42 protein-coding genes, 3 tRNA genes and 1 pseudogene (2 of these 46 cut by a window edge) are annotated in these 57,671 nt (G+C 62.4%); 16 read left to right on the top strand and 30 right to left on the bottom strand.

The features are described 5' to 3' along the window. Positions 1 to 331, top strand: partial view of a DNA-3-methyladenine glycosylase gene (locus tag AC1RLZ_RS12650; protein ID WP_493188896.1) — the 3' portion only. The gene continues 275 nt to the left of window position 1, outside the view; the window shows 331 of its 606 coding nt (coding positions 276-606); its start codon lies beyond the left edge, outside the window; its stop codon occupies positions 329 to 331. Between the two features lie 94 nt (positions 332 to 425). Here AC1RLZ_RS12650 and AC1RLZ_RS12645 read toward each other — a convergent pair whose 3' ends face one another. The 7 genes from AC1RLZ_RS12645 to AC1RLZ_RS12615 all read right to left on the bottom strand — a co-directional run bounded on the left by AC1RLZ_RS12645 (position 426) and on the right by AC1RLZ_RS12615 (position 13,151). Then, the gene (locus AC1RLZ_RS12645) at positions 426 to 3,299 is read right to left on the bottom strand and encodes a valine--tRNA ligase (RefSeq protein WP_493188895.1); all 2,874 of its coding nucleotides are present in this window, start codon (positions 3,297 to 3,299) and stop codon (positions 426 to 428) included. Positions 3,300 to 3,488: 189 nt separating this feature from the next. Next, the gene (locus AC1RLZ_RS12640; RefSeq protein ID WP_493188894.1) at positions 3,489 to 4,223 is read right to left on the bottom strand and encodes a PopZ family protein; all 735 of its coding nucleotides are present in this window, start codon (positions 4,221 to 4,223) and stop codon (positions 3,489 to 3,491) included. A 291-nt stretch (positions 4,224 to 4,514) separates the two neighbouring features. Next, positions 4,515 to 5,906 carry a TolC family outer membrane protein gene (locus AC1RLZ_RS12635; RefSeq protein WP_493188893.1) on the bottom strand — a complete coding sequence of 464 codons (1,392 nt, stop codon included), beginning with the start codon at positions 5,904 to 5,906 and terminating at the stop codon, positions 4,515 to 4,517. 232 nt (positions 5,907 to 6,138) lie between these two features. Then, on the bottom strand, positions 6,139 to 6,792 hold the full coding sequence (locus AC1RLZ_RS12630) for a protein-L-isoaspartate O-methyltransferase family protein (RefSeq protein ID WP_493188892.1): 654 nt from the start codon (positions 6,790 to 6,792) through the stop codon (positions 6,139 to 6,141). A 536-nt stretch (positions 6,793 to 7,328) separates the two neighbouring features. Next, on the bottom strand, positions 7,329 to 8,660 hold the full coding sequence (locus tag AC1RLZ_RS12625) for a TolC family outer membrane protein (RefSeq protein WP_493188939.1): 1,332 nt from the start codon (positions 8,658 to 8,660) through the stop codon (positions 7,329 to 7,331). Positions 8,661 to 8,766: 106 nt separating this feature from the next. Further along, positions 8,767 to 11,910, bottom strand: coding sequence for an efflux RND transporter permease subunit (locus AC1RLZ_RS12620; protein ID WP_493188891.1), 3,144 nt, complete (start codon positions 11,908 to 11,910; stop codon positions 8,767 to 8,769). 14 nt (positions 11,911 to 11,924) lie between these two features. After that, positions 11,925 to 13,151, bottom strand: a complete 1,227-nt coding sequence (locus AC1RLZ_RS12615; protein WP_493188890.1) for an efflux RND transporter periplasmic adaptor subunit — start codon at positions 13,149 to 13,151, stop codon at positions 11,925 to 11,927. Positions 13,152 to 13,343: 192 nt separating this feature from the next. Here AC1RLZ_RS12615 and AC1RLZ_RS12610 point away from each other — a divergent pair, with 192 nt between their 5' ends. Both AC1RLZ_RS12610 and AC1RLZ_RS12605 read left to right on the top strand, forming a co-directional pair. Continuing rightward, positions 13,344 to 14,018 (top strand): response regulator transcription factor, encoded by a 675-nt coding sequence (locus AC1RLZ_RS12610; RefSeq protein ID WP_371421451.1) that lies wholly within the window; start codon positions 13,344 to 13,346, stop codon positions 14,016 to 14,018. Continuing rightward, complete coding sequence (locus AC1RLZ_RS12605) at positions 14,019 to 15,389, top strand: sensor histidine kinase (RefSeq protein WP_493188889.1); 1,371 nt, start codon at positions 14,019 to 14,021, stop codon at positions 15,387 to 15,389. A gap of 234 nt (positions 15,390 to 15,623) precedes the next feature. Here the strand turns inward: AC1RLZ_RS12605 and AC1RLZ_RS12600 are convergent. After that, positions 15,624 to 15,698 (bottom strand) — tRNA-Asn (locus AC1RLZ_RS12600). Between the two features lie 276 nt (positions 15,699 to 15,974). Between AC1RLZ_RS12600 and AC1RLZ_RS12595 the strand changes: the two genes are divergently transcribed. The 4 genes from AC1RLZ_RS12595 to AC1RLZ_RS12580 all read left to right on the top strand — a co-directional run bounded on the left by AC1RLZ_RS12595 (position 15,975) and on the right by AC1RLZ_RS12580 (position 17,367). Further along, positions 15,975 to 16,148: a hypothetical protein gene (locus AC1RLZ_RS12595; protein ID WP_199712065.1), complete on the top strand. Its 174-nt coding sequence runs from the start codon at positions 15,975 to 15,977 to the stop codon at positions 16,146 to 16,148. A 423-nt stretch (positions 16,149 to 16,571) separates the two neighbouring features. Next, positions 16,572 to 16,751 carry a hypothetical protein gene (locus tag AC1RLZ_RS12590; protein WP_371421449.1) on the top strand — a complete coding sequence of 60 codons (180 nt, stop codon included), beginning with the start codon at positions 16,572 to 16,574 and terminating at the stop codon, positions 16,749 to 16,751. Positions 16,752 to 16,836: 85 nt separating this feature from the next. Next, a tRNA-Cys gene (locus AC1RLZ_RS12585) sits at positions 16,837 to 16,910 on the top strand. A 133-nt stretch (positions 16,911 to 17,043) separates the two neighbouring features. After that, positions 17,044 to 17,367, top strand: coding sequence for a hypothetical protein (locus tag AC1RLZ_RS12580; protein ID WP_493188888.1), 324 nt, complete (start codon positions 17,044 to 17,046; stop codon positions 17,365 to 17,367). 27 nt (positions 17,368 to 17,394) lie between these two features. On the opposite strand, the gene AC1RLZ_RS12575 is transcribed toward AC1RLZ_RS12580, so the two are convergent. From AC1RLZ_RS12575 to AC1RLZ_RS12555, 5 genes are all read right to left on the bottom strand, one after another. Next, positions 17,395 to 18,132, bottom strand: a complete 738-nt coding sequence (locus tag AC1RLZ_RS12575; protein ID WP_493188887.1) for a tRNA-uridine aminocarboxypropyltransferase — start codon at positions 18,130 to 18,132, stop codon at positions 17,395 to 17,397. 56 nt (positions 18,133 to 18,188) lie between these two features. Further along, on the bottom strand, positions 18,189 to 21,266 hold the full coding sequence (locus AC1RLZ_RS12570; RefSeq protein WP_493188938.1) for an efflux RND transporter permease subunit: 3,078 nt from the start codon (positions 21,264 to 21,266) through the stop codon (positions 18,189 to 18,191). Positions 21,267 to 21,298: 32 nt separating this feature from the next. Beyond that, on the bottom strand, positions 21,299 to 24,421 hold the full coding sequence (locus AC1RLZ_RS12565; RefSeq protein WP_493188886.1) for an efflux RND transporter permease subunit: 3,123 nt from the start codon (positions 24,419 to 24,421) through the stop codon (positions 21,299 to 21,301). 62 nt (positions 24,422 to 24,483) lie between these two features. Then, entirely contained in the window at positions 24,484 to 25,872 is a 1,389-nt protein-coding gene (locus AC1RLZ_RS12560; protein WP_493188885.1) for an efflux RND transporter periplasmic adaptor subunit, read from the bottom strand. Next, positions 25,862 to 27,286: an efflux transporter outer membrane subunit gene (locus AC1RLZ_RS12555; RefSeq protein ID WP_371421464.1), complete on the bottom strand. Its 1,425-nt coding sequence runs from the start codon at positions 27,284 to 27,286 to the stop codon at positions 25,862 to 25,864. The genes AC1RLZ_RS12560 and AC1RLZ_RS12555 overlap by 11 nt, the downstream gene beginning before the upstream one ends. Before the next feature lie 309 nt (positions 27,287 to 27,595). Here AC1RLZ_RS12555 and AC1RLZ_RS12550 point away from each other — a divergent pair, with 309 nt between their 5' ends. From AC1RLZ_RS12550 to AC1RLZ_RS12540, 3 genes are all read left to right on the top strand, one after another. Next, a complete protein-coding gene (locus AC1RLZ_RS12550; RefSeq protein WP_493188884.1) occupies positions 27,596 to 27,913 on the top strand; it encodes a hypothetical protein in 318 nt (105 codons plus the stop codon). A gap of 108 nt (positions 27,914 to 28,021) precedes the next feature. Continuing rightward, complete coding sequence (locus tag AC1RLZ_RS12545; protein WP_493188883.1) at positions 28,022 to 29,251, top strand: class I SAM-dependent methyltransferase; 1,230 nt, start codon at positions 28,022 to 28,024, stop codon at positions 29,249 to 29,251. 122 nt (positions 29,252 to 29,373) lie between these two features. Further along, positions 29,374 to 30,414 (top strand): cysteine synthase A, encoded by a 1,041-nt coding sequence (locus tag AC1RLZ_RS12540; RefSeq protein ID WP_493188882.1) that lies wholly within the window; start codon positions 29,374 to 29,376, stop codon positions 30,412 to 30,414. 11 nt (positions 30,415 to 30,425) lie between these two features. Here AC1RLZ_RS12540 and AC1RLZ_RS12535 read toward each other — a convergent pair whose 3' ends face one another. Genes AC1RLZ_RS12535 through AC1RLZ_RS12520 form a run of 4 tightly spaced genes read right to left on the bottom strand, consistent with a single transcriptional unit; the run spans position 30,426 to position 34,938 of the window. Continuing rightward, positions 30,426 to 31,172, bottom strand: coding sequence for an amino acid ABC transporter ATP-binding protein (locus tag AC1RLZ_RS12535; RefSeq protein WP_493188881.1), 747 nt, complete (start codon positions 31,170 to 31,172; stop codon positions 30,426 to 30,428). 6 nt (positions 31,173 to 31,178) lie between these two features. After that, positions 31,179 to 32,699, bottom strand: a complete 1,521-nt coding sequence (locus AC1RLZ_RS12530) for an amino acid ABC transporter permease (protein ID WP_493188880.1) — start codon at positions 32,697 to 32,699, stop codon at positions 31,179 to 31,181. Further along, positions 32,696 to 33,907, bottom strand: a complete 1,212-nt coding sequence (locus tag AC1RLZ_RS12525) for an amino acid ABC transporter permease (RefSeq protein ID WP_493188879.1) — start codon at positions 33,905 to 33,907, stop codon at positions 32,696 to 32,698. The genes AC1RLZ_RS12530 and AC1RLZ_RS12525 overlap by 4 nt, the downstream gene beginning before the upstream one ends. Before the next feature lie 14 nt (positions 33,908 to 33,921). After that, positions 33,922 to 34,938 carry an amino acid ABC transporter substrate-binding protein gene (locus AC1RLZ_RS12520; protein WP_493188878.1) on the bottom strand — a complete coding sequence of 339 codons (1,017 nt, stop codon included), beginning with the start codon at positions 34,936 to 34,938 and terminating at the stop codon, positions 33,922 to 33,924. Positions 34,939 to 35,276: 338 nt separating this feature from the next. On the opposite strand from AC1RLZ_RS12520, the gene metC reads away from it, so the two are divergent. Continuing rightward, the gene (gene metC, locus AC1RLZ_RS12515; RefSeq protein ID WP_493188937.1) at positions 35,277 to 36,473 is read left to right on the top strand and encodes a cystathionine beta-lyase; all 1,197 of its coding nucleotides are present in this window, start codon (positions 35,277 to 35,279) and stop codon (positions 36,471 to 36,473) included. A gap of 25 nt (positions 36,474 to 36,498) precedes the next feature. Here metC and AC1RLZ_RS12510 read toward each other — a convergent pair whose 3' ends face one another. The 6 genes from AC1RLZ_RS12510 to AC1RLZ_RS12485 form a co-directional block, all read right to left on the bottom strand. Beyond that, positions 36,499 to 36,837: a lipid-A-disaccharide synthase N-terminal domain-containing protein gene (locus AC1RLZ_RS12510; protein WP_493188877.1), complete on the bottom strand. Its 339-nt coding sequence runs from the start codon at positions 36,835 to 36,837 to the stop codon at positions 36,499 to 36,501. Then, on the bottom strand, positions 36,838 to 37,593 hold the full coding sequence (locus AC1RLZ_RS12505) for a glycosyltransferase family 2 protein (protein ID WP_371421434.1): 756 nt from the start codon (positions 37,591 to 37,593) through the stop codon (positions 36,838 to 36,840). It lies immediately after the preceding gene. A gap of 56 nt (positions 37,594 to 37,649) precedes the next feature. Further along, the gene (locus tag AC1RLZ_RS12500; protein WP_493188876.1) at positions 37,650 to 38,492 is read right to left on the bottom strand and encodes a phosphatase PAP2 family protein; all 843 of its coding nucleotides are present in this window, start codon (positions 38,490 to 38,492) and stop codon (positions 37,650 to 37,652) included. Next, positions 38,492 to 40,234: an ArnT family glycosyltransferase gene (locus tag AC1RLZ_RS12495; RefSeq protein WP_493188875.1), complete on the bottom strand. Its 1,743-nt coding sequence runs from the start codon at positions 40,232 to 40,234 to the stop codon at positions 38,492 to 38,494. The genes AC1RLZ_RS12500 and AC1RLZ_RS12495 overlap by 1 nt, the downstream gene beginning before the upstream one ends. Positions 40,235 to 40,284: 50 nt before the next feature. Next, entirely contained in the window at positions 40,285 to 42,318 is a 2,034-nt protein-coding gene (gene pbpC / locus AC1RLZ_RS12490; protein ID WP_493188936.1) for a penicillin-binding protein 1C, read from the bottom strand. Positions 42,319 to 42,515: 197 nt separating this feature from the next. Then, positions 42,516 to 47,735 (bottom strand): alpha-2-macroglobulin family protein, encoded by a 5,220-nt coding sequence (locus tag AC1RLZ_RS12485; RefSeq protein WP_493188874.1) that lies wholly within the window; start codon positions 47,733 to 47,735, stop codon positions 42,516 to 42,518. Between the two features lie 506 nt (positions 47,736 to 48,241). Here AC1RLZ_RS12485 and AC1RLZ_RS12480 point away from each other — a divergent pair. Further along, positions 48,242 to 48,595, top strand: a complete 354-nt coding sequence (locus tag AC1RLZ_RS12480) for a hypothetical protein (RefSeq protein WP_371421430.1) — start codon at positions 48,242 to 48,244, stop codon at positions 48,593 to 48,595. Positions 48,596 to 48,877: 282 nt separating this feature from the next. After that, a tRNA-Arg gene (locus AC1RLZ_RS12475) sits at positions 48,878 to 48,954 on the top strand. 279 nt (positions 48,955 to 49,233) lie between these two features. Here the strand turns inward: AC1RLZ_RS12475 and AC1RLZ_RS12470 are convergent. Continuing rightward, positions 49,234 to 49,668, bottom strand: coding sequence for an RrF2 family transcriptional regulator (locus AC1RLZ_RS12470; RefSeq protein ID WP_493188873.1), 435 nt, complete (start codon positions 49,666 to 49,668; stop codon positions 49,234 to 49,236). Positions 49,669 to 49,840: 172 nt separating this feature from the next. Here AC1RLZ_RS12470 and AC1RLZ_RS12465 point away from each other — a divergent pair, with 172 nt between their 5' ends. Then, positions 49,841 to 50,812, top strand: coding sequence for an alpha/beta fold hydrolase (locus tag AC1RLZ_RS12465; protein WP_493188872.1), 972 nt, complete (start codon positions 49,841 to 49,843; stop codon positions 50,810 to 50,812). Here the strand turns inward: AC1RLZ_RS12465 and AC1RLZ_RS12460 are convergent. From AC1RLZ_RS12460 to AC1RLZ_RS12440, 5 genes and pseudogenes are all read right to left on the bottom strand, one after another. Then, positions 50,809 to 50,955 (bottom strand): annotated as a pseudogene (locus AC1RLZ_RS12460) (transposase domain-containing protein); the annotation flags it as partial. The gene AC1RLZ_RS12465 and the pseudogene AC1RLZ_RS12460 sit on opposite strands and share 4 nt — an antisense overlap. A gap of 179 nt (positions 50,956 to 51,134) precedes the next feature. Then, positions 51,135 to 51,749, bottom strand: coding sequence for an Isoquinoline 1-oxidoreductase subunit (locus AC1RLZ_RS12455; protein WP_493188871.1), 615 nt, complete (start codon positions 51,747 to 51,749; stop codon positions 51,135 to 51,137). Beyond that, on the bottom strand, positions 51,746 to 52,276 hold the full coding sequence (locus AC1RLZ_RS12450; protein ID WP_371421419.1) for a (2Fe-2S)-binding protein: 531 nt from the start codon (positions 52,274 to 52,276) through the stop codon (positions 51,746 to 51,748). The genes AC1RLZ_RS12455 and AC1RLZ_RS12450 overlap by 4 nt, the downstream gene beginning before the upstream one ends. Continuing rightward, positions 52,273 to 55,047, bottom strand: coding sequence for a xanthine dehydrogenase family protein molybdopterin-binding subunit (locus tag AC1RLZ_RS12445; protein WP_493188870.1), 2,775 nt, complete (start codon positions 55,045 to 55,047; stop codon positions 52,273 to 52,275). Before AC1RLZ_RS12445 ends, AC1RLZ_RS12450 begins: the two co-directional genes overlap by 4 nt. A gap of 42 nt (positions 55,048 to 55,089) precedes the next feature. Continuing rightward, positions 55,090 to 56,178, bottom strand: a complete 1,089-nt coding sequence (locus AC1RLZ_RS12440) for a hypothetical protein (protein ID WP_493188869.1) — start codon at positions 56,176 to 56,178, stop codon at positions 55,090 to 55,092. Between the two features lie 384 nt (positions 56,179 to 56,562). Between AC1RLZ_RS12440 and AC1RLZ_RS12435 the strand changes: the two genes are divergently transcribed. Then, positions 56,563 to 56,991, top strand: coding sequence for a DUF1801 domain-containing protein (locus AC1RLZ_RS12435; protein ID WP_493188868.1), 429 nt, complete (start codon positions 56,563 to 56,565; stop codon positions 56,989 to 56,991). A gap of 6 nt (positions 56,992 to 56,997) precedes the next feature. Here AC1RLZ_RS12435 and AC1RLZ_RS12430 read toward each other — a convergent pair whose 3' ends face one another. Continuing rightward, entirely contained in the window at positions 56,998 to 57,141 is a 144-nt protein-coding gene (locus AC1RLZ_RS12430) for a hypothetical protein (protein ID WP_493188867.1), read from the bottom strand. Between the two features lie 118 nt (positions 57,142 to 57,259). Between AC1RLZ_RS12430 and AC1RLZ_RS12425 the strand changes: the two genes are divergently transcribed. Continuing rightward, positions 57,260 to 57,671 carry the 5' end (the start) of an FkbM family methyltransferase gene (locus AC1RLZ_RS12425; RefSeq protein WP_493188866.1) on the top strand. The gene runs 464 nt beyond the window's last position, so 412 of the gene's 876 nt are visible here — the first part of the coding sequence; the start codon lies at positions 57,260 to 57,262; its stop codon lies beyond the right edge, outside the window.

Here is a 57,671-nt window from a genome sequence, read left to right as displayed (position 1 = left end):
TTTCGTCTGCGAGGCCGAGGGGGCGGCCAGCGCGGTGCTGATCCGGGCACTGCACCCGACCTTCGGGATTGGGGAGATGCAGCTGCGGCGCGGGCTGCAGGATGAGCGCATGCTGTGCTCGGGACCTGGCAAGGTCTGCCAGGCGCTCGGCATCAGCATCGCCCATAACGGGCTGGCTTTGGACAAGCCTCCGATCGCCATTCATGCGCGAACGGAGGCGCCGGACGTCGTCGCCGGCATCCGCATCGGTATCACCAAGGCGGTCGAGCTGCCGTGGCGGTATGGGGTGCGCGGGTCGAAGTATCTCAGCAAGCCGTTTCCGCGGGTGTGAGCCGCGGGATGGGTAGCGCGTCTTCGCGAAACCCGTCACCCACATGCGCGAAAGAGATGGGTTTCGCTGCGCTCAACCCATCCTACGGTCAAACTCACACCGCGTTCTTGAGACGCTTCAGCGCTTCCAGCGTCTTGGCCTTGCGGGCCTCGGCTGCCTCGCGCTTCTCGCGCTCTTCCTCGACGATTTCTTCCGCCGCATTGGCGACGAACTTCTCGTTCGAAAGCTTGGCGTCAGCGCGCTTGATGTCGGCTTCGGCTTTCGCAAGCTCCTTGTCGAGACGCGTCTTCTCGGCGCCGAGATCGATGACGCCCTTCAACGGCAGGGCTGCGACTTCGCCGCGGATCAGGAGCTGCACGGCGCCCTGCGGCGCGACATCGGCGAAGGATATATCGCCGAGACGCGCAAGGCGCTTCACGACATCGCTCCAGCGCTGGGCGCGGGCCTGAGTTTCCGCAGATGCTCCGGCCAGCACCAGTGGCGTCAATGTCGCCGGCACGATGTTCATCTCGGCACGCACCGAACGAACCTCCGTCACCAGATCAATAACCCAGCCGATTTCGGCTTCGGCGGCGTCATCCTTGAAGTCGGCGACCGGTTCGGGATCGCCCATCAGGATCGGTGCGACGATCGGATCGCTCGCGGCGGTCGCGATGATCAGGGCTTCCTGCTCGCGCGTCAGACCGCTCGCCTTGCGGGACCATGGTGCCAGCGCCAACAGACCATCGCGCGGCGCAGTGACTGCCCAGAGTTCCTCCGTGATGAACGGCATGAACGGATGCAGCAGCTTCAGGATCTCGTCGCGGGCCCAGGCGACCATCGCGCGGGTCTCGGTCTTGGCCGGACCGTCCTCGCCCATCATGAACGGCTTGGCGAGTTCGAGATACCAGTCGCAATACACGTTCCAGACGAAGCGATAGGCCGCGCCCGCCGCATCGTTGAAGCGATAGGCCTCGATGGCTTCAGTGACTTCGCGCGTCGCCTTCACGGTCTCATGCGCGATCCAGCGGTTGAGCACTTCCCTGGCTTTGGTCGGATCGAAGGCCGCCGGCAGCACGCACTCGTTCATCTCGGCGAAACGGCAGGCATTCCAGAGCTTGGTCGCGAAGTTGCGATAGCCCTCGACGCGCTGGGTCGCGAGCTTGATGTCGCGGCCCTGCGCGGCCATGGCGGCCAGCGTGAAGCGCAGCGCATCGGCGCCGTACTGGTCGATCAGGTTCAAGGGATCTATGACGTTGCCCTTCGACTTCGACATCTTGGCGCCCTTCTCGTCGCGGACGAGGGCGTGGATGTAGACGGTCGGGAATGGCACTTCTTTCTTGAAGTGCATGCCCATCATCATCATCCGGGCGACCCAGAAGAAGATGATGTCAAAGCCGGTGACCAGCACATTGGTCGGATAGTAGCGATCGACATCGACCGAACTCTGCGGCCAGCCGAGCGTCGAGAACGGCCACAGCGCCGATGAGAACCAGGTATCGAGCACGTCCTCGTCGCGGGTGATGAAGCCGGCGCGCAGGTCGGGATCGAGCGCCATGTCATGGCCCTGCTCTTCCGTGATGACTTCCTGCTCGACGTAGTAGCCGAGCGCATTCGCGACGGCTTCCTCTTCGGTCTCGGCGACGAACACCTTGCCGTCCGGACCGTACCAGGCCGGGATCTGATGGCCCCACCACAGCTGGCGCGAGATGCACCATGGCTGGATGTTCTCCATCCACTCGTAATAGGTCTTTTCCCAGTTCTTCGGCACGAATTCAGTCGCGCCGGTGCGCACAGCGGCGATCGCCGGCTGCGCCATGGTCTTCGCGTCGACATACCACTGGTCGGTCAGATAAGGCTCGATGACGACGCCGGACCGGTCGCCATGCGGCACCATATGGGTATTGGGCTCGATCTTCTCCAGGAAGCCGAAATCTTCCAGCCGCTGCACGATGGTCTTGCGCGCCTTGAAGCGCTCCATGCCGTGCAATTCCTCAACCAGCTCCGATGCTGCGACCGGCAGGCCGCGCAGATAGTCCTCGTTGTCAGCGAGAGCGAGCTTGCCTTCGATATCGAGGATGCTGATGCGTGCAAGGCCGTGGCGGTTGCCGACTTCGAAGTCGTTGAAGTCGTGCGCCGGCGTGATCTTCACCGCGCCGGAGCCCTTCTCCGGATCCGAATATTCATCCGCGACGATCGGGATCAGACGGCCGACCAGCGGCAGAACCGCGTTCTTGCCGATCAGATGGGTGTAGCGTTCGTCATCCGGATTCACGGCGACGCCGCTGTCGCCCAGCATCGTCTCGGGGCGAGTCGTCGCGACGGTGATGAACGTGGTCGGATCTTCCGGATCGAAGCTCTTGCCTTCGAGCGGATAGCGCAGGTGCCAGAGGCTACCCTTGACCTCGACCTGCTGCACTTCGAGATCGGAGATCGCTGTCAGCAGTTTCGGATCCCAGTTCACAAGGCGCTTGTCCTTGTAGATCAGACCCTCGCGGTGCAGCTGCACGAACACCTTGATGACGGCCTCGGACAGGCCCTCATCCATGGTGAAGCGCTCGCGCGACCAGTCGCAAGAGGCGCCAAGGCGCTTTAGCTGGTTGACGATGACGCCGCCGCTCTCGGCCTTCCACTTCCAGACGCGATCGAGAAATGCCTCGCGGCCCATGTCACGGCGACCGGGCTCCTGACGCTCCATCAACTGGCGCTCGACCACCATCTGCGTCGCGATGCCGGCATGATCGGTGCCGGGTTGCCACAACACGTCACGGCCGCGCATGCGCTCGAAGCGACACAAGACATCCTGCAGCGTATTGTTCAGGGCGTGGCCCATATGCAGCGAGCCGGTGACGTTCGGCGGCGGGATCACGATCGTATAGGGCTCGGCATCCACCCGATCCGCGCGGCCGGCCTTGAACGCGCCTTCGGCTTCCCAGGCGCTCGCGATGCGGGTCTCGATATCGGCGGGCAGATAGGTCTTTTCGATCATGACAATTCAATCAAATCAGGGGTTTTCGGCCACGATTTTGAGGCCCGATTTTCAGGCTTGGGGCGAACGCAGGACGCCGATGGCGCTAGAAACCCGCCAGCGCGGCTCAAGTCAACATACAGGGCTGCTTAACCGCCCCGGAGGGCCAAACGAAGGCCTCGAAAGGCCGTCATTGCCTGTCTCGTGGGCCTAGCGGCCGCCGCGCGAGACGCGCTCGATCTCGGCCTTGACGATGCGCTCGACGAGGCCCGGCAGGTTGTCGTCCAGCCAGGACTTCAGCATCGGACGCAGCATTTCCTTGACGAGATCCTCAAGGGTCCGCGCGTTGTTGCTCAGGACCGTATTGGCCAGCGCATTGAAGGCCGACTCCACGGACGACACGGTGCTGTGCGACAATATCTGCTGCTGCTGCGCGACGGGCGGTGGATCATAGGATGGCGGGTCGAAGCGCGGCGCCGGCCGTTCGCTGCTGGCAGCGACGGCTTCGGCGAATTCGAGGTCGTCATCCGGCTCGACATGCTGGAAGGCTGGTTCCGGCTCGGGATCGGCGACCATCATCTCGTCGGTCAGCTCGAACACATCACCATCGGGCTGTGCCGGGCGCACCTCTTCCTCGGTGGTCGCGGCTTCCAGACTGGCCAACATCGCGTCGATGTCGTCCTGGCTGTTGGAGGCAGCAGGCTCCGGGGGCGGTGCGGGCTTCGGGGCTGGCGGCGGCGCCTTGGCGGCAGCGGCCTGCGCGGCAGGAATCGCCGACGGCGGAATGTCAGTCATCGCAGCAGGCCTGGGCGCAAGAGCCGGCTTGGGCGGCGGCGGTGCAACCTCGGCAACGGCCGGCTTCGCCTCATCGTCGGCGATGATACGCCGGATCGACGCCAGAATCTCCTCCATCGAGGGCTCCTGGACCTTTGCAGGTTGCGTCATGTCCGACTCCGCATCATCAACGCTCTCGTCAATATTTTACACCAGACGAGGCTGAATTTGCCGGTTGTCGTTTTGACGACCGTTCGATTCAGCGTGCATGCCTGACTTGTCCCCAAGATCAAGCGAGGCCTGACCACCAACTGTCGCGCGGGACACGCCCAAGGAACTACTAAAGGCATTCCGAATCGCTAAGTCAGCAATACAAACGGTACGTCATCGGACAAATTGATTGCAAGCAAAGGGCCGCAGAAGCGGCCCTTTCGATACGATATCAGGTGATATCCGAGCGCGTTAGCGCCCGTCGGGCGTACGCACGCCGACCCAGCTATCGCGCACCTGGTGATAGTGCACGCTGGGATCATACACATTGGTGTTCAGCTTCATCACCGTCGGTGACAGACGACCGACAGCGTTGAGCACCGCGTAGGATGCCACCACACGATCATGCTGCGCTGTGACGAGTGCGACGCGCGCATTCACCAGAGCCTGCTGGGCGTTCAACACGTCGAGTGTGGTGCGCTGGCCGGCCTTGGCTTCTTCACGAACACCGTTCAGCGCGATTTCGGACGCCTGCACCTGCGCCTGTGCGGACGAGACCTGCGCCCTGCCCGCCAGCAACTGCCCCCAGGCCTGCACGACGCTCGCGCGAGTCTGGTCGCGCACCTGCTCGAGTGCGAGGCGCTGCTGGGCCAGCGTTTCCTTCGACTGACGGATCAGCGAATATTCCGCACCACCCTGGTAAACCGGGATCGACACCTGAGCGATGCCGGCTGCCGTCAGACCGCGCGGCTGCGAGATCGATTGTTCCCAACCCTGCTGGATGCTGGCCTGCAAGGTCACGCTCGGGAACAGTGCGCCTTCGTTGACCTTCACATTGAGGAAGCTGACATCGATGCCGAACATGGCGGCAGTGACATTCGGGTTCTCGACGAGGCCGAGATCGACGGCACCGGATAACGTGTTCGGAAGGAAGCGATCGACGGGCGAACCCGCCTGCAGGTTGCTCGGCTCGTTGCCGATGATACGGCGGAAGTTCGAGCGGGTGGTGGTGAGATTCGACTCGGCGGTCAGCAACTGCGTGCGGCCGGCGGCGAGCTGGGCTTCGGACTGTGCCACGTCGGTACGGGTGACTTCGCCGACGTTGAAGCGATCACGCGTCTGCTTCAGCGTCTGCTCGAGCACGCGGACGTTGCTCTTCTGCACCTCGACGACAGCAGCGTCGCGCAGATAGTCCATGTAGATAGTAGCGGCCGAGAGTATCACTGACTGTTCGAGCACGCGCAGACCTTCGCGCGCAGCCGAAACCTGTCCCTCGGCGGCACGTGTGCGGTTCGCCGTCTGGTTGCCGTTGTAGAGGCTCTGGGTGACGGTCGCGCCAACAGAGCGCGGCACCTGCACGCCATGGAGCGGGGTCACAACGCCACCGGAAGCGACCACAGCGTCCGTATATTGATAACCACCGCTTGCGGTGATCGCGACCCTCGGCCGATAACCGGACAAAGCCTGCGGCACGTTTTCGTCGGTGACACGTACCGATGCGCGCTGGGCGTTCAGCTGCGGATTGTTCTGGTAAGCGCGAACCAGGGCCGACTCAATCGTGTCGGCAAGAACCGGTGACGTTCCGGCAAATGCCAGCAAAAGGGCCGCAGCTGCAGCACCGGTGAGAGCTTTAACGCCACCCATTCTTGGTAATCCATTCATGCCGTTCACTGATCCGGGCGCATGTCTAGAGCGGCGGAACAGATGATGTCCGTTAGCGAGTCTCCACTCACCATATTCCTCGCATCGGCGGGACGGAACCTCTCGTGGAATTCTGACGGTGGAAACTTGGCGAATGGGACATCCAAGCCACACTTGTAATTACCGCTGGCGATATTAGCGGTGCCCCGATGCCCCAAAAGTGTCCGGAGCGAGCCTAAAAGACGAATTCCGGGAGCTTTTCCAGGCCCGGCAGAACCGGCGCGGTGGCATCGAACAGGGGACGGAAGCCAAAATCGTCGTGAGAATGGGTCACGATCATGGCGCGGGCGGGCTTGGTCAGGGCAAACACGCCCACCAGTTGACCACCGGGGGCCAGTTGCTTGTAGAGCCCCGTCGGGAGGACTTCTGTTGCGCCGGCCAGAACGATCAGATCATAGGGCGCGTTGGCGGCATGGCCATCGGCCGGCATTCCGGCAGCTAGGGTGATGTTCGAATAGCCAAGCCGGGCCATGTCCTCTGAGGCCTTGGCCGCCAGGGCGGCGTCGCCCTCGGTGGCAGTCACCTTCCCGGCGAACTGGGCGATCACGGCGGCCGAGTAACCCGTGGGGCAGCCAACCACCAGAACCTTGTCGGTCGCCTTCACGTCAGACGCCTGCAGCATCCGGGCCAGAACCACGGGTTTGATCAGGAAACGATTCGGGGCGACTTCGAGGTCGAGGTCCAGATAGGCCATAGCGCGCTGGCTGGCCGGTACGAACTCCTCCCGCGGCACGGCGAGCATGGCATCGATGATGCGCAAATCGGTGACGTCGCTGGGACGCACCTGACCATCAACCATCTTCTGGCGTGCGGTCGAAAAGTCGGACATGAGCGATCCCTTGCAAACGGCTGGAAGTTCCTTTTGCAGGAATTACGGCAGCGCAAAGCGGGATGCAAGGTTCGTGAAAACACAGCAGCCAAGGCGTTATCGAGGTGATCCAGAACACAGTGTCTGACACTATTCTTGCGGAAGGATGTTTGGTTCCCCGGGCAAGATTCAAACCAGCGACCATTCGATGGCGGTAAACTGGCATCGCGTTTTAGTCGGTTGCATGACATCTCACGCCGACCACTAGCATCCTGATTCTATGGACTTTTCCGCGTTCATATCGACTTTCCTTGCGCTGGGCCGCGAAAGGACAGCCCACGCAGCTCCGACTGACGGGGCATCAGCCGGAGCTGCAAGGCGGCGGGCACACACGCTGAAAACACCGTGCCTTCCGCAACCGGAGAACGGGACGGGTATCGAATGCTCGAACCATTCGACGATCCCGCGCCATCGAAAACCCTACTCAGGCAGCCATGGGGACCGCTGCGTAACGTTCGTGGCGGCCAGCGGGCCGCACAGAGACAAAATCGGGCATGCTACCTGCCCGATGGCGTGCGCAGGCCGTGCCATGCGTCGCGCACCTGATGGTAATGCACATCCGGCAGATAATCGGGGGTGTTGAGAGCCAGTGTCCGGACATCCAGCCCGCCGACGGCACCCAGCAACGTGTAGGATGCGATCACACGGTCACGCAGCGCGCCGATCAGACGTGCCCTTGCCTGGATCAAATCCTGCTGCGCGTTGAGGACATCGACGGTGGTTCGCTGGCCGCCCTGCGCTTCGCGCTGCACGCCCTGCAAGGCGACGCCGGCACCCTTCACTTCGGCTTCTGCTGCGGAGACCGCGACCTTGCTGCCTTCATACGACACCCACGCTCCGACGGCGGCCGTACGCGCCTGATTGCGGATCTGCTCAAGCACCTGACGGCTCTGCGTCGCCAGTTCCTTGGCTTGCCGTGTCTGGGCGGCAGCCAGGCCGCCATCATAGAGCGGCACCGAGGCCTGGCCGACGATAGAAGCCTGGTCCGTCCCGTAGGTGCCGAGCGTCGAGTCGGATTGCATCGAACGGCTGACATTCGCCTGCACGGCGACGGTCGGATAGAGGCTGCTTTCCGCGACGCTGATGGTCGTCGTCGCGACATCGACATCGAACCGGGCAGCGAGAACGGCGGGGTTAGCCGAGGCGGCCTGAGCGATAGCGCCGTCACGGCTGGTCGGCAGCAACCGATCGATGGGTTCAGCGGGCGCCAGCCGCGCGGGCACGGCGCCAATGACCTGAAGATAGGTGGCCTGGTTGATGGCGAGGCCGACTTCTGCAGCGTTGAGATCGGCCTGCCCGCGCGCCAGCCGTGCTTCAGCCTGCGACGTATCGGTCGGCGTCACATCGCCCGAGGCGAGACGCTTGCGTGCGACCTCGAGCGTTTCGCGTAGCGCGGACACATTGGCGCGCTGCGCTTCCAAGAGCGACGTGCTCGCCAGCACATTCGTGTAAGCAGTCACCGCATCGAGCAGCACACCCTGTCCGACATTGCGCAACGCCTCGCGGCCACTCTTGACCTGGAATTCAGCCACGCGGACGCTGCTGGCGGTCTTGAACCCGTTGAACAGCGTCTGCGTCACCGTCACGCCGATCGTCCACGGCTTGAGCGTTGCGCCCTGGATTGTGTTATCGGGCAAAAGATTACGGACGGCCTGCAGGCCGACGCCGAGCGTCGCCGCGACCTGCGGCCGGTATCCGGCCATCGCCTGCGGCACGTTCTCGTCCGCCGCGCGCTGCCGGGCGCGATCCGCATTGAGCTGCGGATTGGACTGATAGGCCTTCACCAGCGCGTCGTTCAGGTTTTCCGCGCGAACGGCAATGACAGACATCGTCAAGGCCGCAGCCACGCCGATCACGTGACCGCTCGTCGACAAGCGTCGCCGATTCCTAATACTGTTCTGCTTCACCATCACGTGCCCCGCACTGCCACACTGATCATTCTGCGGGCACGGCATTCGGCGCAGCCTCGACGATGCTTTCGCGCCGCGAGAACAGGCCGATCAGCACGGGCAGGACAAGCAGAACCAGCACCGGCGCGAGCACAATGCCGCCGACCACGACCAATGCCAGCGGCCGCTGCACCTGCGACCCGATCTCGGTCGAGAACGCCGCCGGCAGGAGGCCAACGCAGGCGGCGATGCAGGTCATCATCACCGGGCGGAACCGCGCGTGACAGGCATCGGCGAGCGCGGTCATCCGCGCCATGCCAGCATCGATCTGCTCGTTGAAGTAGGACAGCAGGATGATGCCCTCCATCACCGAAATGCCGAATAGCGCGATGAAGCCGATGGCCGCCGATACACTGAACGGCGTGCCGGTCACGGCGAGCGTGAAGATGCCGCCGATCATCGCCATCGGAATGACGCTCAAGGCGAGGCACATGTCGCGGAACGAGGAGAAGTGGAAATACAGAATGACACTGATCAGAAGAATCGTGATCGGCACGATTACTTTCAGCCGCGCGATCGCGTCCTGCAGATTGCCGAACTCACCAACCCATTCCAGACGGTAGCCCTGCGGCAGTGTCACTTCATCGGCGATCTTCTTCTGCGCCTCCAGAACCGTGCTGCCGAGATCGCGGCCGCGCACGCTGAACTTGATCGGCAGATAGCGCTGCTGCTGCTCGCGATAGATGAAGGACGCACCCGCCACCAGCTTGACGCTGGCGACTTCCTTCAGCGGAATCTGCACAACCGACGCGCCGCTACTGACGCCGATCGTCAGACGCTCAATGGCACCCACACTCTTGCGATAGGGCGACGCCAGCCGAACCATGATCGGGAAGTGCCGGTCGCTGCCGTCCTCATAGACCTCGCCGGCGGCCTGCCCGCCAATCGCAGTCTGCACCGTAGAATTGATGTCGCCCGGCGCGAGGCCGTAACGCCCGGCAGCATTGCGATCGACGTCGATGCGGATAGTCGGCTGCCCGACCGAGTTGAACACCGCAAGATCGGTGACGCCCGGCACCGACTGCATGACGGCCTTGATCTTCGCCGCCGTTGTCGTGAGCACATCGAGATCAGGCCCGAACAGCTTGATCGAGTTCTCCCCCTTTACGCCGGACACGGATTCCTGAACGTTGTCCTGGATATATTGGGAGAAGTTGAATTCGATGCCCGGAAACTCGCTGCTCAAACGGTTTGAGAGCTCGCTGGTCAGCATCTCCTTGTCGACGTCCTTGCGCCACTCGCTGCGCGGGCGCAGCGGCACGAAGAACTCCGCGTTGAAGAATCCGGTGGCGTCGGTGCCGTCGTCGGGCCGCCCCTGCTGCGATACCACCGTCTCGACTTCAGGATAATCCTTGATCAGTTTTCTGATCTGGTTGACGTATTTATTGCCTTCATCGAGAGAGATCGACGGCGGCATGGAGGCGCGCACCCACATATTGCCTTCCTCGAGCCGCGGCAGGAATTCGAGGCCGAGCGAGCGCGCCATCAGCATCGATCCGAGCGCTAGCAAACATGCGACAGCCAGCGTCACGCGCCGGCGGTCGAGCGCAAGCTTGAGCACGGGCTCATAGATCCGGCGCAGCCAGCGCACCACAACGGTCTCCGCCTCCTTGACGCGCTCTGGCAGCAGCACGGCACTCAGGGCCGGCGACACCGTGAGCGTCGCGAGCAAGCCGCCGCTCAGCGCATAGGCGTAGGTCTTGGCCATCGGCCCGAATATATGGCCCTCAACGCCGCTCAGCGTGAACAGCGGCAGGAAGCCGACGATGATGATCAGCGCCGAGAAGAAGATCGCGCTATTCACCTGGGTTGCCGCGTCGAAGATCACCGCGAGCTTGCCCTTGAAGCCGCGGCGCAGTCCTGCGTGATCGGTCGCGCCCGCATGGCCGGCGAGATGCCTGAAGATATTTTCCACCATGATCACGGTGGCATCGACGATGAGGCCGAAATCGATCGCGCCGATCGACAGCAGGTTAGCTGACTCACCCCTGATGACGAGAATGCCGATGGCAAAGAACAGCGCGAATGGAATCGTTGCGGCGACGATCATGGCGCTGCGCAGGTCGCCGAGGAACATCCACTGCACGAAGAACACCAGCAGGATGCCGAAAGCAAGATTGTGCAGAACCGTATGCGTCGTCGCCTGGATCAGGTCGCTGCGGTCGTAGATGCGCTCGATCCGAACGCCTGGCGGCAAGATGCCACTGGCGTTGATACTGGCGACCTCCGCCTCGACGCGCCGGATGGTCGGCAGGCTCTGCTGCCCGCGCCGCATCAGCACGATGCCCTGCACGATGTCGTCGTCGTTGTCCTTGCCGGCAATGCCGAGCCGGGGCTTGGCGCCGACGGCGACCTCGGCGATGTCGCTGACGCGAATGGGATTGCCGTTCGACGAGGACAGCATGGTGTCGCGCACTTCGTCGATGCTGCGGATCAGGCCGACGCCGCGTACCACGGCGGATTGCGGACCGATATCGACGGTGTTGCCGCCCACGTTGATATTGCTGTTGTTGAGGACTGTGATGACCTGCGGCAGCGTGAGACCCGCGGCATTGAGCTTGTTCAGGTCGATATTGACGTCGAAAGTCTTGCTCTTCCCACCCCATCCGGTGACGTCGATGACACCGGGCACCGCGCGAAAGCGCCGTGCGATGGACCATTCCTGCAGGGTCTTCAGATCCATCACGCCGTAATTCGACGGACCGACGACACGGTACCGGAAGATCTCACCGATCGGGCTGGTCGGCGAGATCGTCGGCTGGGCACCATTCGGGAGTTGCGGCAGCTGGCTGAGGCGATTGAGCACCTTCTGCTCGGCTTCCTCGTAAGTGAGATCGTAGGTGAATTGCAGCTTCACGTCCGAGAGGCCGAATAGCGAAATCGTCCGCATGGTCTTGAGATTCGGGACTGACGAAACCGCCTGCTCGATCGGGATCGTGATGTATCGCTCGATTTCCTCAGCCGACTGCCCGGCGCTCTGGGTCACGATGTCGACCAGCGGTGGCACCGGATCGGGATAGGATTCGATGTTCAGGCGCAGGAATGCGACGACGCCCGCGCCGAGCGAGAGCACGAACAGAACGACGACAAGCACACGAAACTTGAGCGCGAATTCGACGATGGCGGTCACGGCGCTACCTGAACTCAATATGCATTGGCAGCGCGATCAATGAAGATGCTGCCCTTGACCACCACCCGCTCGCCGATCTTGAGCCCTTCGAGCACCTGCACCCTGTCGCCGTCGGTCAGTCCGAGGCGAAGCTTGCGCATCTCCAGGGTGTGATCGTCGCGCGCAACCCAGATCCGCGGCTCATCGCCCGTGTAGATGATTGCTCCTGACGGGATGGTCGGTGACAGCCGACGTTCGCCGCCGTCGAACAACGTCGCGCTGGCAAACATTTCCGGCCGCAGCACGCCGTCCGGATTATCGATCGTGCCGCGCACGAGCAGCCGTCGCGTGACCGGATCGAAGGCCGATGCGACATAGTCGATACGTGCGCGGAACACCCTGTTGGGCGCAGCCAATACCTTGAAGGTGACATCCTGACCGAGCTGGACCTGCAGCGCATCGGTCTCGCGCACGAAGGCGACCAGCCAGACGGTCCTCAGATCGCCGATGACAAAGGCGGGATCGGACGCGCCGGTGGCGACATACTGCCCCGGCCCCAGCTTGCGCTGAACCACGGTACCGGAGATCGGCGCAACGATAGTGGTGTCCGGATTGATCTGCCGCTTCTCGGCGAAGAGATTGATCGCCTGTTCGCTCAGGCCGAGAATGCGCAGTTTGTTGCGCGCGGCCTCGATCGCCGTTTCGCTGGACCGCTCATCGTTCTGGGCTGTGGCGAGGTCCGCTTGTGCCTGCTGCCAGTCCTTGAGCGGAACGGCCTTGCCGGCATAGAGATCGTTGGCCCGCTTTTCGATCGTTTCGGCCAGCTTCAGCTTCGAGCGCGCGGTGTTAAACGCGCTGCTCGCCGCCACATAGTCGTTCAGGCTTTGCACCGTGTCGGCCGCCTCCAACACGAAGAGCGGCTGTCCCTTTTCGATCATGTCGCCCGGCTTGGCGAAGATCTTGCTGGTCCGACCGGCAAAAGGCGAGAACACCGGCGTCGATGTCTCATCATTGACCGCGATCTTGCCTTCGGTCGTGAATTCGGAACGGAAAGCGTAGCCTTCGGAGGCCGCGAGTTCTAACGCGCGCCACTGCGCCTCGGTTGGCCGATAAACACTGCCTGCGTCCGGGTCGACAACGGCAGCGATTTTTCCATCGCCGACCGCCGCCTGCACATCGAAGAACTGCCGGCCGGCAAAAAGCGCAACCAGGCTGAGGCCGGCCAGGACTATGATAGCAACGAGAATTGGGAGACGTTTCATCACTTCCGACGACAGCGCTGTTTGGCGGTTACCGGGCGGTCGTTCAGGACGATCCTCGGGCGCGATGCCGATAATCCCCCAACCTTACAGCAGCCTTACAGGCCTCCAGCACTTGCAAGGTCCAAGGTTGCAGACCCCTAAGGCTTGCCCCCGGAGGGGTAGATCAGCCAAGTTCCGCGCCGGAGATTCTCGATGCGACTACTTGTGATCGAAGACAATGACGAACTTGCAGGGCTTCTTGCGCAGGGCCTGCGAACGGCGGGGTACGAATCCGATCGGTTCTCCTCGGTCGAAGATGCCAGGATCGCTTTATCGACCGTCTCCTATGCCGCCCTCATTCTCGACCTTGGCCTTCCGGACGGCGACGGACTCGACGTGCTCCGAGAGCTGCGGCGCCGGCATGACTCCATTCCCGTCATCCTGCTCACCGCCCGCGGTGGACTCGACGACCGGGTGTCAGGCCTCAAGCTCGGCGCCGACGACTATCTGGTGAAACCCTTCGCGCTCGAAGAACTGCTGGCGCGGATCGAGGCCCAGCTCCGACGGCCGGGTCAGCTGCTCGGCGCGCTGCTGAAGGTCGCCAATCTCAGCTTCGACACCCGCGAACGCCGGTGCATGATCGACGGGGCGCCCCAGCCGCTGTCGGTCCGCGAAACAACGGTGCTCGAACATCTGATGCGCAGCAAGGGACGCGTGGTCTCCAAACGGCAGCTTGAAGACAGCATTTTCGGGATATCGGAAGATGTCGGATCGAACGCTATCGAAGTCTACGTCCATCGGCTTCGCAAGCAACTCACCGAGAAGGGCTCAAAGGCGCAGATCCATACCATCCGCGGCGTCGGCTATCTCATTTCCGAGGACCAATAGATGCGTCCTCTCAACTCCATTCTCTCGCGTGTGGTCGCGCTGCATATCGTAGCCGTCGCGCTCACGTCACTGGCCATGTGCATGGCCCTGTCCTGGCTGCTCAATCGCGCGACTGACAACATCCACGACGAAGCGATGAGCAAGCAGGCGGCCGCGATTGCCTCGTATCTGCGCATGGGGCCGGATGGAAAGCCGGTCTTGCAACTGCCGCCCGACCTGCAGGGCATCTACTCGCAGCCCTATAACCGATATCTCTACGCCGTCGTCGACGAGAACGGCATCGCCCTGTTCTCATCGCAGACCAACGGCGCGCCGGTCTTTTCAGACTGGGCAAGAACCGATCTCTCTCTTGACGAAACACGACGCGGCGACGCGACGATTTCGGGCGTGAGCCTTCGCAAGACCCTCGATGGAAAAGACTTCTGGATCCAGACCGGCGAAAATCTGTCTAACCGCGACGCCTTGACGGATGACATCACCCGGGGATTTTTCCGCGAGGTCGGATGGATCACCGTTCCGATCCTGCTGATCCTGCTCGTGATCGATATCGCCATCTTCCGCAGAGCTCTGCGGCCGCTGAGACACGCGTCGCTGGTTGCTCAGGACATCGGGCCGACACGCACGGATGTTCGCCTTCCCGCCGACAATATGCCGCTGGAAATCAAGCCGTTAATGATGGCGGTCAACCGCGCCCTGGATCGGCTCGATGAAGGCTTTCGTGTGCAACGCGAGTTCGCGGCCGACGCGGCCCATGAACTGAGAACGCCGCTCACGGTGATCCGTACGCGATTGGATCTCGTCGATAATCAGGAGTTCGTTGCGAGCTTACGCAGGGATCTCGATGCCATTAGCCACCTGGTCAATCAGCTTCTCGAATTCGCCGAGGTCGAAACCGCCGAAATCTCTCCTGACGAGACCGCGGACCTGAGGGAGATTTGCGAAAATGTCGCAGCATTTGTCGCGCCTCTAGCCATATCCCAACGAAAGACGGTTGCCGTCACAGGAAGCGAGGAGTCTGTGCTCGTCTATGGAAACCCGGAGATGATCCGACGGGCTATTCTGAATCTCGCAAATAATGCGGTGGAACACACCGCGGAAGGCACAACCGTCGAATTTCTGGTTCAGCAAGGCGGAACGCTAAGTATCAAGGACGCCGGCTCAGGGATCTCTCCGAACGAGCGGGAGCTTATATTTCAACGCTTTTGGCGCCGAGACAGGAATCGTTCCGGGAGTACCGGGCTCGGCCTGTCAATTGTCCGCCGGATAGTAGACATCCACGACGCATCAATTCGTATTGAAGATAATCCAGGCGGTGGAGCCACCTTTACTGTGGCGTTCAGGGCATATCTCCATCGAACGCCTCAGACCTGATATGAGGTTCTTGCGCCTCCCTCCGATGCAGGCCGCACTCTACGACGATCTTTGAGGACGAAGATCCTTGAGGAGGTCGAGTTCCAGCCGCTTCTCCATTGAAAATTGGCTGACCACGAGGTTCTTGAAGCGAACCAGCATCAGGCGGTCACAGCCATTTTCTCTCAAGTGGTCCGGACACGAAAAAGGGCGCCATGCGAGCGCCCCAAAATCAGCTAAGCCATTGAATGTAAATGGCTCCCCGGGCTGGATTCGAACCAGCGACCATTCGATTAACAGTCGAATGCTCTACCGCTGAGCTACCAGGGAACGTGCGAAACTTGCTCGCAGGCCGCAGCGTATAACAAAGCGATCCGCGCTTGGAAAGCAGGAAATGCAGCGCGCTGCACAGCGTCCGCCAACCGGGGAAAACTCAGAAAATGCCTGGTGTTACTGGACCTTTTTGATGTGCCGCCCGTTCCAGCCGGGGCCGCGCCGGGCGGTAGCGAAGAATTATCTTCCCGGACCTGTCGCCATTTCGTCGTATTGCACCGCAAGAATGCCCTTCGTCACGTTGAACAAGCTCCGAATCGAACGAGGTGACCGATGCCAGCCACGCACACCGACCGCGCGCTTCCGACCGACATCAACTCCCTGCCCTATATCAGTGACGACGAATGCGTCACCCGGCTCGCCCAGGCCGTGGAGGCGCATGACAGCGACCATCTCGACGAGGTGGCGCTCCTGATCGGCCGCCTTGCGGTGCCAATCGAAATCTAGGGAATCGGATTGCTCGGGGACCTCGTCCCCGGGAATCACGTTCCGACGCCGAGGAAGTCCCGCATCAGATCGGGGCGGGCTTTGAGATTGCCGAGCGTGCCTTTGAACACCCACATGGCCGTTATCGAGTTCGTAAACGCGGTTGGCGAAGCTCAAGGCTGCTGCGACGTTCTGTTCGGCCACGATCATGGTGCGGCCTTCACAGCATCGAGGCGCGCGCTCTTCCGGCGCCCGTTGAACACCCATGATCGAGTGCGGCGTTGTGGTTCCGCCGGTGCCGTATATGCCCGTATCCATTCAATGAGGTAAACGTCCCGGTAACCATGACAGGTCTCACGTGTGGATCGGTACAATTTGAACGATCCATTCAACAGCACAACAAAGGCTTTGCGTCAGGGTGCTCCCAAGACAGGGAGCTAAAAGATGAGCGAAGCCGAATTTGACTATCTGCTGGAGACGGTCCGGGCCGAAATCGAGGCGGATGTGCGGTACGATCTGCGCAGCCAGGAAATGTTCTTCGCCCCGATTCCCACCGCTGCGAACGACAATGACGGTCCGTGGCCGCTGATTCCGTTTCCGGATGGCTGGCAGGCCTCCTGCTGATCGCCTGTCGGTATGCCGGACCCCATGAAAGATTTCAGCCGGGCATTGCCTAAATGGCTGATGGTCTGTAACTAACCCGCTATGGGGCCATGTGGCGGAATGGTTACGCGCCGGTCTGCAAAACCGTTTATTCGGGTTCGATTCCCGACGTGGCCTCCATCAATCCGATCAATATCTTAACCTGCCCGACCTGAATGATCGGCCGCGACCCGCGTGAGCGGTGCGCTGCAACAACTTCGCTTGGCAGGATTGGGGTATTGATCGTAGCATCTGGCCAACCCTAGGGGGCACGATGAACATCCGGGTCTTGATCGCCACGTTGCTGCTGACCTCGCCGAGCTGGGCCCAGACCAAACCGCCCATTCCCGTCCGCGCCGATCCCTGCGCGCCGATCGGCCGGACCGCCGACGGCCAGCTGGTCTATTCCATGAAGTGCGAGAAGCTGCCGGTTACGGCGGTGCCGCCACAGGCCGCAGCCCCGGCACCGCCTCCCGCACCCGTCGTGGAAGAAGCTCGCGGCGGACTGTTCCGCAATCCGTTTCCGTCGCTCGTAAGACCGTCGTCATCGAGTGACGAGCGCGAAGCCGGCGTCGGTCCGCCGCCCAGCAGCCGATAGGCCGGGATCGATCAAGACCGAACGCGATCAGGCGTGCTTCTTGCGCCGCCAGTCGCGCTTGGGTTTGGGCTTTGGCGCCAGTTCCGGCATGACGGTCTGGGCGTCGCGATATTTCGCCAGCATCCGCTCGAAAGCCTCGTTCAGCGTGGTCTCGATCTCTGGCTTCCGTTCGAGGCTGGCGAGCAGCATCCCCGCGGCTTCGATGGTCGACAGGCCGTCCTTGCGCGGCTCGCGGCGCAATTTGCCGTAAAGCGACGGTTTGGCTGGTCCGAGGATCACGCGCTGGCATTTCAGCATCCAGGCGTTACGCCACCACAGCGCCTTGGCCTGGCTCCAGGTACCATCGAGCAACACGATGCCCTGGATGTCCTTCAGCAACGCGCGCTGGTTTTCCTCGGCCTGACCCTTGCGGTCGATGGCCAGAATGTCGCGATCGGTCTCGAAGTCCGAGACCTTGGCCGAGCCGAGATACAGGATCGCCCAGCGGGCGGGATCGGCGATAGGCTTGCCCAGCGCCTTGGCGAGGCTCGGCCAGGACAACCCGATTTTGACGGTGGCCTTCCTGAAATGCAGCGCTGCGACGCGGGCCGTGCCCAGCGCCCGGTCCTGCTCCTGCGGATGCTGCAGGATCAGGAGTTCGATCTTGTTGTCGATGGGCGTGATGCTCTCGCAGATGCACAGCGGCATCGGCTTGTGGCAATGCGGACATTCCGGGATCGCCTCGACGACCCCGTCAGCGGCTTGCAGATCTGATTTCTTGGACATTGCCCGCTATACGCTGCGCGGCCAGAGGCTTCAACCGCCGTAACGCCCGGATCCGGCTATTCTGCCGGAACGGGCTGGGGTGCCGGCCGGAAACGGTTACGCAACCGGTCGATCAGGAGGTAGATCACCGGCGTGGTGTAGAGCGTCAGCACCTGCGAGACGAACAGCCCCCCAATGATCGTAATGCCCAAGGGGCGGCGCAGTTCAGTACCCGGCCCGGTGGCGATCACCAGCGGGATTGCCGCGAACACCGCGGCCAGCGAGGTCATCAGGATCGGCCGGAAACGCACGGTACAGGCCTCGAAGATGGCCTCGGCTGGCGACAGGCCGCGATGCCGCTCCGCCTCGATGGCGAAGTCCACCATCATGATTCCGTTCTTCTTGACGATGCCGATGAGAAGAATGATGCCGACGAAGGCGATCACGGTCAGCGGTGTGTTGGTGATCTGCAGCGCCAGCAATGCGCCAAGTCCCGCCGATGGCAGTGTCGAGATGATGGTCAGTGGGTGCATCAGGCTCTCATAGAGCACGCCCAGCACGATATACATTGCAACCAGCGCGCCGAGGATCAGCAGCGGTTGCCGCCCCGTCGTCTTGTTGAAGTCACCGGCATTCCCATCGAAGCTGCCGCGAATGCCTTCGGGCATATGCAGCTCGTCAACCGCGCGCTGGATCGCGCCGGTGACGGCATCAAGCTGCACGCCGGGCAGCGTGTTGAACGACACCGTGGTCGATGGAAATCCCTGCGAATGGAACACCGCCAGCGGCGATAGCGTGCGTGACATACGCACGACGGCCGACAGCGGCACCTGCGACCCATTGAGGCCCGCGACATAGATGCGATCGAGATCGGATGGATCGTTCTGGAATTTCGGATCGATTTCCAGCACGACCTTGTACTGGTTGCGCTGGGTGTAGATCGTCGAGATCTGCCGCTGCGAGAACGCATTGTTGAGCGCGTTGTCGATGTCCTGAACATCGACGCCGAGGCTCGCCGCCATCTTGCGGTCGATGTTCAGCGTGAGCTGCAATCCGCCGGGATCGCGATCGCTCGACACATCGGTGATGCCCTCCACGCTCTCCAGCCGCTTGCCGACCAGCGGCGCCCATTTCTGCAGGAGATCGAGATTGGCCGAGGTCAGCGTATATTGATAGTTGGAGTCGCTCTGGCGCCCACCCGCGCGCAGATCCTGCGCGGCGAACATGAACAGGCGGATACCCGGGATGGCACTGAGCTTTGGACGCAGCCGGTTGATGACGTCTTCGGTCGACGCGCCGTCACGCTCAGCCGGCGGCTTCAGGGCGATGAACATTGTGCCGCGGTTGGCGCCCCCGCCCCCTGGCCCACCAGTTCCGCCAAGCGACGAGCCGATACTGGCCACGCCCGGATCGGCGAGCACGATATCCGCCAGACGCTGCTGCAATCCAAGCATGGCCTGAAAAGAGACGTCGGCAGAAGCACGTGTCGCACCAATCACGAAGCCGCTGTCGTCGTTTGGAAAGAAGCCCTTCGGCGTCTTGATGTAGAGCGTGATCGTCAGAGCGATGGTCGCGAAGAACACCAGCAGTGTCAGGAACGGAAAGCCCAGCACCACATGCAATGTGCGCTCATAGAACGATACGATGCGCGATAGTGCGCCTTCGACGATACGGTCAAACCGGGTCTCGGTGCTCGATAGGCCACTCTTGATGTATTGCGCGCAGATCATCGGCGTCACCGTCAGCGACACCAGCGTCGACACCACAATCGAAAACGTCAGCGTCAACGAGAATTCACGCAGCAGCCGGCCGACCAGACCATCCATGAAGATGAGCGGGATGAAGGCGGCGATCAGCGACAGGCTGATCGACAATACCGTGAAGCCGATCTGCTTGGCGCCCGCGAGGGCCGCCTGCATCGGCGCCATCCCCTCTTCGAGATTGCGGTACATATTCTCGATCATGACGATGGCGTCGTCGACCACGAAGCCGACGGAGATCGCCAGCGCCATCAGCGACAGATTGTTGATCGAGAAGCCGGCAAGCCACATGCCCACGCAGGTGCCGGCCAGCGCCAGCGGCACCGAGACGCCGGCCGCGATCGTCGGCGTGACCCTGCGGAGGAAAATGAACACCACGGCCATCACCAGTACGGCAGTGGCGAACAGCGTCCATTCCATGTCCTCGACGGAGGCGCGGATGGTGCCCGTGCGGTCGGTCAGAACCGAAATCTCGATGCCGGCGGGGATCCACTGCTTCAGATCGGGGATTAGCGCTTTCACGCGATCCACGGTGTCGATGACGTTGGCATTGCCCTGCTTGGTGATCTGAATCAGCACCGCCGGTTGCTTGTTGAACCAGGCAACCGAGCGACTGTTGCGCGTGGCGTCCTGAACATCTGCGACATCGGACAGCCGGAGATAGTTGCCGTTCGAACTCTTGACGATGATCTCGCGAAACTCTTCCGCTGTGCGCATCTGCGGATTGATCGAGATCGTCTCGCTCTGCCGCGATCCCTGGAAGATGCCGACCGGGCCGAGCGGATTCGCATTGACGATGGCGGTGCGCACATCGTCGGTTGCAATGCCGGCATTCGACAGCGCGACCGGATTGAGCTGGATGCGCACTGCAGGTTGGTCGGCACCGCTGGCGGTGACCTCGCCGACTCCCGGCACTTGAGACAGCCGCTGCACGATGACGGTGTCGGCGACGTCGTAGATTGCGGATGCGGACATGGTCGGCGACGTCAACGCCAGGATGAAGACAGGCGCGGCGGATGGGTTGGCCTTGCGGAACGTCGGCAGTGTCGGAAGATCGGTCGGCAGATCCGCCATGGACGCGTTGATCGCAGCTTGTACGTCGCGTGCGGCGCGATCGACATCGCGGCCGATAGCGAATTGCAACTGGATGCTGGTCGAGCCGAGCGAACTCGTCGATGTGATCTGATCGAGGCCGGCGATGATACCCAGACGTCGTTCCAGTGGCGCAGCAACTGTCGCCGCCATGATCGACGGATCGGCGCCGGGACGCGACGCCTGCACGCGGATCATCGGGAAGTCGACATTGGGCGTCGCGGCGACCGGCAGGAAGTGATAGGCGACGACGCCGAGAAGAAACAGTCCGATCGCCAGCAGCGTGGTGCCGACCGGCCGCATGATGAATGGCGCTGAGATGGAGATGGAAGCCACTAGGGCGCCCCCCCTGCTCCCGCCGTTCCGGCAGCATCGGCCACCGGTGGCGCACGCTTCTCGAGCCGGCGGTTGATGCGATCCAGCGCCAGATAGATCACCGGCGTAGTGTAGAGCGTCAGAATCTGGCTGAGCAGCAGACCGCCGATGATCGACACACCGAGCGGGAAGCGCAGCTCTGCGCCGGTGCCGCTTTCGATCGCCAGCGGCAGTGCGCCAAATAGTGCCGCCAGCGTAGTCATCATGATCGGCCGGAATCTCAACAGGCAGGCTTCGACGATGGCGGCTTCGGGCGCCATGCCGCGATTGCGTTCAGCATCCAGCGCGAAGTCGATCATCATGATCGCGTTCTTCTTGACGATACCCATCAAGAGGATGATGCCGATCAGGCCGATCACGGAGAGGTCCTGCCCGGTCAGCATCAGCGCGAGGATCGCACCGACGCCGGCCGATGGCAGCGTCGAGAGAATAGTGATCGGATGGATGTAGCTCTCATAGAGCACGCCGAGCACGATATAGATCGTCACCAGTGCCGCGAGGATCAGCCAGGGCTGACCGGACAGCGACTTGGAGAATTCCGCGGCGTCGCCGGCGAACATCCCGACAATGCTGGTCGGCATGCCGATCCGGGTCTCGATCTTCTTCACCTCCTCGACCGCATCACCGAGCGCCTCATTCGGCCCGAGATTGAAGCTGAGCGAGATGGCGGGGAATTGCGCCTGATGCGAGATTGCCAGCGGCGCCGTGGTCCGCGTCAAGGTGGCCACGGCCGAGAGTGGAACCTGTGCTCCCGCGACACCGGGCAGATACAGTTTCGACAGCACATCGGGATCGCGCTGCTGCGACGGCAATGCTTCCAGCACAACGCGGTATTGATTGGCCTGTCCGTAGATGGTCGAGATCTGGCGCTGCGCAAAGGCATCATTCAGCGTGTCCGTGACACCCTGGAGATTGACACCGAGCTGGCCGGCGCGCTGCCGGTTGATATCGAGTGAGGCACGCAGCCCGCCGGTCTGGGCCTCCGATGACACATCCCGGAACATCGGATCGCGGCGCAATTCGGCAACAAGCTTCTGCGACCACTCGGTCACCTGCGCCGCATCGGTCCCGGTCAGCGTATACTGATACTGCGAACGGCTGGCCTGCGTGCTGATCTGGATATCCTGCACGGGCTGGAAATACACGGTCATGCCGGGGATTGCTGCGACACGGTCCTTGAGCCGCGCAATCACGGCACTGATATCGTCCTTGCGGTCTCCACGTGCCTTTAGCGTCATGACCAGCCGACCGACATTGGTGGTCGGATTGACCGAACCGCCGCCGATCACCGAGACGATGCCGGTGACATCGGGATCGGCCTGGATTGCTGCTGCCGCTGCGCCCTGCCGGCTCTGCATCTCCGCGAAGGATACGTCGGCGCCGGCCTCGGTCACCGCAGTGATCGAGGCCGTGTCCTGCAGCGGCAGGAAGCCCTTCGGGGCGATGACATAGAGGCCCAGCGTTGCGATAATGGTCAGGAACGTGACCACGAGTGTGGCCGGTTGATGCTGCAGCACCCACAGCAGCGTCCGGTGATAAAACGCCACCATCCGGTCGATGCCGCGGCTGACGGCCCCGAGACCGGGCACCTGCCATTCATCCCTGGTGTGCTTCAAAAGTCGCGAGCAGATCATCGGCGTCAGCGTCAGCGAGACCACGGCAGACATGACTACGGCGATGGTCAGCGTCATCGCGAATTCACGGAACATGCGGCCCACGAGACCGGACATGAACAGCAGCGGGATAAACACCGCGATGAGCGACACGGTCAGCGAGATCACCGTGAAGCCGATCTCGCTGGCGCCGGCCAAGGCCGCCTGCATCGGGCTTTCGCCCTCTTCCATATGCCGGACGATGTTCTCGATCATGACGATGGCATCGTCGACGACGAAGCCGGTGCCGATGGTCAATGCCATCAGACTGAGATTGTCGAGGCTGAAGCCGGCGAAATACATCACGCCGAATGACGTGATCAACGACAGCGGCAGCGCCACGCCGGCAATCAGCGTTGCACGCAGCGAACGCAGGAACAGCAGCACCACCAGCGTTACGAGAATGACCGATAGCACCAGTGTGAATTGAACGTCGTGCACCGATGCGCGGATAGTCACCGTGCGGTCGCTCACAATGGTCAGCTTGACGCCGGCCGGCATCGAACGCTGCACCTTCGGAATTTCCTCGCGTATCTGCCGGACGACCTCGATGACATTGGCACCGGGCTGACGCTGGATCTCGATGATGACGGCAGGCGTGCCCTGGTACCAACCGCCGGTGCGATCGTTTTCCAGCCCATCCACGATCTGTGCGATGTCACCAATGGTGACAGGCGATCCGTTGCGATAGGCGATGATGATCGGCCGATACTGATCCGCCGCGGCAATCTGGTCGTTGGCGGCGATGGTGTAGGCTTGCTGCGCACCGTCGAGCGACCCTTTGGGCCCCGATACATTGGCGCCGGCAATCGCCGTGCGCAGGTCCTCCATCGAAATGCCATAGGCAGCGAGCCGTGCCAGATCGGCCTGGACACGCACCGCCGGCTTCAAGCCGCCAAGTACGGCGACCTTGCCGACGCCCGTGATCTGGCTGAGGCGCTGCGCGAGCAACGTATCGGAGAGATCGCTCATGGATCGCAGAGAAATCGTGTCCGAAGTCAGCGCCAGCGTCATCACCGGCGCGTCGGCCGGATTGACCTTCGCGTAAACCGGCGGATACGGCAGGTTCTTCGGCAGCACGCCGGCTGCGGCATTGATCGCAGCCTGAACATCCTGCGTCGCGCCGTCGATGTCGCGATTGAGATCGAACTGCAGCGAGATCTGGCTGACGCCGAAGGAGCTGGTCGATGTCATGGACGACAGCGACGGAATCTGTCCGAGCTGCCGCTCCAGCGGCGCGGTAATCAGCGACGCCGTCACCCCGGGGCTTGCCCCGGGCAATTGCGTCGAAACCTGCACCGTCGGGAAATCGACCTGTGGCAGAGCCGACACCGGCAGCGCGAAGTAGCCGAGCGCGCCGCCGATCAGCAACGCGACGCCAAGCAGCGACGTCGCGATGGGCCGGCGGATGAAGGGTTCCGAGACGCTCATGACTGTGCGCTCTTTGGTATCGAAATCATCAACTCAAGCGATCGATCGTGCGAACATCATGGCTACTTCGCTCCCGATGGCGCGGCGCTCGGGCCGGCTGGGGGCGGCGTCTGGCCAATCGGCGCCTGCGGATTGCTCGCCCCGCCCGCCCCCCCCGAATTCTGGCCGCGCTTGCCACGACGCTCGCCAGCGTCGTTGCCCTTGCTGCCTCCCCGCTTGCGAGGCGCCAGATCGGCGGTCGGCTCCTGATCGTTGGTGCCGATTGATACCTTCGATCCCTCTGCGAGATTGGCAAAGCCCGTGGTGACAACACGGTCGGTTGCCGCAAGGCCCTTGGCGATGACGGCCGTGGTCTCGTTCTGTTGCGTGACGGTCACCGGCACCGCCTTGACCACGTCGCCCTCGCCGATCACGTAACTGAACGTGCCTGCGGGACCGCGCTGCACGGCCGAGGTCGGCACCACCATCGCATCCTTCAGCGTCTCGACTTTCAGCCGCACATTGACGAACTGGCCGGGCCAGAGCTGATAATTCGGGTTCGGGAATTCGGCCTTCAGCTTCACCGTGCCGGTGGTTGTATCGACCTGATTGTCGATGCCGGTGAGCGTACCGGTGTCGATGACGGTGACGCCGTCATTGCCGAACACATCGACCATCAGTGTGCCCTTGGCGGCAGCGGCATTGGCGCGGACGATCTGCTGCTGCGGCAGGCTGAACAGCACCGCGATGGGCTGCAACTGCGTGATCACGACGAGCCCCGTCGTGTCGGACGCGTGGATGATGTTGCCCTGATCGACCTGGCGCAGGCCGGCCCGGCCGGACAGCGGCGCGACGATCTTGGTGTAGCTCAGCGTCGCGGCGGCATTGTCGATGGCAGCCTGATCGGCATTCACCAGCGCCTCCTGCTGGGCGACCAGTGACTTCTGGGTGTCGGCCTGCTGCTTGGAACCGGCGTTTGACGTTGCAAGCTGCTGGTAGCGGATCAGGTCGAGCCGCGCATTGGCCAGCGTCGCCTCGTCCTGCGCCTTCTTGGCGACGGCCTGATCGTACAGCGCCTTGTAGAGCACCGGGTCGATCTCGCCGAGCACATCGCCGGCCTTGACGTCCTGGCCTTCCTTGAAATTGACCTTGATCAGTTTGCCGTCGACCTGCGCGCGCACGGTGACGTTGTTCAGGGCCTTCACCGAGCCGACGCCATCGAGATAGACCGGTACGTCCTGGATCTTCGGCGTCGCTGCCAGCACCGGCACGGTCATCATATCGGGCCGGAAGCCGCCGCGGCTGGCCGTCTGCCGCTGCTGGAACGCATTCCAGCCGATATAGCCGAGCCCGCCGAGGATCAGCAGTGTCACGGCGATCGACACCGTGCGTCGGCGCGCCTTGCCGGCGACCTTGGCGACACCGTCGCCCGTCGCTTTCGCGGCCTCTTTCAAATCCGGCTTAAAGAGCATTGACCGGTCTTTCCATTTTCGGCTCCCAGCCGCCCCCCAGCGCCTGATAGAGACTGACGATGGCCTGCAGCCGCGCCAGTTGCGCCTGCGACAGGACGTCTTCCGCCTGGAACAGCGTCAGCTGGGTGTTTAGCACAGTTACGATGTCAGCGGTTCCCGCGCGCAATTGCTGCTCGGACAGCTCGAAGGCCCGCTTCGACGCCCGGACCACCTCGCGCTGCAGCCGCAGCCGCTCGGTGGTCTGGCGAATCGCGACCAGCGCGTTGTCCACGTCGGCGAAGGACTGCACGACCGTCTTGCGATAGGTCTGCAGCAATTCGTCCTGCCGCGCCTGGGTCAGCTCGAAATTGCCCTGGATGCGCCCGCCGTCGAAGATCGGCTGGGTCAGGCCGCCCACGAGGCTGAAGAAGGCGGCATTGGGCTGAAAAAGTGAGGCCAGCGCCGCGCTCTGATAGCCGCCGGAGCCGGTGAGCTGGATCGAGGGAAAGAACTGCGCCCGGGCGCTGCCGACATTCGCCGTGGCCGAGGCCAATTGTGCCTCCTGCCGGCGGATATCCGGCCGCTGGGTCAACAGCTCCGACGGCAGGCCGGGCGTGACGCGCGGGGCTGCGATATTGTTCAGCGAACCGCCGGCCACGCGCACGCTTTCGGGGGGCCGGGACACCAGCGTCGCGAGCGCATTGACGTTCTGCGCCAGCGTGGTCCGCAACGGCGGCACGGCAGCGCGCTGATTGGCCAGCACGCTTTCCTGCTGCGCGACATCGAGATCACTACCGGTGCCAGCGCTGAAGCGCTGCTTGATCGCATCGAGGATGCGTTGCGCGCTGGCAATGTTACGCTCGGCGGTGCGAATGCGGTCCTGCGAGGTCAGTACCTGGAAATAGGCATTGGCGACAGCGGCCATGGTGGTCAGTGCCACCACGTCGCGATCGAACCGGTTGGCCGTGGAAGTCTCTTCCGCGGCCAACGCCGCGTCGCGATTCTTGCCCCAGAAATCGATCTCGTAGCTCGCCGACAGCGAAGCCGAGTAGGTCACCACCTCACGGCCGCCATTGGTCAAGCCGCTGGAACTCGAGCCGGACGTCCGCGAATACGTCTCCTGCCCGCCGCCGCTCAGGCTCGGCAGCAGCGCGGCGCCGGTGATTCGGGCCTGCGCATCGGCCTGAATGATTCGCGATGTTGCCGCAGCGATGTCGAGGTTGACCGTCTGGGCCTCCTCCATCAACTGCGTCAATTCTTTCGAACGGAAACCGCGCCACCAGTCCAGCGTTGGCGTAGCGCCGTTGGGATTGGCCAGCCGTGCCGCCTTGTAGCCCTCCGGAATATCGAGGGCCGGATCGGGCAGATCCTTGGTCAGGATACAGCCGGCTGAGCTCGCGACAACCGCGAAAGCGAGGACCGAACGCCCGATCATTCTTGCAAACACGTGTCTCACCGCACGAACGCCCGGACACGGCTCCGCCGCAGGCGCGTTGCGCCGAACTTTCGGGCGTTAGGGTATCCAGACTGAGGCACGTTCACCGGATGATTCTTGATCAATGAAACGAGCGGGTATTCTAGCCGACCGATCATGCTGCGGACAGTCTTCTTACGTGTCGGAACGTGCAAGTGGCATCAAAGTCAGATGCCCGCGAATGAGCCGATTTGCACAGATTCCCCCTATTTTATTGGGCTTTTGGGCCGCTGACGGACGCCTCCGGCAGGTCGGGCTTACGAAGATTTCATGTGTTCGTTTATTGCTGACGCCAAGATCGCGTTCCCTTGCGCCATCGGCGTCATTTTGAAACCCGCGGGAGATGCCAACCGCGACCTTGTTGAACCGTCGCAAGACATTGCCGACGATGACGCCAGGGTGTTCGCGGCGCGAATGCGCTTCGACGAGATTCGGGGCGAGCACCACACCAAGTTCTGCGACGCGTGGACCGGTTATTGGATCAAGGGCACACGCCTGGTGTCTCGTGAAGCAGGCCACGCGAGAAATACCGGCTTGGCGAGTAAACCAAGCCGCGCTTATACTCCTGTCAAATCGTTCGCGCGTTGATCGGATTTTGCAACGCACAAGGGCGGTCCTGTCCGACAGAAGAGCGGCCGCATCCATCCATGCGACTTGAATGCGAACACAGAACCACGAACTCCCCTGGATCTGCGCATGCCTGACCTGATCGTTCTTACGCCGGAAAATGTCGACAAGGCGCTGCCGGATTTGCCGCGCATCGTCCGGCTCGCGCTTGGTTTTGGCTCACGCCTGCGGCGCGGCACTCTCGACGTGACACTCCCCGATGGCCGGCGTGTCCGGCTGGGCGGCATGGAACCCGGTCCCGCCGCAGAGATGACGATCAGCAGTTACGCATTCGCGGCGCGTCTTCTGAATGGCGGCGATATCGGCATCGCGGAAGCCTATCTACACCGCGAATGGGACACGCCGGATCTCACGCAATTCCTGTATCTGTTCTGCGTCAATCACGATCTCATTCAGGTGATGCTCGGCAACAATCCGCTGATGCGCTTCGTCCAGATCGTTCGCCACTGGTTCAACCGCAACACCAAGCGGCAAGCTCGCAAGAACATCTACGCGCATTACGACATCGGCAACGCGTTCTATTCCGCGTGGCTCGATCCGAGTATGACCTATTCGTCGGCAATTTTCGAAGACGGTGCGCAGGATCTCACCGCCGCGCAAAATAACAAATATCGCCGGCTTGCAGAAGCAATCGATCTGAAGCCCGGCCAGAAGGTGCTTGAGATCGGCTGCGGTTGGGGTGGCTTTGCCGAATATGCCGCGAAGAACTACGGCGCTCATGTCACCGGTCTCACCATCTCGACCGAGCAGCGCGATTTCGCACGCAAGCGAATGCAGGACGCAGGCCTTGACGACAAGGTCGAAATCAAATTCCAGGACTATCGCGACGAGCGCGGCCGGTACGACCGCATCGCCTCGATCGAGATGATCGAGGCGGTCGGCGAGCAGTTCTGGCCGCATTATTTCTCACAATTGCGCGACCGCCTGCTGCCTGGCGGGCTGGTGGGCATTCAGGCCATCACGATCCAGGACAGGTTCTTCCAGACCTATCGCCGTGAGGTCGACTTCATCCAGCGCTATGTCTTTCCCGGCGGCATGCTGCCGACGCCCGAGATCCTGAAATCCCTCGGAGCCAAATACGGCGTTCCTGTCATCAAGGAGCGCATTTTCGGACTGGATTATGCCAAGACGCTGGCCACCTGGAGAGATAGTTTCCGCGCGGCGTGGCCAAGTCTGACGCCGCTCGGTTTCGACGACCGGTTCCGGCGACTGTGGGAATACTACCTGGCCTATTGCGAGGCCGGTTTCCTGTCCGGGAATATCGACGTTCGCCAGGTCGTATTCGCAAAAGCTCCATAGCCCGCGCCCTGGACTTTCCGCACTGCGGCAGATCTTGAGACGGGACCCTTCCCTTGTATGGCACTGCGGCCTCTACTAGGGTCGCGACAAGATCGATAACCCGAGCGAAGAATTTCAGCACCATGACCTTCAACAAAGACGTCGTCGAGGCGATCGGCAACACGCCTCTGATCAAGCTGAAGCGCGCATCCGAACTGACCGGCTGCACCATTCTCGGCAAGGCCGAATTCATGAATCCCGGCCAGTCGGTGAAGGACCGCGCCGGCAAATGGATGATCCTTGAAGCCGAGAAGCGCGGCGATCTCAAGCCGGGCGGTCTCATTGTCGAGGCGACTGCGGGCAATACAGGTATCGGTCTCGCCGTCGTGGCGAGCGCGCGCGGTTATCGCACGCTGATCGTGATCCCGGAGACGCAGAGCCAGGAAAAGAAAGATATGCTGCGGCTCAACGGCGCCGAACTGGTCGAAGTGCCGGCGCTGCCGTTCGCCAATCCGAACAACTATCAGCATGTCGGACGACGGCTCGCAGATCAGCTGCGCAAGACCGAGCCGAACGGCGTTCTGTTTGCCGACCAGTGGAACAACCTCGACAACGCCAAAGCCCATTATGAATCGACCGGTCCCGAGATCTGGGAGCAGACTGGCGGCAAGGTCGACGGCTTCATCTCGGCAGTGGGCACCGGCGGCACGCTGGCGGGCACGACCCGTTACCTCAAGGAAAAGAACACCAACATCGTTACGGCCTGCGCCGATCCAAATGGCTTTGCGATGTATAACTGGTTCAAGCATGGCGAAGCCAAGTCCACGCCCGGCGATTCCATCACGGAAGGCATAGGGATCGGCCGCGTGACGCCGGTCATCGAAACCGCAAAGGTCGATACCGCCTTCCTGATCTCTGACGAGGAAGCCGTCGCCGTCATCTATGACCTGCTCCAGCACGAAGGCCTCTGCCTTGGCGGTTCGACCGGCATCAACATCGCAGGCGCTATCCAGCTCGCAAAGGAGTTGGGGCCCGGCAAGACCATTGTGACCATTCTCTGCGACTCCGGCGGCCGCTATCAGTCGAAGCTGTTCAATCCCGACTTCATGCGCAGCAAGAACCTGCCGGTCCCGGCATGGCTGGAGAAAAAGAGCGATATCTCGGTGCCGTTCGAGAAAGTCTGAGGCGCCGAGCCTCAGCGAAGAATCTGGCTCAGGAACAGCTTCGTCCGGGCATGCTGCGGATTGGCGAAGAACTCGTCCGGCGCATTCGCCTCGATGATCTGTCCGGCATCCATGAACACCACCCGGCTGGCGACTTCCCTGGCAAAGCCCATCTCGTGGGTGACCACCAGCATGGTCATGCCCTCGCCGGCAAGATCGACCATCGTGTCCAGCACTTCCTTGACCATTTCCGGGTCCAGCGCCGAGGTCGGCTCGTCGAACAACATCACTTTCGGATTCATCGTCAACGCACGCGCGATCGCCACGCGCTGCTGCTGGCCGCCAGAGAGCTGACCGGGATAGGCATTGGCCTTGTCCGGAATGCGTACCCGCTCGAGATATTTCATCGCCGCGGCATCTGCGTCCTTCTTCGGCATGTGCCTTACCCAGATCGGCGCCAATGTACAGTTCTCCAGCACCGTCAGATGCGGAAACAGGTTGAAGCTCTGGAACACCATGCCGACGTCGCGTCTGACATCATCGACGCGACGCAGATTGGGGCCGAGTTCGATGCCATCGATGGTGATGCGGCCCTCCTGAAATTCCTCCAGCGCATTGATGCAGCGGATCAGCGTCGATTTGCCTGAACCCGACGGGCCGCAGATCACGATACGCTCGCCGTGGCCGACCGCGAGATCGATGTCGCGCAGCACGTGGAAATCACTGAACCATTTGTTGAGACCGGCAATCGAGACGATGGGATTTACGGATACGGACATGTTACCTCAACTCCGCCGATGCGCATTGAGCCGGTGCTCGACGAACAGCGAATAGCGCGAGATGCCGAAGCACATCACGAAATACATGATGCCGGTAAAGGCAAAGCCGGTGAACAAGGTCGTTGGCGTCGACCAGCTCGGATCTGCGAAGGCCGCGCGGAGCTGACCGAGCAGATCGAACAGCGCCACGATCGACACCAGCGACGTATCCTTCAGAAGCGCGATGAAGCTGTTGACGAGGCCAGGAATGACATGGCGCAGCGCCTGGGGCATCACCACCAGACGCGTCGTCTTCCACCACGAGAGACCCAGCGCACTCGCCGCCTCCGCCTGCCCGCGCGGGATCGCCTGCAATCCGCCGCGGATCACCTCGGCATTGTAGGCGCCTGCAAACAGCGCGATGCCGATCAGCGCGCGCACAAGGCCATCGACGGTGAAAGTGCCCGGCAGGAACAGCGGCAGCATGTAAGTGGCAAAGAACAGCACGGTGATCAGCGGCACGCCGCGCCAGAACTCGATGAAGGCAATCGAGAACAGCCGGATCAACGGAATGGTTGAGCGCCGCCCCAGCGCCAACGCGATACCGACAGGCATGGACGTGACGATGCCGGTGATTGACACCACTAGTGTCACCAGCAAACCACCCCATAGCCGCGTATCGACGATGGGCAATCCGCCGCGATTGAGCCGCAGCAGGGCAATGACGATAGCGATGCCAATAAAGATGGAGACACTATTGGCCAGCGCATGCCAGCCGCTCCGGACATGGCCATTCAACAGGAAAATGAGCAGCGACACCACGACGGCGGTTACCGTCAGTTCGAACCAGACCGGCGAGCCGTTGTTAACGCCCTGGTTGCGCAGCCAGTCGAACGGCAGCGCGACGAGTTGCAGGCCGTCGCCGAATGCCACGATGCCATTGCCGATCAACGTAAGCGGATAACCGATGACAGCAACATCGGACAGAAGACCCAAGCCCCTGAGCCGGCGACCGATATCCATGAGGTGAACCGCGACGGTCGACAGCAACTCCGCGGCCCAACTGATACCGAATCCATTGATGCCGCCGCCATACAGCAGGAAGAACGCCACGAGGGGGAAGGCAAGGAAGAACAGTCCGGCATTCACACTCTTCGCGGGCAGACGCGGGATCAACAGCGGCAGAAGTAATAGTGCACCGAGCAAGAATGTCAGGTTGACGCGCCAGCGTTCCGGCTCGGGATAGAAGCCGTAGATGAACTGCGTGAATTTGGCCTGCACGAACGGCCAGCACGCGCCCACGGGGCGACCGACACTCTCCGGCAAACACGCGGTTCGGTCCTGCCCCTGCCAGACGGCGTCGATCAGCAGGAATTTGACTGTGGGGACAATCGTGAACCACAGCAGCAACAGGCTCACAACAGTCAGCAGAATATTGGTCGGTGAATTCAGCAACCGCGCCTGCACAAAGCCTATGACGCCCGTGCTGCGCACCGGCGCGGCGCGCTCCGCGATCAGTTCTTTTGCAACGAAGCTGGTGTCGCTCATGCGCCCATGCTCCGCGAGATCCGCCAGCCATAGACGCTCATGAGGGCGCTCGTGACCAGCGAGATCGCGAGATAGACCGCCATGGCGATGGCGATGATCTCGATGGCTTGCCCGGTCTGGCTCATTGTCGTGCCAGCGAACACCGACACCAGATCGGGATAGCCGATGGCGACGGCAAGCGACGAGTTCTTGGTGAGATTGAGATACTGGTTGGTCAGCGGCGGCAGGATCACGCGCATCGCCTGCGGCACCACGATCAGGCGCAGCGTCGCACCACGCGAGAGCCCGAGCGATGCCCCCGCCTCACTCTGTCCCTTGTGCACCGACTGGACGCCGGCACGGACGATCTCGGCGATGAAGGCGGCCGTATAAGTCGAGAGCGCCAGCGTCAGCGCGACGAATTCTGGTAGGACGCGCAGACCGCCTGAGAAATTGAAACCTTTCAATACGGGATACTCGAATGTCACTGGCTTGCCGAGCACAAGCGCCGTCAGAAGCGGCAAGCCGACCAGCAAGCCCAGGGTCGTCGGCCAGACGGCTATCACACGCCCCCTGGCGAAGAGCTGCTGCCGCGCATAAACGCGCAACACCGGCGCGGCGATGATCGCAACGATCACTGCAACCACGAACGGCGTAAAGGCCTCGGTCCCGATGGGCTTAGGCAAGCCAAAGCCCCGATTGCTGAGAAAGAAGCTGTCCAGTAGCGCGATGCTTTGGCGCGGCTGCGGCAGCGTCGCGAGCACGGCGAGATACCAAAACAGGATCTGGAACAGCAGCGGCAGGTTACGGATCAGTTCGACATAGCCGCCGGCAATGCGCGCCAGCAGCCAGTTCGGCGACATCCGGCCGAGGCCGACGATGAGGCCGATGATTGTCGCAAAGAAGATGCCTATCAGCGACACGACCAGCGTGTTCACGAGGCCGACGAAGAACACCTGCAGATAGGTGTCCGCCTCCGAATATGGGATCAGTGCCTGACTGACCGCAAAGCCCGCGGTATTCGACAGGAAGCCGAAGCCGGATGCAATTTTCTGCGCAGCCAGATTGCTGCGCGCATTCTCAACGATCTCATAGCCGACCCAGACCAGCGCCGCGACGAACAGGATCTGCAGGACAAAGCCGCTCCAGCCGGCCTGCCCGCCCAGCACCCGCCGCAATTTTGCAGCGAGTTGCAGCGGCGGCTTTCTGGCTTCGGTCGATGTCGCCACGGGCGATGATGCGCTCAGCGGATCGGCGGCGCGTATTGAATGCCACCCTTGTTCCAGAGCTGGTTCAGACCGCGCGAGATGCCGAGTTTGGAGCCGGCGCCGACATTGCGATCGAACACCTCACCGTAATTGCCGGTCGCCCTGATGATGCGCGCAAACCAGTCCTTGGTCAGGCCCAATGTTTCGCCGAGATTGCCGTCAGTACCGAAGATACGCTTCAGCTCCGGCTTGTCGGATTTCGCCTGCTCGTCGACGTTTTTCTGCGTAATGCCCAGTTCCTCCGCATTGACCATCGCGAACAGCGTCCAGCGCACCACATCCAGCCACTGATCGTCGCCATGGCGCACCAATGGGCCGAGCGGCTCCTTGGAGATCACCTCAGGCAACACCGCGTGGTCGGCAGGCACGGTGAGCTTCAAGCGCTCCGCATAGAGCTGCGAGATATCGGCGGTGAACACGTCGCAACGGCCGGACTCATAGGCCTTGATGGTCTCGTCGGCGGTCGAGAACGCGATCACTTCATACTTCATGTTGTTGCCCTTGAAATAGTCGGCAACATTCTGCTCGTTGGTGGTCCCGGTTTGCAGACAGATCGAGGCGCTATTGAGCTCGAGGGCCGAATTCACCTTGAGCGACTTGCGGACCAGAAAGCCCTGGCCGTCATAGTAGTTGATGCCAGCGAAGTTCACGCCAAGTGACGCATCGCGCGACAGCGTCCAGGTCGTGTTGCGCGACAGCACATCGATCTCGCCGGACTGCAAGGCAGTGAACCGGTCCTTCGCCGAGAGCGGCACATATTTCACCTTGGTCGCATCGTTGAAGATCGCCGCCGCGATGCCGCGGCACAGATCGACGTCGAAGCCGACCCAGTTGCCCTTGTCATCCGGCGCAGAGAAACCCGGCAACCCCTGGGTCACGCCACAGGACAGCATGCCGCGGTCCTTCACCGTCTTCAGTGTCTGCGCAGACGCGCCTTGCGCGGTCAGACCGGCCGCAAGAGCGAGAGAGAACATCAAGGTTGCGCGTTTCATGTAAGGCCTCTTTGAGAACGTCAGGACGCTCGGTCGACGCAAAGAATTGAATGACGAACCAACGGTTCCGTTCCTTAGCCGCGAATTGCCCGGCCGGAAAGGCGAACTACAGCAGAGACAATCTAAAAAGACCGGACGAATCAGCAGGAAATCGCAGATTTCGCGGCAGGCCCCCTCGACGTACCGCGCGGATCGACGAGGTCCGCAACAGAGAACGATCAGCCAGCCGGGTCAAGGGGTTGACGGCCATCCGCCGTGTCCTCTTAGTGACGGAACCAGCCATTCGGCAGCCGAGATTGCCAATGGCCTTGCAACACCTGCAGACCGGCGGCTCCATCATGACAGCTTCGAACGACAATCACGGCACAAATTCGCTCGACACGGACACAGTGATCGTCACCGCCGGCCGCGACACCAAATCGCAGCGGGGCTTTGTCAATCCGCCGGTCGTACGCGGCTCCACGGTGCTGTATCCGACCGCCGACGATCTCCATGCGCATCGCGGCGAGTTTCAGTATGGCCGCCACGGCACGCCGACCACCAAGGCGCTGCAGGAAGCATTGATGGCGCTGGAAGGCCCCAAATGCGCCGGCGTCGGGCTGGTGCCGTCGGGCCTCGCCGCGATCTCGACCGCCCTGCTCTCGGTGCTCAAGGCCGGCGATCATCTTCTCGTCAGCGACAGCGCCTATCGGCCGACGCGCAATTTCTGTAACGGCATGCTGGCGCGCTACGGCATCGAAACCACCTATTTCGACCCGCTGATCGGCGCCGGCATTGAAGCGTTGTTCAAGCCGAACACCCGGGCCGTCATGGTCGAAGCGCCGGGCTCGCAATCCTTCGAAATGCCGGATGTGCCCGTCATCGCCGGCATCGCGCATGCGCACGGCGCGCTGGTACTCGATGACAATACCTGGGCCACGCCGCTCTATCATCGCTCGCTCGAACAGGGCGTCGATATCAGTATCCAGGCGGCGACCAAATATATCGGCGGCCACTCCGACATCATGTTTGGCACCATCTCCGCCAATGAGGCAGCGTGGCCGCTGATCAGCGAAGGCATCAGGCTGCTCGGGACATGCGCAGGCCCAGACGACGTCTTCCTTGCTCTCCGCGGGCTGCGTACGATGTCAGTGCGTCTCGCGCATCATCAGCGCTCGGCGCTGGAGATGGCGCGGTGGCTGGAGACCCGCCCCGAAGTGCTGAAAGTACTGCATCCCGCTTTGCCGAGCCACCCAGGCCACGCCATCTGGAAGCGCGATTTCACCGGCGCATCGGGCCTATTCAGCATCATCCTGAAGCCATCGCCGCAAAAGGCCGTCGATGCCCTGCTCGACACCGTCAAGCTGTTCGGCATGGGCTACTCCTGGGGCGGATTCGAGAGCCTTGTCATTCCGTTCGACTGCTCGGACTATCGCAGCGCGACGACATGGGCGCCCGGCGGTCCGGCGCTCCGGTTTCATATCGGCCTGGAAAGCGTGGATGATCTGAAGGCGGATCTGGAGCGCGGCCTGGCAGCGTTCAACGCGGCGCTTTGATCGGCAAGGACGCCAGGCAAGACGCTCAGCTATCGAGCGTCTTGGATCCGGTACCGCGGTTCTTGATGATCAGCATGATGTTGCGGACATAGATCACCGTGGCAAACGCCTGGCCGAGGATGATCACCGGTTCGCGCTTGGCAACGCCGTAGATCAGCGTCATGAACCCGCCGCCCATCGAGAAGAACCAGAACGCCATGGGCACGACGCTCTGCCCGGCGCGCTCGCTGGAAATCCACTGTACGAGGAAGCGCGCGGTAAACAGCAACTGCGCGATCAGGCCGAAGGCGAGCCAGAAATCGAACTTCGCGACGAATACGTCATAGAGATAGTCGCCAAGTGCCTGGCCGTATTGAAGCAGCATTTATTTGAACTCGATTGCGACCGGCGTCGTACGCTTGCGGCGGATCAGCCACCAGACGCCAGCGAGGTCCATGATGCCGATCCAGAGACGGTCAAAGAATCCGTAATTGGACACGCCGGAATGGCGCGGCCGATCGGTGACATCGACATAGGCGATATCAAAGCCCTCACGACGCACCAGCGCCGGAAGGAAGCGATGCAGACCATCGAAATAAGGCATCGACAAGAACACATCGCGGCGGAACGCCTTCAGACCACATCCGGTATCCCGGGTACCGTCCTTGAGGATCGCATTGCGCACCGCATTGGCGATCTTGGACTGCGCCTTCTTGAAACCGGTATCCTTGCGACCGACCCGTTGCCCGGCAGCAAGGCCGACGCGGCCGCCACCGTCCTGGATCGCGGAAATCAGGTTGGGCAGGAATGCCGGATTGTTCTGACCATCGCCGTCCAGCGTCACCACGATCGCACCGCGCGCGTTGCGCACTCCCGTGCGTACGGCGGCCGACTGGCCCGCTGATGCAACGTGGTCGATGCGGCGCAGGTTACTGCGCGTTTGCATCAATTCGGCGAGCCGTGCTGGCGTCGCGTCGGTCGAGCCGTCATTGACATAGATGATCTCGTAAGGCCAGCGGCCGTCGAGCGCAGCAGTGATCTCAGCGATCAAGGGCGCGACATTGTCCTGCTCGTTGCGTACGGGCACCACAACGGAAACGTCGACGGAGGCAACTTCGGGAGCGGACAAATCGGAGCTCATGGTTGGGGGGTGGTCCTGCGGGAACTTGTCGCAGCCAGCCCAGCAAAGATCGCTTCTTATGGGGCCGCGGCCCCGCGGGCAACCCTTTTGAAATGGCTCGCGGACGGCCCGGGCAGCGGGGCGATGGTGCCGTCCTGGTGAATGGTGAAAGCCAGATGCCGGGCCGCAAACCAGTAGCGCACCGTCATGGCGCCCATCCAGCCGACCAGCCCGCCGCCGACCACGTCACTGGCATGATGCGCCAGCAACACGAGCCGGCTGGCGCAGATCGCGACGGCGTAGACGATCATCGCCGTGCGCAGCCGCGGCCATAGAGCGGCGACCGCGAAGGCCAGCGCGAAACTCGTGGTCGCATGGCCCGACGGGAAGCTGGCATAGGCCGGCGTCCAGGCAAAATGCGAGAAATTGAACGGGTCCGCCGCGCCGCTGACAAAAGGTCTGCCGCGACCGAGCGCGCCCTTGACGATTTCAGTCACAAAGACGGACAGCGCAACCGACAGGAAGACGTACTGGATCCGGGTCCCGAAGCTGACGAGCACTGCGCGCGACGTGCCATGGCGCAGCGGCGTCAGCAGCGCCAGCACGATCATGATCGCAAGCAACGCCAGCAGGACATGTTCGTCCTTACCAAAATCCGTGAAAATGCGCAGTGGCCACAGGCCAGCCGTGCCGCGCGCCGGCATCAGTCCGATCTCGGTGGCATCGACGACGAACATCAGCGCGATGATGATCACGGCGGTCATGGCGCCAAGCACCAGCGAGCGGCGCGCCCAGTAACGCGCAGCTACTGCACGCCGCGAATGCGACGGCGCGCGAACAAGCTGTGCGAAGGACTGCCACACCAGCGCAACGAGTTGCGACAGATAGGACTGAGACTCCGGCCTGTCCGGGGTGGACATCACTCGGTCCCTTCGGAGCGATAGATGGCCACCGAAATCGCTTTGCCCTGCGAGAAATTATAGCCGTCGATGCGCGTGGCCACGTTGTAGCGCAGGCCGATGGCCTCGGCGCGCATCGCGAACTGGCGCTCCGACCGCAGTTCGACAAGTGCGAAGCGGCAGCTGCCCTGCCCCAGGAAATCCGCCGCGCCCGCGCCATCGGTGAGCTGTGTGGATGTGCCGGTCATGAACACCAGGCTTGGCTCATGATATCCCGCCGCAGCAGCCTTGGGACCGACACAGACCACGTTACGCAGCGCGCGTGCGATCTGCACACTTGGAAACAAGGGTCGAAGCGACGGCAGCAACACGCCATAAAAAGCGGCGCTCATGAACAGCGAGGCCACGACCGCATTCAGCAATGAGCGTTCCGCGCGGGCGTCTTCATACAACCACCAGGCAAACAGGCCGAAGACCAGCGCCGCGGCGGCGAAGGGCCACGCCAGAAACACCGGATGGCGCACGATCGCCACGGCGCCGATCTCCGCGACCACAGCGGTCAGCACCGGAATCGCGAACCACCACGCCGCGCCCCGCGCCAGCCAGTTGCGTGCCAGCACCCGGCGCTCAAGCGCGCCGATAATGAGAATGGCGATCGCCGGATAGAGCGGCAGCACGTAATGCGGCAGCTTGGTCATCACCACTTCGAACACGATCCAGGACGGGATCAGCCAGGCCAGCAGATATTGCGCCCCGGGCTCGCGCCGCGCGCGCCAGATCGCCGGCGTGGCCATACCGGCCAGCGGTGCTCCGGGCCAGAAGGTGATCCAGAACAGCAGGAAATAGGTGCCCGGAGGCGCGCCGTGGGACTCCTGCGCGGCCAGCTTGCTCAGCATGTCGCCGCCGAGCGAATTGGAGAAAAACGCCTGGCCGGATTTGAGGAAGATCGCGACGAACCAGGGCAGCACCAGCAGCAGCATCCAGACCACGCCGACCAGCGGCCGCAACCGCCACAGCCACGCGACCGAGCGATCCATGATCGCCAGCGCGACAACAGTTAGCCCGACGAACATCAGGATCAGCGGTCCCTTGACGAGAATGCTGATCGCCATCGCCGTCCAGAACACCGCCGGCTCCTGCCAGCGCGACTTGTCGGCCTCCTCGCCGCGCTGCCACGCCAGGTAAATTCGGGCCATCGCGCCCATCACGGCGATGACTGTCAGCAGCAACATGGCATCTGTCTTGGCGAGGCGCGCCTCGACATTGAGCAGCACCGAACTGCACATGATCAGGCCGGCCAGCACCGCACCGCGCCGCGTCACGAAAGCCAATGCGGTCCAGTAGGTCAGCAGCACTGCACCAATGGCGCCAATCAGCGACGGCACGCGATAGAGCCAGATGCGCACTTCCGCATTCTGCAAGCCCAGCGCCTCGGCGGTCTCGACCACGGCCGCCTGCATCCAGTAGATGCCGACCGGTTTCTTGTAGCGGACCTCGTCCTGGAACCGGATGTCGACGAAATCGCCGGTCTCGACCATCTGCTTGGTCGCCTGCGCAAAGCGGGCTTCGTCGCGGTCGATCGGCGGGATGGTGAAGAAGCCCGGCAGGAAGAACAGGAACCCGACAATGGCCAGGAACGCGACCGCGCGAGCGTGACTTAAGCTCGCAAAGTCCAGCACGCGCACCAGCTTCCCGCCCGGATCAACACGGGTTTTCGGCTCGCGCGGGGCGCCAAATCGGGGTCTTGGATAGGTCTCGGCCATGCCTGTCGCATACGCTGAAACCACCGACCGGACAACCAGTTAGCCGGAGCTTATTGAATTCTGACCACAACTGTGTCCGCCACGCCCATGGCGTCCATGACCGTCAGCCTGACGAAGCCCGGACCGGGCGGGTCGATCAGCCGCTGGCGCCGGCTGTCGAGCTCGCCGACCGCCACGCCGTTGACGAGCATGGTCATGGGCGCGACCCCGCCGGCCACCTTGACCGGCACGGCCGACAGTGCATTTTCGCCGGCACTGGCGTCGATCCGGGAACCGTTCAGCGGGAACTGGATATGAAGGGCCTGATCGCTGCCGGTCCGGATCAACTCACCGACCGGCCGGAACCGACGCAGCGGCAGCGGTAATTTAGCGTTGCTGGCCATTAGCGCCCCCTTGGGGGCCTTGGGCAGCGGTGCCGGCAGCTTACCGGTGCGGGCAAAGGCATCGAACAGAATCGGAGCTGCGGCCGTGCGGCCAACCAGTCCCGACACCGGCGCGCCATCCGGACGGCCGACCCAGACACCGATCGTCATGCGGCCATCGAAACCGACCGACCAGGCATCGCGATAGCCGTAGCTGGTGCCGGTCTTGAAGGCGATCCGGTTATGCGCCGCATTCTCGGGCGGCGGCGTCCCAATCAGGACATTGCCGACCTGCCAGGCCGCGACCGGATCCATCAATCGCAAAGGCTCGCGATCGTCGCCGCCATTGGCCTGCATGATCTCGCGCAACGGTTTGGCGCTGCCGAGCCGGGCCACACCCGTATAAAGCTGGACGAGGTCCTGCAGCGTAATGCCGACGCCGCCGAGGCCCATGGCCAGTCCGGGCGTCTCGCCCGGCGGCAGCACCAGATTGCCACCGGCCGGTTTCAGGCGTGACGACAAGCGCGATGCGCCGACGCGATCGAGCAGCGCAATCGCCGGCACATTCAGCGACAACTGCAGTGCTTTCCGGACCGACACAGTACCCTGAAAACTCATATCGAAATTCTCCGGCGCATAAGTGCCGAAGCGAACCGGCCGATCCTCGATCAGGCTTTCCGGATGCACGAAGCCATCTTCAAAGGCGAGGCCGTAGATGAACGGCTTCAGTGTCGAGCCCGGCGAACGCACCGCGCGGGTCATATCGACCTGTCCGGCGCGGCGATCATCGAAATAATCGGGCGAGCCGACATGAGCGAGCACGTCGCCGCTCTCGTTGTCGACCGCGATCAGGCCGATGGAGATGTTGTTGCCCAGCGCCGCTGCGCGGTCACGGGCGAGGCCTTCCAGCGCGCGCTGGATGCCAGCATCCAGTGCCAGCTTGATGACGGGACGATCCCTGTGCAGCAACGTCGCCTGGTCCGCCGAATGCGGCGCCAGGATTGGCATCGGCTTGCGCAGCTTGGGCACGCTAGTGGCCCTGGCCTGTATGGCGTCGGAGGCGGAGACCCTGCCCTCACTCACCATGCGTTCCAGCACGCGGTCGCGCGCCACGCGAGCATTTCCGGGATGGCGATCGAGCCGGCGATGCTCAGGCGACTGCGGCAGCGCCACCAGCAGCGCGCTCTCCGCCAGCGACAGGCGCTTCGGCTCCTTGCCGAAATAGGCGATGGACGCCGCCCGAATGCCTTCGAGATTGCCGCCGAACGGCGCCAGTGCCAGATAGAGATTGAGGATCTCGTCCTTGCTCATCTGCCGTTCGATCTGCAGGGCGCGCACGGCCTGACGGATCTTTGCCGATATCGAGCGCTGCTGGCGCGGCTCGATCAGTCGCGCCAATTGCATCGTGATAGTCGAGCCACCCGACACGATCTCGCCGCGGGTGACGAGTTGAAGCGCGGCGCGGCCGAGCGCCAGCGGATCAACGCCGTGATGGCTATAGAAGCGTTTGTCTTCGTAGCCGAGCAGCAGGTTGAGATAGCCGGGATCGACGGAGGTCTTTGCGTCGACCGGAAGCCGCCAGCGTCCATCGGCCATGGCATAGGCGCGCAGCAGTTTGCCGTTGCGGTCGATGACGGTGGTGGAGATCTCCCGTGCCTGTTCGAGTGGGAGCGGGCCAAGCGAGACCATCCATGCAGCGAAGATTGCACCACTCAGGACCATAGAAGCGGCCACAGTGACGAATGCTCGCCTGACCGATCGCCGCCGGATGAAATGCCAGCCCCTCCCCACGTCATGACCGGGCTCGACCCGGCCATCGATCTTGTCGCAGTCACCGGTCGGCAAGGTGGATCCCCGGGTCAAGTCCAAGGATGACGCCGCATGTGACGTTGGTCCCTGTGACGTGGACGTACCCTCACTCATTTCGCCTTTGCAACCTCGACCCGACCTGTCCCGGTCCGTCCGTAGCGCGACGGATTATACATGTCCTCCACATAGGCCTGCGGCAGCACGTATTTGCCGGGCGACACCGCGCGAACGATATAGGCGACCGTGAACACCGCCTTGTCGTCGCTCTTCCGGTCGATCGCCGCCGTGAAGCGATCATCGCGGAACTCGGTATTCTCCGGCTCCTCACCGTCTTCAATCCAGTCCAGCGTGCCGCTGTCCCCCGACGACACCAGATGCGGATTGTCGATCTCGAAACCGGCCGGGAGATAATCGGCCACCATAATGTGCCCGTATTCCGGCTTGGCCTCGGTGATCTTCAGCACCACGGCGAAGCGATCATTCTGCTTGGCCTTGGTGACATCGGCAGGCTTGCCGTCGAGCGTGAAGTAATTGCGCTCGATCTTGAAGCCGTTCGATGCAGCCGGTTCCGCTGTGATCGGCGAACCGGAGACCGAGACAACGGCCTGCACCGGTGTATCGCCGGTGTTGGTGATCTTGATCGGCTGCCCCGCCATCTCCGCGGCCTTGTAGCTGCGATAGAGCGCGGTCTTCACCGGCGAACCGTTGACGTCGAGCGCCAGCGTATTGGCTTCCTTGGCCAGTGCACGCGACGCCAGTACCAGCCACGCATTCTCCTGCGTCGAGGTGAACGGCGTCAGGCCACGCGCCGCTTCGACGCGCTGGACGGCCTGCGTCAGCGTGGCACGCGGAGCATTGCCCTCGCTCGCCAACGAGACCAGTGCTGCGGCATCGCGCAGCGCCGAGCCGTAATCGACGCGGCCGAACTCGATGATCGGCTTCGGCGCGAGGCTTTCAACTGCTGCCGCATAGACACGCTCGGCGCGGGCACGGTCACCGACCAGCGCCAGTGCCGCCGCAAGCTGCGACTTGGCGATCGGCGTCGCCAGGTTGTTCAGCTTGGTATCGGCGAGATAGCGCAGGTCGCCGATCGGCGCGGTGCCGTTCTTGGCCAGCACATAGAGTCCGTAAGCAAGATCGCGGCCGCCGTCCTTCTCCGGCTCGTCAGCATTGACCACCGAATTACGGACGCGGTCGAGTGCAGCACGGAACAGCACGTCCGGCACCACAAAGCCCTTTTCACGGGCACGGGTCAGGAAATCCGTGACGTAAGCGTCGAGCCAGGCATCATCGCCGCCTGCGGACCACAGGCCAAACGAGCCATTCGAGCCCTGGCGCGCCAGCAGTCTGTCGATCGAGTCCTTGATACGCTGATCGACCCCGGTGTCCATCGCCAGATGCGCGCCGGCCGCGAGATCATTGACATACAATAGCGGCATCGCGCGGCTGGTGATCTGCTCCGAGCAGCCATAGGGATATCGATCCAGCGCCTTGAGGATAGTCGCAGCATCCAGCGCGGTCGACAGGCTGACCGACAGCGAAACGCCGCCGGTGCCCGTCACCAGATCGGAGAACATGTCCGATGTCAGCGTCAGGCTCTCGCCCTTCGCCAGCGTACGGATCGACCGCCGCGCCAGCACCTGCGTGGCCGCTTTGACGTCCAGAACGTAATGCCGCGCCAGTGTCAGGCCATTCGGTCCCTTGATATCGACGTCGAACTGCGCCGAGCCCGCACCCGATGCATCGATGGCCAGCGCCATGGAACTGCGCTGCTTGGCAGCCAGTTTCACAGTCGTCGCCGGATTGCCGGTGAGTTTCACGGGCCCCGAGGTCTTGACGGAGATGGTGTAGTCACCGGCCGCGCCTTCGACATTGTCGAGGTCGAAGCTCATGGTGCCTTGGTCGCCCGACAGCAGGAAACGCGGCAGCGTCGCCGTCAGCACCACCGGATCGCGCACCGTGACATCCACGGTCGCACGGCCGAGCTTGGTCGCGGTCCATGCCACGGCCATCACGCGCGCGGTGCCGGCGAATTCCGGGATCTCGAAATCAATCTGCGCGGTGCCATCTGCAGCCACAGTGACGATGCCGGAATACAGCGCCATCGGCTTCTGCGTGGGCGGCGAGCCCTCGATCTGCGCGCCGGCACTATCGCCACCGGTGCGTAGCTGACCGCGCGTGCCCTGCATGCCGTCGATCAGCTGCCCGTAGATGTCACGAATTTCCGACGTCATGCGGCGCTGGCCGAGATAATAGTCATCCGGCGCAGGCGGCTTGTAGTTGGTCAGGTTGAGAATGCCGACATCGACCGCGGCAACGACGATCTTGGCGTCCTCACCGGGATTGAGCCCGCCGACTTTCACCGGCAGCCTCAGTGTGGTGCTCGGGCGGATCAGTGCCGGCGGCGATAGAGCGACATCCAGCGTTCGCGCCTTCTTGTCGATACCGAACCACTTCAGCCCGATGGCGCGGCCCGGCATGCGCTTGGCGGCTGCGTCGAGCGGCCGGCGCAGCGTCGCCACTACATAGGCACCCGTGCCCCAGTCCTTGCCGACTGGGATCTTGATCTGCGACTGCCCTTCCTTGACCGCGACGTTCTGGGTGGTTAGCAGGCGGTCGCCGAGCACGTTGATTGTCAGAAGGCCGGCCGCGCGGGCATTGACCGAAACGGTCATGGTGTCGCCCGACAGATATTCAGGCTTGTCGATGGAGGTCTCCAGCAGGTCCGGCGTATCGGCGCTGCCGTCGGAATACCAGCCAACGTCGAACTGCACCGACGTGATCGGTCCATCGGCTTCATTGGATTTCACGTCGAGACGATAGCGGCCGGGCTGCGGCTGCAGCGAGATACGGGCCGGCGCATTGGCGGCAATGGTGAGGTCGCCATCGGCCACGCGCTTGATCGATTTGACGGGCTCGTAATCCCAGGATGAATTCTGCCGGTACCATTGGTACCGCGATTCCATTTTGAGCAATTCGTAACGCAGGCCGCTGCGCGCCAGCGAGGTTCCCTCCGGCGATACCACCACGACGTCGAACGCGGCATTATCCCCCTCAGCGACGTTCTTGTCCTTGAACAGCGGCTTGACGCCGATCATCGGCGCGTTGGGCGCGACGGGCAGCACGAACTTGCGCTCGACAGCGCGGCCACCCGCTTCAGTCATGCGAAGGAATATTTGTGCTTCCTGCGGCCGCGTCGACGACGGCGGCTTGGCGAGGCTGACCGGGAACGTGGCGACGCCATTTGCATCGGCCGCTGGCAGATTCTCGATCGGCGTGCGTTCGTTGCTGGCGCTTTCCTCGTCGGCCACGCCGAACTGGTAGCCGGTGAATCCTGGACGGCTGGCGGCTGGGCTGACAAGCAGATCGCCTTCGAGCTGCAGGCCCGACGCGGGTGCGCCATAGAGGAAACGACCATCCACCTTAAGTTCTACAGGAGCATCAGCTTTGATGAATTTGTCCTTGGAAGATATCTCGAATTCGATCCGATCCGGGACGTAATCCTCGACCATGAAAGTGGTCTCGCCGATCGATGGCGCCTTCGGATCGGTGAAGGCACGAACACGCCAGGTGCCGGTCGGAACCGCAGAATTCAGCGGCAATGTCAGGCTGCGGCCACCAGCGCCCTGATCCTGCAGGACGGCACGGCGGAACTCGACGCCATCCGGCCGTTCGACCACGAGGGTCATCGGACCGGAAGTCACGGCATTGCCCTGTCCGTCGCGCAACAGTGCGGTGAGGTAAACCGTCTCACCGGAGCGATAGACGCCGCGCTCGGCATAGACAAAGGCATCGGCACCGGCGGGAACCGCACGGCCCGAGACGCCACGATCGCTAAGGTCGAAGGCGTTCGATTTGAGACTCAGGAACGCATAGTCGTTCTTGTCCGATGTCACCGTCAGCAACGCCGGCGACAAACCGCCCTCGCCTTTGGCCATCCCTGCCTCGAACAGCACATGGCCGGAGTCATCGGTCTTCTTTGTGGCGAGTATCTCGTTGTTGCGCGCGACCAGCCGGACGTCCGCCTTGGCCATCGGATCGGTGGACGCCAGCGAATTGACGAAGACGTGGATGCCGTCATTGCCGGAGAACGCCGTGAGGCCTAAATCCGAGACGATAAACCACTGGGTCGCCAGCGAGCCGTCGTCGTCACCGCTGCCGGAGCCCGGCCCCTTCGCCGCGGCGGTCATGACATAGACGCCGGGCTGCAATTCGCCGATGGCCTGATCGACTGGAAATGCGGTGGTGACGTCGGCATTCAGCGTGGAGGCTGTGGCCAGTTCGCCGGTCCAGACCTTCACGCCGCGCTCGTCGCCGAGGCTCTCAAGCTGGTACTTGCTCAGTGCCTTTTGGAAGTCGCTGCCGATGACAGTGTTGATCAGATTGCGATCGCCGATCCGGAACACATTTACAGTGACAGCCTGGGTGTTGACCGAGACCACGGGGATGCCCTGCTGGCCTGTGCGCGGCAGCACATAGGCGCGGCCGGTGAAACGCACGAACGGCTTGCGGTCGCGCACATAGATGTTGAACTCGGCCGATTTCGACAGACTCTCCTTCACCCTGGACGGCAGGCCGGCGCGCAGGTTGATGTTGTAGCGCTCGCCATGCTTGAGGCCTTCGACGCAGAGCTGCTTGTCCTCGGAGGTCAGTGCCGGCTTGTCGCTGCCGGCGAACGCCAGGAACGGTGCGAAATCGACCCGCTTGGCGAGTTCTTCGGAGAACTGGAAACAGGCCCGTGGCGAGGCGGAATCCGAGTCCACAGTGTAATCGAGCAAGCGGAAGCCGTGATCATCGCGCAGCTTCTCGTATTGGCCGCGGACATCGGCGACTTCGCGCATCTCGAGCGACAGGCGCAGCGCATCCAGCGCCGGGCGCCACAGCTTGCGTTCTTCCATGGCACGGCCGAGCACGGCCAGCGCCTCGGCCTCCTCGCCGGCATTGCCGGCGCGCTGATAGGCGATATAGGCCGCCGTCGCCGCGCGCTCGCGCAGGAACGTCGTTTCCGAGGAGGTCGTCGGGCGGATCTGGAAGATGGTCTTGGCAAGCCGCAGCCAGTTGGCGCTGTCGTCGGGCGCAATCGCCACGATCTGGCCCAGCGTCTGCAGACCGGCGCGGAAATCGGAGCGCTTGAAGGCGGCGTCCGCGTCGGTGCGCAGCGTGGCTGCGCTCTTGGCGACCGGTCCGGCCTCCTTCTTGATCTGGGCCTCGAGCTTGATCGCGGAATCCGCCAGCTCATCCCGCCGGAAAGCCTTGTCGGCCGCGTGAGCCGAGACGAGGCCGAACGCCAGCGCGGCGCAGACAGTGACGGCGCGAACCAGACCAATCATGGACAACTCCCCTGCACGGACGAATGCCGCCTGGATTCAAATCTGCGTAAAAACGGTGACGGACTGATGGCCAGCTTGTTCGCGAGTCTCTCCACCGGCGCAACGCGAGACACGACGATCGCCGGCAACATCATGTGACGAACCTGAGTAACTCAAATCGCAACCCCACGCGCAAGCCGCGGCGCATCATGGTGGCGGGCCTTGCCGGAAGCAAAACCACGTCACTGACGATTGGTCGCCCCTGTGCGGGAAACGGTTCGAGCGCATGCCGACGATTTTGGTGACAGTTTTGCAACGCGTCCTACGGGCAAGACCGGCCGGGCCGCCCCTCATTGCCCCGCGCGTTTTAATCAAACGCGACACGTTAAGACTAAAAGCAGCCTGTTGGGGACGACCGGAGATCGCGGGTACCCAAGTCTTCCAGCTGCGGTCAGATGGGTGCGCCTTGCGGCATCGGATGATCACGGCGATCGCCGACCGCTCGGTTGTTGTGGGCGCATCGCATCATGATCGAACTGCTTCTGGCGACAAGTTCACTCGCGGGCCTCGCCGTCGGACTCGTCGGCCCCGTATGGGTCATTGTCGTGACGACCGTGCTGGTCGCCGTGATGTCAGCTGTCGCGACATGGAGCCAGGGTTTCCCGGCGCTGGGTGGTGTGGCGGTCACGACGGGATGTCTGATTGCGTGCCAGATTTCCTATATGGCCGGCCGTTTCGTGACCAGGCAATACGGCTTCCCGGAGCGGCTATTTGAGGACGAGGTCGACGGCGAGCCAGGCGATCCCCGCCAGCACGGCATCTCCAACGACAATGGCAAGGATGGCATGCCACCATCGCGGCCCCCGCCGCCGAAGCCTTAGGGGCCGCCGGTCCGCTGACCTCGACGCCGCCAAGTGATCCCCAAACGGGACAGGAATTGCGGCAGCGTTAAAGGCAAAGGCGGACGTTCGGTTTTGGGACGAAAAGCGGATCAAGTCGGCACACTTTCTGGCTGAAATCGCGGGTTCACCGCTCAATCAGCAAGAGAAAGGCCAGACCAAGGGCCGGCGCGGACGCCAATCAGGGCCTTGAAAGCACCACGCGAATCCCGCCATTTCGGCCGGTCTGTCCAAGCCAAACCGACGATGATATGACGACGCATCGGTCCCATAGCTCAACTGGATAGAGTAACGGATTTCTACTCCGTGGGTTGCAGGTTCGAATCCTGCTGGGATCGCCACTTCATTTCCCGACTCCAATACTTTCAATAACTTGCAATGGGTCTTTGCAGGTTTGGCGTTTGTGATCGCGCTGATCATATCGGATCATGGATTGGACAGATCGCGACGAATTTTTCAAAGCTGCTGCAACCTTCTTCGGCGCCGCGCCGACTTCTCCTATGAAGATTTGAGTTCGGCCGTTGAAGACTTGGTATCCGGCAGGCTGGCAGAGAACGCCAGCTCGCGGCGCTGGCTGAAATTTAGGTGGCATAAACAGGGACCAGCTCCCCGGCACTTCGTTAGTTCCGCCTCCCGGACGCCTTATGTTTGGCGTCTTTTGCTATCTGCGCGAGTGTGGTGGCAGCGTACTTCGCAATGAGCTGGGTCTCTGCAGCAGCATGCGCCTTTTCCAGCACAGAATTGGACGCACGCTCGACTGGGCAAGTCGGGTGATCTCGCGAGATGGGCGCAGCGAGGATAGGTCCTTCGGTTAGAGCGCGCTGGACGTCAAGCACCGTCACCTGGTCGAGCGACCGGGTCAGTTTCCAACCGCCTCCTCGGCCGCCTTCGGATTCAACGATCCCATGTTCACGCAGTGCCCCGAGCGTGCGGCGCACAACAACGGGATTTGTGTTGAGCATCTGCGCAATTCGTTCTGACGTTTCCCTGCCACCGAGTAGTCCCATGTGAACCAACACATGCAGCATTCTAGCAAGCCGACCATCGGTCTTCATCGCGCCCCTTCCGTAACAATATCGGTTACGATATCTTGACATCCAACCTATAACGTAACATATGTTGTTACGCTAGAGAAGGAGCGCACATGCGACGCCTCCAGTTTTTGAGTTTTCGCCGTTCGTGATCGCCTTTCCATCAATTGCGCTGCCAACCAATCAAGAGGCGTCCATGAAAGAGACAATTATTCAGACCCGAACGATCAACATGAGCATCCTCGATGCCGGTCAAGGCCCGTTAGTTCTGTTTTGCCACGGTTTCCCTGAGACCAAATACGCATGGCGACACCAGATCAATGCACTTGCACAGGCTGGTTACCGCGCCGTTGCGCCGGATATGAGAGGTTATGGCAGTACCGACGCGCCAAAGCACCTGGATCAATACACGGTCTTTCACGCCGTTGGCGACTTGGTGGCACTCCTCGATGCGCTTGGTGAGCAACAGGCTGTCGTCGTCGGCCACGATTGGGGTGCGACAATTGCATGGCAAGCCGCGCTGCTGCGACCCGATCGGTTCCGTGCTGTCGTCGCACTCAGCGTGCCGATGATGGGACAGCCACCCGTGTCACCCTCGAAGATTTTCCCGCAGACCGAAGAAGCGCTCTTCTACACGCTGTATTTTCAAGAACCGAAGCTCGCCGAGGAGGAGTTTAGCCGCGACGTGAGCTTGACTCTTCGCAAGCTCATTTTCGCGGCAAGTGGGGACGCGGGTCGGCGCAAGCCGGGCGATGGGACACCCAATCCATTCGGAATGGTTGTGAGGAGCACCGGGTTGCTGGCAAACCTCCCGACTCCCGCCAGACTACCGGAATGGCTGCCCAGCCGAGAATTCGACCAACTGGTCAGAGCCTTCGAGTCGTCAGGCTTCACCGGAGGATTGAACTACTATCGCAATCTTGATCGCAATTGGGGACTGCTGCAAGGCTGCGTCGGCCAACTGGTCAGGGTGCCCGCACTTTTCATGATCGGCGAGCGCGATACTGGCTTCAGCATACCCGGTATGGATCAGATCGTCGCAGCAATGCCGAACCTGGTTTCCGACCTGCGCGGCTCCTACGTTCTTCAAGACGCGGGCCATTGGCTTCAGCAAGAGCGACCGACCGAAGTATCAGAGTTGACGATCAAGTTCTTGAGGGAGCTTTAGACGTCTCGGTTTGCATCTCTTCTGGCCGAAGCCGGACGAACCGACCGGTTGACTACGGCAGTGAGCGCGGTGGTCAGCCAAGTCTGCGGATCTACGGAGTTGAGCTTGCAGGTTTCGATCAGCGAGGCGATGGTCGCCCAGTTAAACTGCTTTGACAGTCGGCGGCTCCGGCGCGGGTGTCTCTAAAACCATGACAGCGAATTCGATTGCGCCCTCCGGCTCAGGCAAAACCAGCTTGCCCTACCGTTTGGTTTTCAAAGTCATGAGCCGCGGCGAATCCTGCTGGAATCGCCATCCCGTCTAATGAAATGGCGTCGTGGCATTAGCCCGGACAGGCTGCGCCGGTCTTTGCCCAGGCTTCCATGAGGGCGCCCGCCTCAGCCTGTGTGCCCGGCGCAGGCGCGCGCCCGTAGCCCGGCGCCCAGGCCCAGCCGACCAGCGTATCCTTGCCGATGTGGTCGATGAGATCCTCGACCTTGCGGCCGCCATTGCGCGCGGGGTCTTTGATCTGCGCGCAGATCTCGGCAACGGTTTTGCCTTCCCATGCCATCTCGCGCGGCGCGAGGTGCCATTCGTGATGACCGGGGATGCGGCCCGGTTCGAAATTGGCGTCCTTGTGACAGGAGTTGCAGCGCATCGCTGCAGTGCCGTGGCCATCGGACCCACGCGTCACCGGCGGCTGATGCAATCGCCGCGCATCGCTTTGCCGTGGCACGTCGCCGGCGGGATGGCAGTTCACGCAGCGCGGATGGGTCAGCACCTTGCCGAGTTCGGTGAAGATCGCCGCCGAGCGCGTATTGGTATCGGCGATGCCATCGAAACTCTCGGGGCTCGCCAGCCCTTTCGATGCGCCCTGCCCGGCGGCATAGGCCGTGAGCATGCTCATCCCAAGCGTCGCGACGACAACCAGCGTTTTGACGCGTGTCTCGGCTCTCATCCGCGCGGCTCCTGAATGAGATAGCGCTTCGCGTCGCTGAGGATCACGTCGAGCACAGCCTCATGATATTTGACGTAGCCGGTGCACCGACACAAATGACCGTCGAGCGCCTCGGCGATCCGTTCTTCGAGGCCGGCGCGCGGCACCGGCGTCCTGGCCAGTTGCTCGAGCAGCACCTGCCCTTCATTGAGAAAGCCGGCGGTACAGTAGCCGCACTGGAACGCGAAATGCCTGATGAAGGCCTTCTGCAACGGCGACAGTTCGCCGTTCTTCGCATGGCCCTCGACCGTGCGAATGGATTTTCCGTGGAAGCTCGCCGCGGACACAACGCAAGTCGGGCTGGTATGACTGGTGCCGTCGGGCTCATCGACGATCACGGCACAGCTCAGACACTGCGCGGCACCGCAGCCGAACTTGGTGCCGGTCATGCCCAGATATTCGCGCAGGAAGTCGTTCATGGAGAGATCGTCGCGCACTTCGGTGGGCGCATGGACCTGTCCGTTGATGGTGATGCCCAGTGTCGTCACGCGAGCGCTCCCTTGAGCATGGCCTGTGTCACCGGCAGCGCTGCGAAGCGATGGCCGGTGGCGTCATGGATGGCGTTGAGCAATGCCGGCACAATGGGGATCATCACCACCTCGGCCATGCCCTTCGGCAATTCGTCCGGCGTCAGCGGCGGCATCAGCTCGATCTCGACATCGCGCAGTGACAGGTCGGATCCTCGCGCCACCAGATACTGGCCGAGATTCCATTGCCCGTTGCCCGGCCCGCCTTCGAATGGCGGCAACGTCTCCAGCAGCGCATAGCCGACGCCCATGGCGAAGCCACCTTGCGCCTGGCCGAGCACAACCTCCGGCACCAGCGCCTGCCCGCATTCGAACACGGTATAGGCTTTGGCGATGCGCAGCGCGCCGGTCGCCTTCTCGATCTCGACCCGCACGGTCGCGCCGCATGCCGATGTATAGGCCGTGCCCATCCGGTTGTTGTCGGTCGGCGGGAACAGCACGCTGGTGCGATTGATGCGCGTGAACTCGCCGGCGCGGCGCCGCACAGCGAGTCCGTCGATCTCGGCGCGATACTGCTCGCCATTAATGGGGAAACGTGCGCGTGCCCACGCCCAGCGCGAGAACCCGTGCGCCACGGCACCGGTGACGAGATTGCGCGCATGGGCAGTCGCGGCGAGTTTCGCGAGCGGCAGCGACGGCAGGCCGGCCATGGTCAACTGGCCGTCCTTCCACTGCGCCTTGGCAAAATCCCTGACGCGCGGATCGCGCGGTCCGATGTTCCAGAGCGACAGCGCAGCTGGCCACAGACCGAAGCGGAAGATCACCCGCGCGGCTTCCGCCGCCGCATGGGTTCCGACATGGGCGCCGATCGAGGCCGAGGTGGCCGAACTGATCGCCGGCACCCAGCGCGGATCCTTCTCGGCCTTGTCCTGAGTCTTCTGATCCATGGTGTAGCAGTCGCCGGAGGTCACCAGCTCCATCGCGTCGAACACGCCGACCTGCGACACTGCCACCTCATCGGCGATGCCGCCGAGATGCAATGCGACGCGATTGGCGAGCGCCGTGCCGATGCCGTTGCCCATCTCCACATGGTCGCAGAAGATCGTGATCCTGCCATCGGGACCGAGTTCGACGCGGCCGTTCGAGCAGTCTCCGCCGGTGCCGTAATCCTTGGTCACGCAGGCCACGCCCGTGCCGACCAGCACGCCGCTCGCGGCACGCGCCTTCTCCGCCGCACGCCCTTGCCAGACCGGATGCTGTTCGAGCTTGTTCAGAACCTCCGCGGTGCGCACCGAGACGATGTAGGGATTGCCGGTCATGGTGCGGCCATCCTGCTTCAGGGCATTGCGCCGCCGGAAGTCGATGGGATCGAGTTTCAGCGCAAGCGCCGCCTCGTCGATCAGAACTTCCAGCGCAGTCATGGTCTGCAGCGAGCCGTAGCCGCGCATCGAGCCTGCGGTTACGCCGCGGGTATGCTGCGCCACAGTGGTGACATCGACCTTGGGTACGTCATAGATGCCGATCGCGGCCGTTGCGGCACAGGTGGCGACATTGGCCGAGAAATTGGCGAGGCCGCCGCCATCGAGCACGTGATCGGCGGCAAAGGCCGTGATCTTGCCGGAGGCGCGATCGACGGACATGCGCGAGCGCATCTTGATGGCGTGGCGCTTGATGCCGCCCTGGAACTGCTGATAGCGATCATGGGCGAGCCGCACCGGACGGTCCGGGAAGAACATCGCCGCCAGCGTCACATACAGAATGAATGGCGTGTGGTCGCGGCCGCCGAAGCCGCCGCCCACATAAGCGAAATGCGCGTTGATCGCGGTCGGCTTGAACGGCGCTTTCGCCTCGGCGAGCAAGAAGGCGACGGTTTCCGCAGCCTCATAGGGCGACTGCACACCGAGTACCAGTTCAAGCGCCTTGGTCTTCCCGCTATACCAGCCGAGCCCGCATTCCGGCTCCAGGAACATCGGATCGACGGACTGCGTATCGAAAGTGCGATCCAGCACCAGAGCCGAAGACTCGCTGGCGGCGATCTCGGCACGGATCTGGTCGCCATAGACCGCAGCCTTCTCGTAACCGGCCTCGTTCTTGTGCGCGGTCGAGGACCATACCGGCAGCGCCGATGCCTGGGTACGGCCGGGCGTCACCCAGCCGGCAAGGACCGGCGAATAGAGATCGGGCGCATCGGGCGTGGCGCCGGCGACACGGGTGAAACGATACGCCGCATAGTTCGGCATCTCGATCGGGCCGGTTTCCTCGCCGAACTGCACGAAGGTGCCGTCGCGCAAGGCGATCCGCGCGCGGTCATAGGCGTCGAATGTCTCGAAAATCAGAAGAGCAACGGGCTGTCCCATATAGAGCGGCGTTTTGCCGACGGGACAGAACAGATCGCCCTCATAGTAGGCTGGCACGCGGGCGTTGATCCTGGCGAGATCCGCTGCGGTGACGATCACCGTAGGTTTCAGTGCGCCGTTCAGCCGCGCGAGATCCATGCCGAGATAGACATGCATGGCATCCGGCGCCCGCACCAGGATGGCGTGCGAGGTTTTCTCGGGCCAGCCCGGCAGGTCATTCGCCCGAAAATCCGATGCATAAAGTTTCGAACCGGTGACCTTGGCGACGCCATCGACGCGACCTGCGCCCCCGACAGCGGGATTCAACTTGCCCCGTCCCGGCAATGTCTCGCGTACCGGAAACGCCACCTGCTCGGCTGCAGCAAGGCGCGACAGGCTGAGCGTGATACCGCCCGCCGACACCCACTTCATGAACTCGCGCCGCGAGATTCCCATGCCTTCACCCATGATCGACAGTTGCTTGCGGTGCGGCGAAGTCTATTTGAGATCGGCGATGGTGGCCGGCCCCGGTCCAGTCGTGATCAGTGTCGGCCACTGGTTGGAGCCGAACGGCACCACGGGCGGCAGGAACGGCGTCATGCCGCGCTTGGCGCTCTCGGCGATGATGGCAGCGCGCGCGTCGCCCCCCATCAATTCGTAGTCCATCAGGTGATAGTTGCCGAAGAACAGCGAACCCACCGAGCGATCCGCGATGATGCGCGTCAGCGACTCCAGCATGTCGGCCTGCGTGGTGGTGAACGACACGGTCTCGATCAGCAGCAGGCGATCATTGATGGCCTCCGGCGGGAAGAACTGCGCCAGTACGCTGAACAGCACGTTGTTCTGCCGTGCCACATAGATCGTGTTGCTGGCGGCATAGGCCTTGTCCCAATCGGGACCCAGCATCTTCTTCCAGTCGCCCAGCACCGTCATCCAGTGATTGACCTGGGTCTGCGCGGCCCAGGCGACGTTCTTGGCCAGATAGGGTGCCTGCTTCTTGCCGAATGTCTCCAGCGTATCGAAGGGAATGACGCCCTTGGCAATGCACTCGTCCATGAAAGCCAGGTTGTTCTGCAAAATGATGCGATTGTTGTCGCGCCAGTCGGCCTGCATTGGCGTGAGGTCGAGACCATCCAGCGCCGACTGCATCCGGCTGCGATAGGCCCTCATCGAACCGAGCCAGGACTTGTTGTCAGGATTGTTCACATACGGACCGACCACTTCGGCCAGCGCCATGGTGCTGTGCCCGACCGACTTGAGCAGCTGATAGACCATTGGCACCGAGGGCGCATCGAGCGGCGGTTTGCCCGGCTGATACAACGTGAACTTGCCGCCTGCGCCCGAAAACAGGCCGAGGATCACGGGATGCTTGGCGAGGATGTTGGTGCGGAACACCTTCCCTGCCTCACCATAGAGCTCGAACATGCCGGTATTGAGCGCGAGCATGTCCCTGGTAGCTGTCTCGGCCGGTGTCGTGGTGGTCAGTCCGGAGATGGGCGCCATGTAGGATGGCAGGCTCTGGGCCTGAACGGCGCCGATGCCCCCCAACAGGGCAGCTGCAAGAGTGACAGCGTGGCGATACGTCATATCCGGACTCCCCCGAGTCATGTAGGCGAATGCTCCTGTCACGACTAACGCGGCACTTCTTAAAAATCTGCTTTTGCCATTCAGCAGAATGGTCGCGACATAGTTGATGAAAACAAACACGCCGTGACGGGCGGAATGCTCTCGAATGCAACTGATCTGGATAAGAAAGACGCTACGAATCACGCAATGCGCTGATGGTTCGAGGCTACACGCAATTTCGTGACACAGGAATTGGTTCGCGATCCGGCATACGCAGCGCCTGGCCATTTTTCGCTCGCCTGCGGTGGAAGGCTGGACGCTCCAAACGGGCGGGTTTATTTTTATGACACGTAGGTAAGCACCACCAACACGACTGCGTGGCGCCAGTCCTCGGAGAGGGAGCGCATGGCAAAAAAGACGTCCATTACATCGACCAAGATCGACGAGGCAGGCTCCCCCTCTCGGCTTATCGACTCGAAGATCAAGGAGCTGGACGACTGGCGCGGCGAGATGCTCGCTCGCCTCCGAAAGATCATCAGGCAGGCTGTCCCGGACGTGGTCGAGGAATGGAAGTGGCGCGGCGTTCCGGTCTGGGAACATGCGGGCATCATCTGCACCGGCGAGACCTACACGGCGGTCGTGAAGATGACCTTTGCGAAGGGCGCGTCGCTCGATGACCCGTCAGGCCTGTTCAACTCCAGCCTCGACGGCAACACCCGGCGGGCCATCGATATTCACGAAGGCGACAAGCTGGATGAAAAGGCGCTGAAGGCGCTCATCCGCGCTGCGGTGACGCTGAACGCCTCGACAAAGAAGAAGCCAAAGAAAGCGTGAGCGTCGTTATTTAGCGACCGGCCACGACAGGTCGTAAGACATCACGTAGATGACGATTGCCGCCAGACACAGAACCACGCCGATCCAGAATGGTGGCGAATGATGGATGGGGCGGCGGCGCTCGGCGTCGTCTCTCTGTTCGTGCTTCATTCCGTCCCCCATTTCCGGCGCAAGTGCCCTGGCTGCCCGACTTGTCGTGCGACGTTCTGACACACAGATCGCGCCCGCCGAAACACGCATTGTCGCACCATTCGCTTGAAAGGTACGCATGCGCGAGGGCACGATTCGACGCAATGATGATGGCTTATCCGCGCTGCTCCAGCCCGCGCGGCTGACCGACGTCGTCGATATCGGCGCCAACCCCATCGATGGCGATCCGCCCTACAAGCCCATGCTGCAACGCGGGCTCTGCCGCGTCACCGGCTTCGATCCGCATCCTCAGGCACTGGCAGAGTTGCAGCAACGCAAGAGCGCGCTGGAAACCTACCTGCCCTATGCCGTCGGCGATGGCAGCAGCCATACGCTGAATATCTGCCGCGGCATCGGCTTTGCCAGCCTGCTGCAGCCTGAGCCGAAAACACTCATGCACTTTCCGAACTTCACAGAGCTCGGACGCGTCGTCGACAGGCTCCCGATCGATACGAGGCGGCTCGACGATATCGCCGAGATCGAGCGCATCG

It is taken from the genome of Tardiphaga sp. GW822-FHT04G09 (assembly GCF_058800725.1).
The sequence above is the reverse complement of the archived record's forward strand: the minus strand, read 5'-3'. Positions and strand labels throughout refer to the sequence as shown.

What these genes read in the sequence shown, in the direction of transcription:
- AC1RLZ_RS12570 (WP_493188938.1), bottom strand. Translation starts at nt 21,266, where the DNA reads ATGCGGCCGGTCGGCACCACGCTGCTGGCGATCGGACTGTTTCTTCTC.
- AC1RLZ_RS12500 (WP_493188876.1), bottom strand. Translation starts at nt 38,492, where the DNA reads ATGTCCACCCCGGACAGGCCGGAGTCTCAGTCCTATCTGTCGCAACTC.
- AC1RLZ_RS12430 (WP_493188867.1), bottom strand. Translation starts at nt 57,141, where the DNA reads ATGAAGCACGAACAGAGAGACGACGCCGAGCGCCGCCGCCCCATCCAT.
- AC1RLZ_RS12575 (WP_493188887.1), bottom strand. Translation starts at nt 18,132, where the DNA reads ATGTCCAAGAAATCAGATCTGCAAGCCGCTGACGGGGTCGTCGAGGCG.
- AC1RLZ_RS12505 (WP_371421434.1), bottom strand. Translation starts at nt 37,593, where the DNA reads ATGAGCTCCGATTTGTCCGCTCCCGAAGTTGCCTCCGTCGACGTTTCC.
- AC1RLZ_RS12610 (WP_371421451.1), top strand. Translation starts at nt 13,344, where the DNA reads ATGCGACTACTTGTGATCGAAGACAATGACGAACTTGCAGGGCTTCTT.
- AC1RLZ_RS12635 (WP_493188893.1), bottom strand. Translation starts at nt 5,906, where the DNA reads ATGGGTGGCGTTAAAGCTCTCACCGGTGCTGCAGCTGCGGCCCTTTTG.
- AC1RLZ_RS12535 (WP_493188881.1), bottom strand. Translation starts at nt 31,172, where the DNA reads ATGTCCGTATCCGTAAATCCCATCGTCTCGATTGCCGGTCTCAACAAA.
- AC1RLZ_RS12645 (WP_493188895.1), bottom strand. Translation starts at nt 3,299, where the DNA reads ATGATCGAAAAGACCTATCTGCCCGCCGATATCGAGACCCGCATCGCG.
- AC1RLZ_RS12465 (WP_493188872.1), top strand. Translation starts at nt 49,841, where the DNA reads ATGAAAGAGACAATTATTCAGACCCGAACGATCAACATGAGCATCCTC.
- AC1RLZ_RS12630 (WP_493188892.1), bottom strand. Translation starts at nt 6,792, where the DNA reads ATGTCCGACTTTTCGACCGCACGCCAGAAGATGGTTGATGGTCAGGTG.
- AC1RLZ_RS12545 (WP_493188883.1), top strand. Translation starts at nt 28,022, where the DNA reads ATGCCTGACCTGATCGTTCTTACGCCGGAAAATGTCGACAAGGCGCTG.
- AC1RLZ_RS12485 (WP_493188874.1), bottom strand. Translation starts at nt 47,735, where the DNA reads ATGATTGGTCTGGTTCGCGCCGTCACTGTCTGCGCCGCGCTGGCGTTC.
- AC1RLZ_RS12455 (WP_493188871.1), bottom strand. Translation starts at nt 51,749, where the DNA reads ATGAGAGCCGAGACACGCGTCAAAACGCTGGTTGTCGTCGCGACGCTT.
- pbpC (WP_493188936.1), bottom strand. Translation starts at nt 42,318, where the DNA reads ATGGTCCTGAGTGGTGCAATCTTCGCTGCATGGATGGTCTCGCTTGGC.
- AC1RLZ_RS12590 (WP_371421449.1), top strand. Translation starts at nt 16,572, where the DNA reads ATGAGCGAAGCCGAATTTGACTATCTGCTGGAGACGGTCCGGGCCGAA.
- AC1RLZ_RS12560 (WP_493188885.1), bottom strand. Translation starts at nt 25,872, where the DNA reads ATGCTCTTTAAGCCGGATTTGAAAGAGGCCGCGAAAGCGACGGGCGAC.
- AC1RLZ_RS12435 (WP_493188868.1), top strand. Translation starts at nt 56,563, where the DNA reads ATGGCAAAAAAGACGTCCATTACATCGACCAAGATCGACGAGGCAGGC.
- AC1RLZ_RS12510 (WP_493188877.1), bottom strand. Translation starts at nt 36,837, where the DNA reads ATGCTGCTTCAATACGGCCAGGCACTTGGCGACTATCTCTATGACGTA.
- AC1RLZ_RS12520 (WP_493188878.1), bottom strand. Translation starts at nt 34,938, where the DNA reads ATGAAACGCGCAACCTTGATGTTCTCTCTCGCTCTTGCGGCCGGTCTG.
- AC1RLZ_RS12530 (WP_493188880.1), bottom strand. Translation starts at nt 32,699, where the DNA reads ATGAGCGACACCAGCTTCGTTGCAAAAGAACTGATCGCGGAGCGCGCC.
- AC1RLZ_RS12480 (WP_371421430.1), top strand. Translation starts at nt 48,242, where the DNA reads ATGATCGAACTGCTTCTGGCGACAAGTTCACTCGCGGGCCTCGCCGTC.
- AC1RLZ_RS12470 (WP_493188873.1), bottom strand. Translation starts at nt 49,668, where the DNA reads ATGAAGACCGATGGTCGGCTTGCTAGAATGCTGCATGTGTTGGTTCAC.
- metC (WP_493188937.1), top strand. Translation starts at nt 35,277, where the DNA reads ATGACAGCTTCGAACGACAATCACGGCACAAATTCGCTCGACACGGAC.
- AC1RLZ_RS12615 (WP_493188890.1), bottom strand. Translation starts at nt 13,151, where the DNA reads ATGAAACGTCTCCCAATTCTCGTTGCTATCATAGTCCTGGCCGGCCTC.
- AC1RLZ_RS12550 (WP_493188884.1), top strand. Translation starts at nt 27,596, where the DNA reads ATGTGTTCGTTTATTGCTGACGCCAAGATCGCGTTCCCTTGCGCCATC.
- AC1RLZ_RS12555 (WP_371421464.1), bottom strand. Translation starts at nt 27,286, where the DNA reads ATGATCGGGCGTTCGGTCCTCGCTTTCGCGGTTGTCGCGAGCTCAGCC.
- AC1RLZ_RS12445 (WP_493188870.1), bottom strand. Translation starts at nt 55,047, where the DNA reads ATGGGAATCTCGCGGCGCGAGTTCATGAAGTGGGTGTCGGCGGGCGGT.
- AC1RLZ_RS12440 (WP_493188869.1), bottom strand. Translation starts at nt 56,178, where the DNA reads ATGACGTATCGCCACGCTGTCACTCTTGCAGCTGCCCTGTTGGGGGGC.
- AC1RLZ_RS12580 (WP_493188888.1), top strand. Translation starts at nt 17,044, where the DNA reads ATGAACATCCGGGTCTTGATCGCCACGTTGCTGCTGACCTCGCCGAGC.
- AC1RLZ_RS12540 (WP_493188882.1), top strand. Translation starts at nt 29,374, where the DNA reads ATGACCTTCAACAAAGACGTCGTCGAGGCGATCGGCAACACGCCTCTG.
- AC1RLZ_RS12595 (WP_199712065.1), top strand. Translation starts at nt 15,975, where the DNA reads ATGCCAGCCACGCACACCGACCGCGCGCTTCCGACCGACATCAACTCC.
- AC1RLZ_RS12625 (WP_493188939.1), bottom strand. Translation starts at nt 8,660, where the DNA reads ATGTCTGTCATTGCCGTTCGCGCGGAAAACCTGAACGACGCGCTGGTG.
- AC1RLZ_RS12640 (WP_493188894.1), bottom strand. Translation starts at nt 4,223, where the DNA reads ATGACGCAACCTGCAAAGGTCCAGGAGCCCTCGATGGAGGAGATTCTG.
- AC1RLZ_RS12565 (WP_493188886.1), bottom strand. Translation starts at nt 24,421, where the DNA reads ATGAGCGTCTCGGAACCCTTCATCCGCCGGCCCATCGCGACGTCGCTG.
- AC1RLZ_RS12605 (WP_493188889.1), top strand. Translation starts at nt 14,019, where the DNA reads ATGCGTCCTCTCAACTCCATTCTCTCGCGTGTGGTCGCGCTGCATATC.
- AC1RLZ_RS12495 (WP_493188875.1), bottom strand. Translation starts at nt 40,234, where the DNA reads ATGGCCGAGACCTATCCAAGACCCCGATTTGGCGCCCCGCGCGAGCCG.